Source organism: uncultured Bradyrhizobium sp. (assembly GCF_947648125.1).
Lineage (GTDB): Bacteria > Pseudomonadota > Alphaproteobacteria > Rhizobiales > Xanthobacteraceae > Bradyrhizobium.
Genome location: NZ_CANSMR010000005.1, coordinates 283,757 through 338,657 on the forward strand (window position 1 = coordinate 283,757; position 54,901 = coordinate 338,657).

Below are 54,901 nucleotides of genomic sequence, written 5' to 3' on the forward strand. Positions count from 1 at the left end.
GCGACCGACAATCGCCGCGCCCGGACGAGGCCCGTCAGGTCGCCGGTGAGCAGCGTAATGCCGGCGCTCTCGATCGCGACATCGGTGCCACCGCCCATCGCGATGCCGACATCGGCCGCGGCGAGCGCCGGCGCGTCGTTGACGCCATCGCCCGCCATCGCGACGGTGCGGCCCTCGCCGCGCAGCCGCTGCACCACCTCGCTCTTGCGCTCCGGCAGCACGCCGGCCTCGACCTCGTCGATGCCGAGCGTCTTCGCCACCGCGCGCGCGGTGGTCTCATTGTCGCCGGTCAGCATCACGATGCGCAGACCCTCCGTGCGCAACGCCTTCAGCGCATTCGCGGCTGACGCCTTGACCGGATCGGCAATCGCAATCACGCCGGCGACGCGCCCATCGACCGCGACATAGATCGCCGTCGCACCATCCCGCCGCGCGGCCTCGGCGGCCTGGTCCAGCGCCGACGTGGCGATCTTCAACTCGCCCATCAGCACGGCGTTACCGAGCGCAACTTGCCTGCCCTCGACCGTGCCGATCGCGCCCTTGCCGGAGGGCGACGCAAAATTGCTGACGACCGCCGATGCCAGCTTGCGCTCCCTGGCGGACGCGATGATCGCCTGCGCCAGCGGATGCTCGCTGCCTTGCTCGACGCTGGCGGCACGGCGGAGCAAGTCGTTCTCGTCGACCCCTTCGGCCGCAATGATGCGCACGACCTTCGGCTTGCCCTCGGTGAGCGTGCCGGTCTTGTCGATCACCAGCGTGTCGATCGCCTCCATCCGCTCCAGCGCCTGTGCGTCGCGGATCAGGATGCCGGAATGCGCGCCACGGCCGACACCGACCATGATCGACATCGGCGTGGCCAGCCCCAGCGCGCACGGGCAGGCGATGATCAACACCGTGACCGCGGCGACCAGCGCGAAGGTCAGGCGTGGCTCGGGGCCGAACACCGTCCAGGCGATGAAGGCGAGCACAGCGGCGGCGATCACCGCCGGCACGAACCAGCCGGCGACGCGATCGGCCAGCCGCTGGATCGGCGCGCGCGAGCGCTGCGCCTTCGCCACCATGTCGACGATGCGCGACAGCATGGTGTCGCGGCCGACCTTCTCGGCGCGCATCGCGAGGCCGCCGCTCCGGTTGACCGTGCCGCCGATCACGCTATCGCCCTCGGCCTTCGCGACCGGCATCGATTCGCCCGTGACCATGGATTCATCGATGACCGCGTTGCCCTCGATGACGACGCCATCGACCGGCACCTTCTCACCCGGGCGCACGCGCAGGCGGTCGCCGACCTTGATCGCGTCGATGTCGATGTCCTCGTCGCCGTGATCGGTAACGCGCCGCGCAGCCTTGGGCGCGAGGCCGAGCAGCGCGCGGATCGCGCCCGTGGTCTGCGCGCGGGCGCGCAATTCCAGCACCTGGCCGAGCAGCACCAGCACCGTGATGACGGCCGCCGCCTCGAAATACACCGCGACCGCACCATGCATGTCGCGAAACGCCGGCGGGAACAGTTGCGGCGCCAGCGTCGCGACCACGCTGTAGAGATAGGCGACGCCGACGCCCATCGCGATCAGCGTGAACATGTTGAGGTTGCGCGTGACCACCGACTGCCAGCCGCGCACGAAGAACGGCGCGCCGGCCCACAGCACGACGGGCGTCGCCAGCACGAACGAGATCCAGTTCGACCAGGCCTGCGGCACCAGATGCATCAGCCCGAGATGGCTGCCCATCTCGAGCGCAAACACAGGCAGCGTCAGCGCCAGCGCGATCCAGAACCGCCGCGTCATGTCGATCAATTCGGGATCGGGCCCGTCGTCGAGCGAGATCTCCTCCGGCTCCAGCGCCATGCCGCAGATCGGGCAGCTGCCGGGACCGACCTGGCGCACTTCCGGATGCATCGGGCAGGTGTAGATCGTGCCGGCCGGCATCGGCGGCTCCGCCTCGCGCGGCTTGAGGTACTTGTCCGGCTCGGCCTCGAAACGCTCGCGGCAGCGGCCGCTGCAGAACAGGTACTCCTCCCCGTTGTAGTTGAAACGGTGCTTGGCGGTCGCCGGGTTGACCTTCATGCCGCAGACCGGATCGATCGCGAACGCTGCTTCGGCCGGCGTCGTGTCGTGATCATGCTTGCCGCCGCAGCAGGAATGCGCGGCCGCGCCATGATGGTGGTGATCCGCGTGCGAATGGTCGTGCTCTGCGTGTGCCACGAAACTCTTCCCGGCCGGTATCCCGGCCTCTTGATTTGTATACCCTAGGGGGGTATATGAGACCTATGAGAGACGACGTCAAGACATCCTGTTTAAAACGGCTCAAACGGATCGAGGGTCAGATCCGCGGGTTGGCCGCCATGGTCGAGGAAGACCGTTATTGCATCGACGTGGTGACGCAGATCGCCGCCGCGCGCGCCGCGCTACGCCGCGTCGAGGAAGAGGTGCTGCGCGATCATGTCGCCCATTGCGTCGAGCATGCGATCTCGTCCGGCGACAAGGCCGACCAGCGGCGCAAGATCGCCGAGCTGATGGATGTGATCGGCCGCGCGGATAGGTGAGCGCTCTTTGGCTGCGCCCCGTCCACACATTCAATGTCGTCCCTGCGAAAGCAGGGACCCATAACCACAGGACGTGGGGATGAAGCGAGCTGGGGCCACAGCGTCGCGCAACAACAGTGCACTGTGGTTATGGGTCCCGGGTCGCGCTTTGCTTGCCCGGGACGACGAATGGAGAAACCGAAGCTAGACCGCGCTCAGGTATTGAACCTGAAATGCATGACGTCGCCGTCGGCGACGACGTAGTCCTTGCCTTCCAGCCGGAGCTTGCCGGCATCGCGTGCGCCGGCTTCGCCGTTGCCGGCGATGTAATCCTCATACGCGATGGTCTCGGCGCGAATAAAACCCTTCTCGAAATCGGTATGGATCACGCCGGCGGCGGCAGGCGCCTTGGTGCCGCGGTCGATGGTCCAGGCGCGCGCTTCCTTCGGGCCGACGGTGAAATAGGTGATGAGGTCGAGCAACTGGTAGCCGGCGCGGATCAGCCGGTCGAGCCCGGCCTCTTCGAGGCCCAGCGTCTCCAGGAACTCGGCGCGCTCGGCGCGCGACAGCGTCGCGATCTCGGATTCGATCTTGGCCGAGATCACGACCGCGACCGCGCCTTCCTTCTCGGCTTGCTCGAACACCGCCTTGGAGAAATTGTTGCCGTCCTTGGCCGAGCCTTCCTCGACGTTGCAGACATAGAGCACGGGCTTCGAGGTCAGGAGCCCGAGCATGCGGAACGCGCGCTCCTCTTCCGGCTTGCGCTCGAGCGCACGCGCCGGCTTGCCGTCACGCAACAGCACCAGCGCGCGGTTGACGAGCTCGAGCTGCTCCTTGGCTTCCTTGTCGTTGCCCTTGGCCTTCTTCGACAAATTGTCGACCCGCTTCTCGAGGCTGTCGAGATCGGACAGCATCAGCTCGGTCTCGATGGTCTCGATGTCGGCCAGCGGCGCGATCTTGCCTTCGACATGGGTGATGTCGGAGTCCTCGAAGCAGCGCACCACATGGGCAATCGCATCGACCTCGCGGATGTTGGCGAGGAACTGGTTGCCGAGACCTTCGCCCTGCGACGCACCGCGCACCAGGCCCGCGATATCGACGAAGGTCAGCCGGGTCGGGATGATTTGCCCGGATTTCGCGACCGTTGCGAGCTTCTCCAGCCGCGGATCGGGCACCGCCACCTCACCGACATTCGGCTCGATGGTGCAGAACGGATAGTTCGCCGCCTGGGCGGCCGCCGTCTCGGTCAGCGCATTGAACAGCGTCGACTTGCCGACGTTCGGCAGCCCGACGATCCCGCATTTGAATCCCATGTTGGTCCCGATCTCTCGCGCTCACGCTGCGCGGCTAAACTGAGTGGGGTCGTCATACGCGGGCTTGACCCGCGTATCCATCCCACTGGAAAGAGTGGATCGCCGGGTCATCCCCGATCAGGTCGGGGACAGGCGCCCGGCGATGACGAGGGTCTACTTCGGCCCCTCGTCCTTGGTGTCGAAAAATCCCTTGGCCTGCATCGTCAGATGCACCTTGTTGGCGAACGAGGCGTCGTGCCCCGCAGCCAGCAGGCCGGCATTGTCGGCGACGGCCTGGCACAAGGCCTCCACCCACGCGCGGTCGCTCTTGGCGAAGTCCGACAGCACGTGGCTGTGCACGAGCTCCTTGACGCCGGGATGACCGATCCCGAGCCGCACCCGCCGATATTCGTTGCCGATATGCGCGGAGATCGAGCGCAGTCCATTATGGCCGGCAATCCCGCCGCCGATCTTGACCCGCACCTTGGCGGGCGGCAGTTCGAGCTCGTCCTGGAACACGGTGATGTCGGTGGGGGCGAGCTTGAAGAAGTTCGCCGCTTCCTGCACCGCGCGTCCGGACTCGTTCATGTAGGTGGTCGGCTTTAACAGCACGACCTTCTCACGATCGACCACGCCTTCGGAGGCCTCGCCCTGAAAGCGACGGCGCCATGGTGCGAAACCATGACGCCGTGCAATCTCGTCGACCGCCAGAAAACCGATGTTGTGCCGGTTGCTGGCGTATTTCGCGCCAGGATTACCGAGACCGACAAAAAGGCGCATGGCGCGGCATCCCACGTCGGCGCGCCATCAGACGATCGCGCGCCGACCTGATCGATTACTTCTTCTTGTCGCCACCGCCGGCGGGAGCCTTGGCACCCGCGGCCGGAGCCGCAGCGCCCGCAGCCGGAGCCGCCGCAGCGGCCGGAGCTGCAGCACCCGCGGCCGGAGCCGCGCCACCAGCAGCCGCCGCAGCTGCGGCCTTCTGCTCTTCGGCGTAGCCGGACGGCGGCACGATGGTGACCAGCGTCGCGTCCTCGCGGGTCAGCGACTTCACGCCCTTGGGCAGCTTGACCTCGGAGAGATGCAGCGAGTAGCTGATCTCGAGGCTGCCGACGTCGACTTCGATGTATTGCGGAATGTTGTCGACCGCGCACTCGAGTTCGAGCGCGTGGGTGACGATGTTCACGGTGCCGCCGCGCTTGATGCCGGGGGCGGTTTCCGCGTTCACGACGTGCAGCGGCACGCTGACGCGGATGGTCGCGCCTTCGCCGAGCCGCATGAAGTCGACATGGATCGGGAAGTCCTTCACCGGGTCGAGGTGGAAGTCGCGCGGAATCACGCGGTGCTTCTTGCCCTCGAGGTCGATGTCATAGATCGTGGTCAGGAACCGGCCCGCCAGGATGCGCTGGCGCAGTTCACGATCGTCGACCGAGATGGTGACGGGGGGCTGGTTGTCTCCGTAGATCACTCCGGGAACTCTCCCGGCGCGACGCTCTGCCCGGGCGGCCCCCTTGCCGCTCTTCGGACGCGCGGTCGCCTTCAATTCCTTGACGGTCGCCATAGCGTTAAGTCCTTGTATTTAAAAAGTTAAAGGCCGCAGCGCGGCCCATGCTCAGGTCCACAGCAAGCCTCCAGGGGTGCGGGGGCCGCGGACGTGGCGGGCTTTTAGCCCCAAAGGGCCGAAATGACAAGGAAATGAAGGAAATTTTCTTGCTTCACCCTCCCCTGGAGGGGGAGGGTGGAAGATCAACCCGCCGAACCGCCGAGCTTGGCTTCCAGCGCGGCGATCCTCGCCTTCAACGCCTCGTTCTCCTCGCGCGCCAGGCGGGCCATGTCCTTGACCGCGTCGAATTCCTCGCGCTTGACCACGTCGAGGTCGCGCAGGATCCGTTCGGCCTGGTTGCGCATGACCGTGTCGACCTCACGCTTGACGCCCTGGGCAGCGCCCGCGGCATCGTTCATCAGACGGCCGATCTCATCGAAAAACCGGTTGCTGGTCTGGGTCATCTCGCAAAACTCTCCGCGTTCACTGGCTAGCCAGAAGACAATGGCGATCCCCGCCATCCGGTTCAAGTCCGCCGCGAATGGCAGACCTTACGGGCACTTGCCTTGTCATGCTCCGGTTTCCTTGCAATCGTATGAACTCACAACAGAAATCGCACACACAACGCGAGCGGAAGCGCCATGATCGAGCAGACCGTCGAGATCCCGACCAAGGACGGCAAGACCACCACCTTCATCACCCATCCCGAGCGCGGCGGCCCCTTCCCTGTCGTCATCTTCTACATGGATGCGCCTGCGATCCGCGAGGAGCTGCGCGACATGGCGCGCCGGCTCGGCACGTCAGGATATTACGTGATGCTGCCCAATATGTATTACCGCGCCGGCGTGATGGAGCTCGGCCCGATCAATCCCGATCCGGAATCGCCCGAGCGCAAGCGGATGTTCGAGCTGATGCACTCGCTCAACATCCCGCTGGTCATGGATGACACCAAAGGCCTGCTCGCCTACGCCGAGACGCAGAAGGCGGCCAACACCAGGATCATCGGCACGGTCGGCTATTGCATGAGCGGCCGCTATGCGGTGAACGCGGCGACGCATTTCGGCGATCGCGTCAAGGCCGCCGCCTCGGTCTACGGCACGCATCTGGCGACCGACCAGCCCGACAGCCCGCATCTCGCCGCACAGAAGACCAAGGCCGAGCTCTATTTCGCCTGCGCCGAGACCGACATCTACGCGCCGGCGGAGATCATCGAGCAGGTGAAGGCGGGCATGAAAGGCTCGAACAACGAGGTCGAGATCTATCCCGGCACCCATCATGGCTTCGCCTTCCCCAAGCGCCCGGTCTACGACCGCGACGCCGCCGAACGCCATTGGGAGCGCCTGCTCGCGCTCTATCGCCGCAACCTGGTCTGAGGCCCGAAGCACAGGGATGGCGGACGCCGCGCGCATTCGAGACTACCGAAGCTCCGACGCCGACGCGGTGAACCGGCTTGCTGTTGCCGCCTTCGAGCAATTCCACGACGCCTTCAACGACTGGCCGGCGATGCGCGCCGGCCTTTCAAAAACCTCCGAATTGAGTTCCGGCGGCGAGATCATCGTCGCCGAGCTCGGCGACCGGCTGGCCGGCGCGGTCGGCTATTTTGGGCCCGGCGTCAAAAAGGCCGCATTCTTCGATCAGGCATGGCCGGTCATTCGCATGCTGGCGGTCGACCCCGTCGACAGGGGCAAGGGACTCGGGCATGCGTTGACGTCGGAATGCCTCGCCAGGGCGCGGCGCGACCGGTGCCGGACCATTGCGCTTCACACGAGCCCCACCATGACGGTCGCCTTGCCGATGTATCTCAGGATGGGCTTCAGCAAGGTGCATGACGCTCCGCCCATTCATGGCGTGCCCTACGCCGTCTACACGAAAGCGCTCTGATCCCGATGCCGTTTCTGCTGATCGACTTTCCGGTGTTCAACCCCGTCGCGCTTGCGCTCGGGCCGATCGTGATCCGCTGGTATGCGCTGGCCTATATCGTCGGCATCGTGCTGGGCTGGATCTACGCCCGCTCGCTGATCAAGAAGCAGCGGCTGTGGGGCGGCCCGGCGCCGATCACGCTGCCGCAGCTCGACGATTTCATCCTCTGGGTCACGATCGGCATCATCGTCGGCGGCCGCACCGGCTACGTGCTGTTCTACAACCTGCCCTTCTTCATCGCGCACCCGTCCGAGATCCTCGAACTGTGGAAGGGCGGCATGTCGTTCCACGGCGGCTTCCTCGGCTGCGTCGCCGCGGTGATGCTGTTTGCCCGCCGCAACAACATTCCGATCCTGTCGCTTGGCGACATCACCACCGCGGTCGCGCCGATCGGGCTGTTCCTCGGCCGGCTCGCCAATTTCATCAACAGCGAATTGTGGGGCCGTCACGCCGATCCAAGCCTGCCCTGGGCCATGATCTTCCCCAATGGCGGACCGCTGCCGCGCCATCCGAGCCAACTCTACGAGGCCGGGCTCGAGGGCATCGTGCTGTTCACTGCACTGGCGATCATGATCCGGATGGGCGCGCTGAAGCGGCCCGGCCTGATCCTCGGCAGCTTCATCACGATCTACGGCATTGCCCGGATCATCGGCGAGCATTTCAGGGAGCCCGATCCGCAGCTCGGATTCCTGTGGGGCGGATTAACGATGGGGATGCTGCTGTCGGTGCCAATGATCATTGTGGGCGCTATCATCATCACGGCCGCCGTTCGCCGCAGGGCGAACGGGCCGGCGCCGCGTTCAACCTAAAGCAAGTGCAATCCAAGGAAGGCCGTGAGCGAACCCTCCCCACTGCTGGATGAGATCAGGAAGCTGATCAAGCTGTCCGGGCCGATGCCGGTCTGGCGCTACATGGAATTGTGCCTGATGCATCCGCGCTACGGCTACTATTTGTCGCGCGATCCGCTCGGCCGCGAGGGCGATTTCACCACGGCGCCCGAGGTCAGCCAGATGTTCGGCGAACTGCTCGGGCTCTGGAGCGCCTCGATCTGGCGCGCGATCGGCTCGCCGGACACGTTCCGCCTGATCGAGCTCGGGCCCGGCCGCGGCACCATGATGTCGGATGCGCTGCGTGCGCTGCGCGTACTGCCACCGCTCTACCAGTCGCTCAGCATCCACCTCGTCGAGGTCAACCCGGTGCTGCGCGAGAAGCAGCACGCCACGCTGACCGGCGTGCGCAACATCACCTGGCACGACAGCATCGACGACGTGCCGGACGGACCGGCGGTGATCCTCGCCAACGAATATTTCGACGTGCTGCCGATCCACCAGATGGTCCGCCGCGAGACCGGCTGGCACGAGCGCACGGTCGGAATGGACGCCAATGGCAGCCTGTATTTCGCGCCCGCCGCCGAGCCGACGCCGCATTTCGAGCTGCTGCTGCCGCCGCTGGTGCGCGCCGCCCCGCTCGGCGCGGTGTTCGAATGGCGGCCCGACAGCGAGATCATGAAGCTCGCAACGCGCCTGCGCGACCAGGACGGCGCCGCGCTGATCATCGATTACGGCCATCTGCGCAGCGACGCCGGCGACACCTTCCAGGCGATCGCGCGCCACAGCTTCGCCGATCCGCTGAAGAACCCGGGAAAGGCCGACGTGACGGCGCATGTCGATTTCCAGGCCTTGGCGCGGGCCGCCGAGGATGTCGGCGCGCGCGTCCACGGGCCGGCGACGCAGGGCGACTTCCTCAAGCGCCTCGGCGTCGAGGCCCGGGCCGCGGGATTGATGGCGAAGGCCTCACCCGAGGTCTCCGCCGACATTGCCGGCGCGCTGAAACGCCTGACCGATTCCGGGCGCGGCGGGATGGGCTCGATGTTCAAGGTCATGGCCATCTCCGACCCGCACCTCACCTCGATCGCTGGCCTCAGCGATCCGCCTGACGAGACCGAACAATGACATTGGGATCACCGCTGCTGTCGGCCATTCCGGGCCTGCGTCACGCCTTCTTCTCGCGCGAGGGCGGCGTCTCCGAGGGCATCTATGCCGGCCTCAATGGCGGGCTCGGCTCGCACGACGATCCGGCCAAGGTCGCCGAGAACCGGCGACGGATGGCCGAGCAGCTCGGCGTGCCGTCCGACCACCTGATCAGCGTGCATCAGGTGCACTCGCCCGACGCCGTGACCGTGACCGGTCCATGGAACGGCTCTATGCGCCCGAAGGCGGACGCGCTCGTCACGCGAACCGAAGGGCTTGCGATCTCGGTCACGACGGCCGACTGCGGCCCGATCCTGTTCGTCGATCCCCATGCGCGGGTGATCGGCGCGGCGCATGCCGGCTGGAAGGGCGCGCTGACCGGCGTGCTGGAATCGACCATCGATGCGATGGAAAAGCTCGGCGCCGAGCGCGGCGGCATCGTCGCCGCCATCGGCCCGCTGATCCGCAAGGAATCCTACGAGGTCGGAAACGAATTCGTCGAACGCTTCATCGAGGCCGATGCCGAGAACGGCATGTTCTTCATGCCCGCCGAACGCGACGGCCACGCGATGTTCGATCTCGCCGGCTTCATCCGCATGCGGCTGGAAAATGCTGGCGTGCTGATGATCGACGATCTCGGCATCGACACCTATTCCGACGAGCGCTGCTTCAGCTACCGCCGCTCGGTGCACCGCAAGGAAGCCGATTACGGCCGGCTCGTTCACGCCATCGCGTTGGAAAGCTGACGCCGGGCGTCATCTTCGTTTTTATGCGACAACCGGCTTGACTCTCCACCTGCTGGAGACCGGACAAGCGGCGCATGACACAACGCACCTACAGCATCGGCGAGGCGGCGCGGCTCAGCGGAATGAGCGTCCGCAAGCTCCGCTTCTATTCGGACCAGGGGTTGCTGCCGCCGGCCGGCCGCACCGCGAGCGGCTATCGCGTCTTCACCGACGACGAACTGGTTCGCCTCGACCTGATCCGCTGCCTGCGCGATGCGGGGCTCGGTCTCGATGCGATCCGTGAGGTCCTGACCAAGGAGCTCTCGCTGGTCGAGGCGCTGAAGCTCCGCCTCGAGACGCTGGAAGCGGAGATCGCGGCGCAGCGCCGCGTCGCCTCGGCCCTGCGGGCTGCGTTGCGCTCACCGCAACTCACGGAAGCAGATCTGAGGAGATTCCTGACCATGACGCAGCTATCCCGCACTGAGCGCCGCAACGTCGTCGAAAGTTTTTTCGAGAAGGTGTCCGACGGCATCAACATCGACCGGAAATGGGTCCGGCAGATGATCGAGACGACGGTGCCCGAACTGCCCGACGAGCCGACACCCGAGCAATGCGATGCCTGGATCGAGCTGTCTTCGATCCTCAACGATCCCTCCTTCATCGCCCAAATGCGCGCGAACGCCAGCGACGCCTGGGATCGCGACGCCTTCGATATGGAGGCCTGCAAGGCTGCAAGCGACGCCATTGTGCGCGAGGCAAAGCAGGCGATCGACGACGGGCTCGAACCAACGTCTGACACCGGCAGCGCGATCGCGCGACAATGGCTGGAAGCCTCGGCCCGATTGATGGGCCGGCAGCCCGACCTGGATTTCCGCAACTGGCTTCGTGCCAAATACGCCCAGCATGATGACCGCGCCGCACGCTATTGGCAGTTGGTCGCTATCATGCGGGGGCAGCGGCCCGACAGCAGCCCGAACCGGGAATGGGCCTGGATCGTCGATGCCATGCGGAATCATCTCGCTGACTGACGAGGAATTCGATCCTGTCCCCGCGCGGCGCTTGACCGGTCGACTGTTAAGTGCTGTGGCCGTCCTGCCCTAGACGTTAAGCCGTTTTAACGATATCGCAGGACGCAATGAGGGAAGCGTCAAACCACCAGTTTCAAACTGGGACAGTCGTGCGTGCCGCGATCGCAGCCACATGGCTGGCGATTGCGTCCGCGCTTGGCGGATGCGCGGCCGGCGGCAACGTGGCCGACTCCTACGCAATGGCGACGCCTGCGAGCGGCGGCGCAACGGTTGCGTTCGAATCGATCGACGGTCCGCCGCCGCAGGTATTCGACCGCATGGTGGGCGTGCTCGACAGCGAATCCAAGCTGCGCAGCCTGTCGATCGTGTCGCGCCAAGCCACCGCGGCCTATCGCGTGCGCAGCTATCTCTCGGCGCAGGTGGTGCGCGGCCGCACCATGATCGCGTGGGTGTGGGACGTCTACGACAGCAACCAGCAACGGGCGCTCCGGTTGTCCGGCGAAGAGCCTGCCGGCAAGGCCAGCCGCGACGCCTGGGCCGCCGCCGACGATCTGGTGCTGCGCAGGATCGCCCAGGCCGGTCTCAGCGGCCTGTCCAGCATGATCAATGGCGGCCCGGCGGACAGCCCGGCGCCCGCCCCGGCACCGGAGCTGCGTGGGCCAGCGATGGTCAGCGCCCCGGCCTCCGCCGTGCCAGAGACCGTGGCACTCAGCTATTCCGCCAACTAACCCCCGGAATCTCCCGGGGAAAGGCGTTTTTTGCCCAGGAAAAGGTGGGCTGAAGCGCCTAATGGGTTGCCAGCGGCGCCGCCTGCCTGATATTCCCTCGCGCACCGAAAACCCGCCGGTTCTGTAAGGACTTGAGATGCTGAACGTCGTATCCAGCAAGGCGCGGGGGGAAGCATCGATGTCGGCAAAGAACGGATCAATCAAGCTCGTCGCCGGCAACTCCAATCCTGCGCTGGCGCAGGATATCGCCAAGGGACTTGGCATCGAACTGACCAAAGCCGTGGTCCGGCGCTTCGCCGACATGGAGATCTTCGTCGAGATCCAGGAGAACGTCCGCGGTTCGGACATGTTCATCATTCAGTCGACGTCGTATCCGGCCAACGACAATCTGATGGAGCTTTTGATCATCACCGACGCGCTGCGCCGTTCCTCGGCGCGCCGCATCACGGCGGTGGTGCCCTATTTCGGTTACGCCAGGCAGGACCGCAGGTCCGGCTCGCGTACCCCGATCTCGGCCAAGCTCGTCGCCAATCTGATCTCGCACTCCGGCGTCGACCGCGTCATGACGCTCGACCTGCACGCCGGCCAGATCCAGGGCTTCTTCGACATCCCGACCGACAACCTGTTCGCAGCCCCCCTGATGGTGCGCGATATCAGAGAGAAGTTCGACCTCGCCAAGGTGATGGTGGTGTCGCCCGACGTCGGCGGCGTGGCGCGTGCCCGCGGCCTCGCCAAGCGCATCAACACCCCGCTTGCGATCGTCGACAAGCGCCGCGAGCGCCCCGGTGAGTCCGAAGTGATGAACGTGATCGGCGACGTTGCCGGCTACAACTGCATCCTGGTCGACGACATCGTCGATTCCGGCGGCACGCTGGTGAACGCGGCCGAGGCGCTGATCGCGCACGGCGCCAAGGAAGTCTCTGCATACATCACCCACGGCGTGCTGTCCGGCGGCGCCGCCGCGCGCATCGCCTCGTCGCGGCTGAAGGAGCTGGTCATCACCGACTCGATCCTGCCGACCGAAGCCGTCAACAAGGCGCCGAACATCCGCCAGATCTCGATCGCCGGCCTGATCGCCGAAGCGATCGGCCGCACCGCGGCGGAAGAGTCGGTCTCCAGCCTGTTCGATTAGAGCCTCATACTCACTGTCGTCCCGGCCTTGAGCCGGGACCCATAACCACCAATTCCTGTTGCTGCGAAGGCTGGGGCCACATCTGGCGCCCGCAATAAGATCCTGTGGTTATGGGTCCCTGCTTTCGCAGGGACGACGCTAAGGATGCGGCCCCACCACCTCAAAACCCCGGCCGCGGCACGTGGCTCATCAGCGTCCGCGCATAGCCGCCATCGACGATGATCTCCTCACCATTGATGTATGACGCGCGGTCGCTCGCCAGGAACAGGGTCGCGTCCGCCATGTCCTGCGGCGCGCCGATCCGGCGCAGCGGCACCACGGCGGTGCGCCGCTCGGTAACCCCTGGCGTGTCGTAGAACGCCTGGCTCATCGGCGTGACGACGAGGCCGGGACTGACCACATTGCTCCGGATGCCGTGCGGCCCCCATTCGGCGGCGAGCTGCTGCGAGAGCATCACGACGGCGGCCTTGCTGACGCTGTAGGCGCCGCTCTGCCCCTGCGCATTGCTGGCGGCGATCGAGGCGACATGGATGAGGCTGCCGCGTCCGGCCTTGCGCATCTGGCGGCCGAACGCCTGCGCGCAGATGAAATAGCCGGTGAGGTTGATCGCCAGCACCGCATTCCATTCGGCGAGCGGCAGCGTATCGAGCCCGCCGGGGCGCAGCACCGCCGCGGTGTTGACGAGGATGTCGCAAGGACCAAGCGTGCGCGCGACGGCGGCGGCAACAGCCGCGACGTTGTCCTCGCTGGTCGTGTCGCAGCTTGCAACGAGATGACCGTCGCCGAACTCGCGCAGCTTTGCCTTGGTGTCCGCCAGCCCGCGCTCGTCGCGATCGAGCGCGGCGACCCTGGCGCCGGCGCGCGCGAAACCGATGGCGGTGGCGCGGCCGATACCGCCCCCTCCGCCGGTGACGACGGCAACGCGGCCCGACAGGCCGAGCCAATCGGAAGAATGTTGTTCGGTCATGGGCGCCTCCCGCGCGTTCTGATTATGCCGGCAAGCATAACCGAACACGCAGGCTGCGAGCGCGATCCCGGCACGCATGCCGGAAGCGCTTTTGCGTCGGGCCTTAAACTATTGACGCGCTTCTTATCTGCGCATGATCTTTTCGGAAAACCGCTTCGCACTTTTCCGGATCATGCGCGTTAGCCAGGTATTCCCGCCGCGACCTGGCCGCGCAGCCGTTCGAGGCTGAGCAGCGTGTTGGCGCAGGCCTCCGCGACCTCGATCCCCTTGATCACGAAGTGCTTGCGGAAGAAATCGTAATGCACCTCGGTCTCGTGGAATTGCTGCGGCGTCAGCACCGCCGAGAACACCGGCACCTCGGTGCGCAACTGCACATCCATCAGCGCCTTGATCACGGTATCGGCAACGAATTCGTGGCGGTAGATGCCGCCATCGACGACGAGCCCGGCCGCGACGATCGCGGTGTAGCGACGGGTCTTCGCCAGCAGCTGCGCGTGCAGCGGGATCTCGAACGAGCCCGGCACTTCGAACACGTCGACATTGGTGATGTGGCGCGCCTCGATCTCCTTCAGGAAGGAAATGCGGCACTCTTCCACCACATCGCGATGCCAGGACGACTGCACGAAGGCCACGCGCTGCGGCTTGGCGAAATGCGGATGCTCCGGCGCCGGCGGAATGGCCGGCGTATCGGGAGCGCTTTCTGCTTCGGAGGTTTGGACTTGAGAAGCTTGAACGTCTTGGTCTTGCAACATCTGATTCATGGCTTTCCTCTTTCAGGACCAGAATCAGGGCACACGGACAACGACACAAGCCCACGCGAAAATCGCGTTGGCTGCCGCAACCGTTCTCTTTCATCCGGACTGTAACCGTCGGCTTCGGAATTGCACCGAATCTGCTGACCCTTCTCCCGGCTTCACGGAAGAAGGCGCTCGCGGGCTTGGGCTCATCGCCCTTTACCGCCGGTGGGGATTTTCACCCCGCCCTGAGAACATCGGCATGCCCGGGATGGACGTGCCTGAGGCGAAATATGACCAAACCGCGACAGCTGGGCAAGCACCTTTGGCATGGGGAAACGGCATGTCCCCATGAGCGCGCTGCGGCCCTTGCAGAGAGATGTGAGCGCCCGAAAGGCTGATTCACGCGTGCGGCGAGGCGCCCGCAAATGGTTAATAAATCGTTACGCGAACGCCTAGATTCCGATTTGTTCGCAAAATCACAAGTGTGGCGGAGATCAGCTGTGGACGATGCGCGCTTTGGCTGTGGACGGACTCGGCGTGCGGTTGCGCGGATTCCGCAAATCACATCACTTCATCGGCGTCAGGTCCAGGGGCATCCGGAAGCCCGGTCAAGGAACTGCACTCGGCCACGACGCAGTATGTCGCAAGTGCCGGCTTCCGTGTGCGTATCAAGCGATCATAAGAACAAGGTCCGAGACGGCATGTCCCTCCTCGAAAGCATTATCGATTCCCGGAACAACCCGCTTGCGGTGGTCGAGGATATCGCCACCGACAACAACTGGGCGTTCGAGCGTTCCGGCGAAGACGAGGTGACGATCGTCTCCAAGGGAGACTGGATCGATTATCAGCTCTCCTTCACCTGGATGGGAGAGATCGAGGCGCTGCATCTCGCCTGCGCCTTCGACATGAAGATGCCGCAGGCGCGCCGCGCCGAGGTGCAGCGGCTGGTCGCCGCGATCAACGAACAATTGTGGGTTGGCCATTTCGATCTGTGGACCCACACCGGCATGGTCATGCATCGTCAGGCGCTCGTGCTGCCCGGCGGCCTCACCGCCTCCACCGCGCAATGCGAGAGCATGGTGGTCAACGCGATCCATGCCTGCGAGCGCTACTATCCGGCGTTCCAGTTCGTGGTGTGGGCCGGCAAGTCGACCGCCGAGGCGATGGCCGCCGCGATGTTCGATACCGAGGGCGAGGCGTAAGCGCGTCCGCATACTCAGTGTCGTCCCTGCCTAGTGCGCAATTGCGCACGGGAGCAGGGACCCATACTCCGCGGCCGCGGGGCTCACGCAAACTGCTTGTGGCTGGCGTCACGCTTCACTAGAACCGCCTGTGGTTATGGGTCCCGGCTCAAGGCCGGGACGACACAGAGTTTGTGGAGCCACCCGTGAACACATCCAGCAGCGCATTGACAAACACAACCGGCACCATCGCGCTCGCGGGCGCGGGCAAGATGGGCGGCGCGATGCTGACCGGCTGGCTCGCGCAGGGCCTTTCGCCCAAACATGTCGCGGTGATCGATCCGCATCTTTCGCCCGAGATCTCCGCGCTTGCCGCCAAGGGCGTCCGGCTCAATCCGCAGGCGACCGATCTCGGCATGGTCGACACGCTAGTCGTCGCGGTGAAGCCGCAATCGTTCCGCGACGCCGGCGCCGCGCTGAAGGCACTGGTCGGTCCGTCGACGCTCGTGGTCTCGATCATGGCCGGCACGACGATGTCCGCGCTGGAAGAGGTGGTCGGCGGCGCCGTGGTGCGCGCGATGCCGAACACGCCGGCAGCGATCGGCCGCGGCATCACGGTCGCGGTGCCCTCAAAGCGCGTCACCGCCGCGCAGCGCGCCATGACCGATGCGCTGCTGAAAGCGACCGGGCTGGTCGAATGGGTCGACGATGAGAACCTGATGGACGCGGTGACCGCGGTCTCGGGCTCCGGCCCGGCCTATGTCTTCCTACTCGCCGAGGAGCTGGCCCGCGCCGGCGTCGCGGCCGGCCTGCCCGAGCAACTCGCGACCACACTGGCGCGCGCCACCGTCGCCGGCTCCGGGGAGCTGCTGCATCGCTCCGATCTCCCGTCGGCGACGCTGCGGCAGAATGTCACCTCGCCCGGCGGCACCACGGCTGCCGCGCTCGAGGTGCTGATGGCGACTGACGGCATGCAGCCGCTGATGACCCGCGCCATTGCGGCCGCGACCCGCCGCTCAAGGGAATTGGCGAAGTAGTCTTTCGCCTACTGCGCCTGGCCCGACGTCCCGGCGAGCCGCTTGTTGAAGCTCTCGACATTGATCAGGCCGCGGGCGTGGCGGCCTTCACCGAGCTTGCGCGTGCCCTCAAACGCCTCGACCGCGAAACGGATCACGCGGCGCTCGACCGCGACCACCTTTGCGGTGGTCCGTACGGTCGCGCCGACCAGCGCGGCGGCGAGATGGCGGATATCGACCTCGGTCCCGACCGTGACCCAGCCGGGCTGCAGCGCACCGCGGATGGCATCGCCCGAGGCTATCTCCATCTCGAGGATCATCATCGGCGTCGCATACACCATCGGCATGCCGGGCACGAAATGCCCGACCGTGCGCTCCGGCGGCACCACGAGCATACGCTCGGCGCTCATGCCGATCTTGATGAAGTCGCGTGCGTCCATGTGGCCTCAAAGACAGTGTCGTCCCGGCCTTGAGCCGGGACCCATAACCACCGACGCTTGTGTTGCGATGGCTGGGGCCCCAGCGGACATACACAACAAGCATCGGTGGTTATGGGTCCCTGCTCCAGTGCGCAATTGCGCACAAGGCAGGGACGACCCGTGGAGAGATAGGGGCTACTTCTTCGCGGCAGCGGCGCGCTCGACGAAGGTCTTGCCGCCCTTCATCTTGTGGTGCAGCGGCGCTTCGTTGATCTGGATCACGACGGCATCGGCGTCGACGCCAAGGTTCTTCACCAGCGCCTGGGTGATGTCGCGCATCATGCCGGCCTTCTGCTCGTCGGTGCGGCCGGCGGCCATGCTGACAGTGATCTCGGGCATCGGAATAACTCCCTTGTTGTTGTTGACGCGCAAACCGGTCATCCGCCGGTCTGGCTGGCGCGGCATCTTTTTGAAGATGGATGCGCGGGTCAAGCCCGCGCATGACAAACCAGCTATCCCCAGTTCACGTCGTGCCGCGCGAGCACCTCGCGGACCTTGGCGACCAGATCGGCCTCGGCGCAAGAGAACTGGGCGGGGCGTGTTTCGCGCCATTCCTGATTGGACGCGATCGCGGCCGCGGCCTTGGCGCCCTCGATCAGATCCTTGATCTGCACCTCGCCGCGCGCCTTCTCATCGGAGCCTTGAATGATCACGCAGGGCGAGTTGCGGCGGTCGGCATATTTGAGCTGGTTGCCCATGTTCTTCGGATTGCCGAGGTAGAGCTCGGCGCGAATGCCCGCCTGGCGCAGCCGCGCAACCATCTTCTGGTAGTCGGCGACGCGGTCGCGATCGAACACGGTGACGACGACGGGCCCGAATTCGGCCTTGGTGTCGAGCTGGCCGAGCATCGTCAGCGCGGCCTGCAGGCGCGAGACGCCGATCGAGAAACCGGTCGCCGGCACCGGCTCGCCGCGAAAGCGCGAGACGAGGCCGTCATAGCGGCCGCCGCCGCCGACCGAGCCGAACCGCACCGGGCGGCCCTTCTCGTCCTTGGTGTCGAGCAGCAGCTCAACCTCATAGACCGGGCCGGTGTAATATTCGAGGCCGCGCACGACGGTGGGATCGATGCGGATGCGATCCGCGCCATAGCCGGACGCTGCGACCAGTTTCGCGATCTCTTCCAGCTCACTCACGCCGGCCCGACCGACTTCACTTTTCGCCAGGTAGGTCTCGGCCGCAGCGATGGCCTCTCGCCAATCGGCGCGCTGCTGCGTGACGGCGAGCACGATGTCGGCATCCGCCGGGCTCAGCTCGGCGCCCTTGGTAAAGTCGCCCTTGCCCTCTTCGCCGCCGTCCCAACGCCCGGGACCGAGCAGCTTGCGAACCTCGTCGGCGGGAAACTTGTCGAGCTTGTCGATCGCGCGCAGCACCGTGAGCCTGCGGCCTGCATTGTCGTCGCCGCCGAGACCGATCGCCTCGAGCACGCCGTCGAGCACCTTGCGGTTGTTCACCTTCACGACATAGGAGTCGCGCGGAATGCCGAGCGCTTCCATCGTGTCGGCCGCCATCATGCAGATCTCGGCGTCGGCCGCCGGCGTCGCCGAGCCGACCGTGTCGGCATCGAACTGCATGAACTGGCGGAAGCGGCCCGGACCCGGCTTCTCGTTGCGGAAGACATAGCCGAAGCGATAGGACCGGTACGGCTTCGGCAGCGCGTCGAAGTTTTCCGCGACATAGCGCGCGAGTGGCGCGGTCAGGTCGTAGCGCAGCGAGATCCACTGCTCGTCATCGTCCTGGAACGAGAACACGCCTTCGTTGGGACGGTCCTGGTCGGGCAGGAATTTGCCGAGCGCGTCGGTATATTCCATCGCCGGCGTCTCCACCGGCTCGAAGCCGTAGAGCTCGTAGACGGCGCGGATCTTCTCGACCATCGCCCGCGTGGCATTGATCGCGGCCGGGCCGCGATCTTCCAGCCCGCGCGGCAGGCGCGCCTTCAGTTTCTGGGTTTTTTTGGGTTTCTCGGCCATTGGCGGCGTTTACCAGCGGACGCGCAGGGCGGCAACCCGGCTTTGCGCCTCCGCCACTGCGAAACGCTGGTTCTCAGGGCTGCTCCATCCGCGCGCGAAGCGCGTCGGCGTCGGCCTTCGGCATCGATTTCAGCAGCGGCTTGATGGTCGCGCCGCCGACGATCTTGCCGTTGCGCATGAACATCCAGTCGGAGATGTCGGCTTCCTTGAACTCGGCGAGGTCGCCGGCCCGCTTGCCCGGTAAGTCGCGTGGCTGGTTGGCGAACCGGCCGGAATAGCCGCCGCTCGGCAGCTTCTTCACCTCGCGCATCCAGATGTGCTCGCCGTCGTTGCCATGGGTCGGAAAGCGGACCTTGAGCGAGTGCTGGGTCTCCGACGGCTTGGGCGCCTCATAGGAGGCCCAGAACGCCGGGAGCGTCTCGCGCGCATGGCTGATCGCGGCATTCATCTCCGGGTCGGCCGTGCGGACGTCGATAACAGGCGAGCGGTCCTCGGCGCGCGCCGTGTTGGTTCCGGTGAGCGCGAACGCAGCCGCGATCAGCACGGCACAGGTCAGACGTGTTACGGGAGTTTTGGTCATGTCATCACGCGAATGGGGATCGTTTGAAGCGGGAGGCGAGACTTTGTCGCGCGCTCGCGGCAGGCCGTTCATGCGATGACGGCAGATCACACGGAAAAATGACGGCCGAGATGAAGCGTCGGCGTGCTCGCTGGAGTTCCAAAGCGAGAGCGCCTCTCCCTTTGCAAAGGAGAGGCGCCAAATCGAAGCACGTCAGCGGCGGAACCGCTGTGTCAGGCGACGTTCCTGATCCAGTTATGCGGGTCGTTGGTGCGACCGTACTGGATGTCCACCAGCTTCTTGCGCAGGCCCATCGCGACCGGGCCGGCCACGCCGCCGCTGATCTGGAAGTCGCCGCTCGCCGAGCACACCTTGCCGATCGGCGAGATGACGGCCGCGGTGCCGCAGGCGAAGGCTTCCTTCAGCTTGCCGCTGGCGGCGTCGGCGCGCCACTGCTGGATCGTGTAGGGCTCCTCGCGCACGCGCGTGCCGGTATCCTTGGCAAGCGCGATGATCGAGTCGCGGGTGATGCCGGGCAGGATGGTGCCGAGCGGCGGCGTCAGCAGTGAGCCGTCGTCGAAGGCGAAGAAGATGTTCATGCCGCCGAGCTCCTCGATGTAGCGGCGCTCGACCGCATCGAGGAACACGACCTGGTCGCAGCCGCGCTCGATCGCCTCAGCCTGCGCGCGCAGGCTTGCGGCATAATTGCCGCCGCACTTGACGGCGCCGGTGCCGCCGATCGCGGCGCGCGTGTAATTCTCCGACACCCAGATCGACACCGGCGCGGGACCGCCCTTGAAGTAGGAGCCGACTGGAGAAGCGATGACCGAGAAGATGTATTCCGCCGACGGCTTCACGCCGAGGAAGACCTCGCTCGCGATCATGAACGGCCGCAGATAGAGGCTGCCCTCGCCGCCCGGGATCCAGGCGCGATCCATCCGCACCAGCTGCTCGACCGCATCGATGAACACGTCCTCTGGCAGCGGCGCCATCGCCATGCGCTCGGCCGAATTGTGGAAGCGCCGGGCATTGGCGTCGGGACGGAACAGGTTCACACCGCCATCGTCGCGCCGATAGGCCTTGAGACCTTCGAAAATCTCCTGGGCGTAGTGCAGCACCGCGCCGGCCGGATCGAGCGGGAAATTCGCGCGGGCCTCGACGCGGGCGCTGTGCCAGCCCTTGCCCTGGCTGTAGCGGACGATCGCCATGTGGTCGGTAAAGACGCGGCCGAAGCCCGGGTCCACGAGCTTCGCTGCACGATCCTTGTCGGATGTGGCATTCGGCGAAGGCTGGATGTCGAATTTCAAAGTCATTTTTCTTGCTTTCCGCTGTCGGAACCGGCGCCATACCGGGCGTCGGCCTGTTTCCCCCGGAGCCGTCAGGCTCGGCTGGTGCGAACTTCACCACCGCCGGCAACCCGGCCGGTTTCCATCGCCAACATGCCGTTTAGACATGCTTTTGCGGAGTGCTGAAGTCCAGTATGTTTGCCGAGATGCCGCTCGACAATCGCACGGTAGTCCAATTTGCGGCCCAAACCGCCTCACAGGCTTTTTCAGGCCGTCTCAAACGCTGTCGGAAACGAAGCGATCTAATGTTTCGTCGTGACAGGCAGTTTTGTAACATTGAACCCAAGATACGTCAATATGACTGACATAAATTTCTCAGGCATGGCTGCCAAGCCCGATTCGGAGGGAGATGATCACGCTCCTGCGGCGGGCGGCCGCGACCTGCGCTGGGACATCATCGAGCTCTTGTTCTTCGCCTACCGCGACTTTGTCGGCGACGCCGACCAGGAATTGGAGGCGTTCGGCTTCGGCCGCGCCCACCACCGCGTCATCCACTTCGTCACCCGCTATCCCGGCCTGAAGGTCGCCGACCTGCTCGACGTCCTGCGCATCACCAAGCAGTCGCTCGGTCGCGTGCTCAAGCAGCTGCTGGACGAAGGCTACATCGTGCAGAAGACCGGCAACAACGACCGCCGGCAGCGCCTACTCTACGCAACGCCGAAGGGCGAGGCGCTAGTCGCCAAGCTCGCGGGGCTACAGACCGACCGCATCAACCGCGCCGTCGCCGGCATCGATCCGGCCGGCGTCGAGACGGTTCGCCAATTCCTCCGCGCGATGATCGACCGCGACGATCCCGACAAGGTGCTCGAAGCGATCTTCGGCGGCGGCAGAAAAACAAGGGAGTGAACCTGGTGCAGGCTGCAACCCTGATGCGCACGCCGGTCGAGCCGGCCGACGATGCGCCGCATCTCCTGCTGGTCGACGACGACCGGCGCATTCGCGACCTGTTGTCGCGCTTTCTCTCCGGCGAGGGCTATCGCGTCACCACGGCCATGAGCGCCACCGACGCGCGCGCCAAGCTGCTCGGGCTGCATTTCGACCTGCTCATCCTCGACGTGATGATGCCCGGCGAGAACGGCTTCGACCTCGCCCGCTTCATCCGCACCTCCTCGACGGTGCCGATCATCATGCTGACCGCCCGCCACGAGGCGGAAGCCCGGATCGAAGGCCTGCAGATCGGCGCCGACGATTATGTCGCCAAGCCGTTCGAGCCGCGCGAGCTGGTGCTGCGCATCGGCAATATCCTCAAGCGCACCGCGCCGCCGCAAGTCACGGTGGTCGAGCAGATCGCCTTCGGCCCCTACATCTTCCACATCGAGCGCAGCGAGCTGCGCCAGGGCGAGGAGATCATCCATCTCACCGACCGCGAGCGCGAGATGCTGCGTATCCTCGCAAGCGCGCCCGGCGAGACCGTGCCGCGCGGCGAATTGACCAGCGGCGGTACCGTCAATGAGCGCGCGGTCGACGTGCAGATCAACCGCCTGCGCCGCAAGATCGAGCACGATCCCGCCAATCCGTTGTTCCTGCAGGCGGTACGCGGCATCGGCTATCGCCTGGTCGCCTCGCCGTAAGATCCAGCCATGAGCACGCTCGACACCGGCCTGACCCTGATCAAGAACGCCTCGCAGCGCGTCTCGAAGGCGAACGGCTGGATGGGCAATGCGTTCAAGAGCTGGATGCCGACCGGCCTCTATGCGCGCGCGCTGCTGATCATGATCGTGCCGATGGTGATCCTGCAGACCGTGGTCGCGTTCGTGTTCATGGAGCGGCACTGGAACACGGTGACGCGCCGCCTGTCGGCTGCGGTCGTATCCGACATCGCCGCGCTGATCGACGTCTACAAGATCTATCCGCAGGACAAGGACCGCGCGCAGCTTCGCGGCATCGCCCAGAAGCTGCAGCTCGTGGTCGACTTCCTGCCCGCCGGCGACATGCCGCCGCCGGGGCCGAAGCCGTTCTTCTCGCTGCTCGACCAGACGCTCTCGGTGCAGCTCGGCCGCCAGATCAGCCGCCCGTTCTGGATCGACACCGTCGGCAAATCCAACCTGGTCGAGATCCGCGTGCAGCTCGACGATTCCGTGATGCGGATCTTCGCCCAGCGCAGCGCGGCCTACGCCTCCAATTCAGAGATCTTCATCTTCTGGATGCTCGGCACCTCGACGATCCTCTTGATCGTCGCCGTGCTATTCCTGCGCAACCAGATCAAGCCGATCCTCAGACTGGCCGATGCCGCCGAAAGCTTCGGCAAGGGACGAGAGGCGCCGAACTTCCGGCCGCGCGGCGCGCGCGAGGTGCGGCGCGCGGCGCAGGCCTTCATCGAGATGAAGGCGCGCGTCGAGCGTTCGATCGAGCAGCGCACCGCGATGCTCGCCGGCGTGTCGCATGATCTGCGCACCATCCTGACCCGCTTCAAGCTCGAACTCGCCTTGATCGGCGAAGGCCCCGAGATCGACGCGATGCGCAAGGACGTCGACGAGATGTCGATGATGCTGGAGGACTACCTTGCCTTCGCGCGCGGCGATTCCGGCGAGGTCGCGCAGCCGACCGACATGGCGATGGCGCTGGAGGAATTGCGCAGCGACGCCGAACGCCACGGCCACACCGCGACCGTCGCGTTCCACGGCCTGCCCGTCGTCACGGTGAAACCGGCCTCGTTCAAGCGCTGCCTCGCCAACCTCGTCTCCAATGCGGCGCGCCACGCCAACACGATCTCGATCACCGGTCAGCGCGACCATCGCTATCTCAACATCACGGTCGACGACGACGGCCCCGGCATTCCCGTCGCCATGCGCGAGGAAGTGTTCAAGCCCTTCCTGCGGCTCGACGACGCCCGCAACCAGGACGAAGGCGGCAGCGGCCTCGGACTTGCGATCGCCCGCGACATCGCCCGCTCGCATGGCGGCGACATCATGCTCGGCGAAAGCCCGATGGGCGGCCTGCGCGCCGCGGTGCGGATTCCAGTGTAGCTACCAGCGGTAGGACAACGTGCCGATCACCTGACGCCGTTCGCCGGCATAGCAACAGCCGGACTGGCGATGCACGACACTGGAACGATTCAAGATGCGCAACACTGGAGCGATTCAAAAAGACATGTCGTCACAGCAAACATTTCGGCACGGCGAATTCGTTGCACGTCGTCTCCCTCAGAGAGTCTCGCGTGCGAGACACGCAGCGATCATTCAATGATGTTGATGTCGCCCAGCAATGCGCGCTTGCGCGTGGCCGCGACCAACACCCGATGTCTTGTTTGACATCCATTCTATTGAAGGTGAGAGGCCGGTGACCGTTGTGCGGAGTCGGCGCACACGATCCAACGGCATCATTGCAAGCTGACGGGGTCGCGCGAACGCACGCCCGACGACAGGCAGCGCAAAACCGCTTGGCAATCTTGTCGCGGGCTGCCCGCAATGATGGTGGTGCAAAACGCCACGTCCTCTCAACATGAGAGAGGACGTGCTCAGGCGCGCGGCGGCGATCGAAGGCGCTGCGCCCTACTTCTGCTTGGGCAGGAGGCCCTTCAGCTTTTCCATATCCTTGACGTTCATCTTCATGCCGCCGGGCATGATGATGTCACCGGGCTTCTGGTCGCTCTTGCAGGCGCCGAGCCATTTCGCCTCGATGGTCATCGTGGTGTCGCGGGAGCCGGCCGCGCCGCCTTCCGCGTGCGAGGTGCTCTTGACGGTGTAGGCGGAATTGAAATCGCCGACGATCTCGGCATGGCTCTTCATCGACATGCCGGCGACGCTGCACACGCTGTCGCTGACATAGCCGGTCGCGGTCTTCTGGATGTCCTGCTTGGAGCAGACTTCCTTGGCCATCGGCGAGGCCGCGGCGCTCATCTCCTTGTCGGTGGTCTCGTCGGTGCAGTGCTGCATGGTGATTTCCGGCATCGGCCCGCCGGTGCGCACCATTTTCATCTCCCACAGACCGGCCTTGCGGATCGGCAGGTCGACGGCGCTCGCGGCACCGGTGGACAGGACTAGGCAAACAGCAGAACCAAGCAAGGCAAGCTGTCGGGTCATGCGGTGAGCTCCCGGCTGAACGATCGAAGGATTTGGAGTGCGCTCAGTAGAGCGTGCGCACCGGCCTCTGGGCCGAACCATAGGGCACCCAGCGGCAGGAGAACGAGATGTAGCCACCCGGGTAGCGCTGCACCGCAAGGAACTTGACCACCTTGCCGTAGGAAGCGCAGTGATCGACGGCGAGCTGCCGCGCGTCGGTCTGGGCCGCCAGCGAATAGGCGATGATGCCGCCGGTATCATTGCCCTTGAACGGCGGCACCGGCTGCATCCAGTCGGCTCGCGCCGGACCAACGGCCAGCATCCCGCAAACGGCAACCAGGCACGCGGCCAATTTCGTTCGCATCGCAGACTCCATTTCGCTTGCGACCAACATAGAGTGCGCCGGCGATCATGGAAAGAACGAGCCGGCTCGTGGAGGTGGACTTCTCCGCAGGTGTTGCCGCGCTGCACTTGACCTCGCCGGGGCTTCACGGCACCGTCCGCCGCATCTGATCATCGGGTGGATTCCCATGCGCAACCTGTTCAACTCCCCCAATAAACTCGGCCGCACACTTGGCCTCGGCGCCGCGCTCGTGGCCGGCACGCTGGCTTTCGGGGGTACGGCCCAGGCCGCCAATCCGTTCGAATTGAATTTCTGGCTGTCCGGACCGCGCTACGACGGCAATGTGGCCCCCTGCGAGAGGGCGCTGCCGGTCATCAGCTCGCAATTCCACGAAAAGGAAGCCACTTTCTGGAATTCGCCGCTCGTGATCACCGGCTTCAGCCGGATTCACGAAACCGCATTCCGCCCCTGGCAGTCCGACAACATTCCGCGCCGCTATTGCTCGGGCGATGCGATGCTGAGCGACGGCAAGGTGCGCAAGGTGCACTATTCGATCATCGAGGACGGCGGCTTTGCCGGGATCAGCGACTCTCTCAGCCTCGAGCCGGGCGTCAACTGGTGCGTCGCCGGCCTCGACCGCAATTGGGCCTACAACCCGTCCTGCAAGGCCGCCCGGCCCTGATTTTCGACCAGTTCGGTCATAACGGAAGCCGCCGCCATCCAGACGGCGGCTTTTGTTCTTGAAATGTTCTCACGGCCTGCTAGGCTCCGAATGGTCGCGTGAGGGGAGCGTTTGATGCCTCGGTTGGTCACAATTTCCCGATTTCTGATTTCAGCTGCCTTTGTCCTGTGTGGTGCAGTTGGGGCCTCGGCCCAGGATCGCCGGCAGAATGCGCCGGGTGAGTTCGATTTCTACGTGCTGTCGCTGTCGTGGTCGCCCTCGTTCTGCGAGGCGGCGAGCGAGCGCGGCAACAACGGCCGCGGCACGCAGGCGCAGTGCGGCGGACGGCCCTACTCGTTCGTGGTGCACGGGCTGTGGCCGCAATATGAGCGGGGCTTTCCGGAATACTGCCAGCGGCCCTCGCCGCGCCTCGCCCGCAACATCATGACCTCGATGCTCGACCTGATGCCGGCGCCCGGGCTGATCTACAACGAGTGGGACAAGCACGGCACCTGCTCCGGCCTCGGCGAGCGCGCCTATTTCGAAGCCATCCGCAAGGCCCGCGCCGCGGTGAAGATCCCCGAGGAATTCCTGCAATTGACGGAGCCGAAGACGATCGCGCCCGACGAGCTGGAGACCGCGTTCATCAAGGCCAATCCGGGGCTCAGCAACTCCGCGATCTCGGTGACCTGCGACAGCAAGCGGCTCAGCGAGGTGCGGATCTGCCTCAGCAAGGATCTGCAATTCCGCTCCTGCGAGGAAATCGATCGCCGCGCCTGCCGCCGCGATCAGGTGCTGATGCCGCCGGTTCGCGGCGGCTGACGCCTCGTCCACGTCACGGCCAGGCAGACGCGCGCCGTCGCGCCGAGTATCCCGGCCATCGACGCCATCACGAAACTAGCGAGATCAGGCATGATGCCCGGGACAGGCCGGGCATGACGCAGTACAACATGCGCACCCTCTGGAGCGCAGCGTCATCGCATGAACTATCGTCACGCCTTTCATGCCGGCAGCTTTGCCGACGTCATCAAGCACATCGTGCTGGTGCGCATGCTCACCTACCTGCAAGAGAAGCAGGCGCCGTTCCGCGTCATCGACACCCATGCCGGCGCCGGCCTCTATGATTTGACGTCGAGCGAAGCGCAGCGCGGCGGCGAATGGCTGACCGGCATCGCGCGACTGATGCAGGCGCGGCTCTCCGACAAGGCGCTGCCGCTGATCGGGCCCTATCTCGACATCGTCAGGGCATTCAATCCGCGAGGCGAACTGAAAGCCTATCCCGGCTCACCGTTGATCGCGCGCGCGCTGCTGCGTCCGCAAGATCGTCTCACGGCCTGCGAGATCGAGCCTGTGGCGCGCAAGCAATTGATCGATGCATTGCGACGCGATGCGCAGGCGCGCGTCGTCGATCTCGACGGCTGGATGGCGTTGCCTGCATTCGTGCCGCCGAACGAACGACGCGGCCTGGTGCTGATCGATCCGCCATTCGAAGCGAAGGACGAGTTCGAGCGACTGGCCAGTGCTTTTACGGAAGCGTTTACGAAGTGGCCGACCGGCACGTATCTTTTGTGGTACCCCGTAAAAACCCGGAGAGCTACCGACGAGCTCGCGCGCAGCGTGGCTGCTGCAGCAGCAAGCAGTCGGCCCGCGGGCAAATGCTTGCGCTTGGAATTCAGCGTGGCGCCGCAAGAAACGGGCGCAGGCCTCGTTTCCACCGGCCTTTTGATAGTGAATCCGCCGTGGACGCTGGCGGGCGAGCTGAAGATCATCCTGCCCGAACTCGAGAGACCGCTTGGTCAAGGCGGTGCCGGACGCTTCAGACTCGAAACGCCTAAACCTTGATCTACAGCTCCCACTGAAAAGTTCAATTTTGAGCATAGGCAACGCGCGCGGAACCGTATTATGCTCATCCTGTTACGACTGGCTTTACGTTCCGCTTCCGCGAATGGTTGCGGCGGAGTGACAAGGCCGAAATAAATCCAGACAGACCGGCGGCGTGACGCCGGCCCGTTCAGGTGGCCAAGCTTCCGACAAGCGAATGTCGGTCAACCGCTACGCGGCGTGCGCGTAGCGGTGGAGCAATACGGGGGAGGAGTTTCCCGATGGCCATGACTGGGACAGTCAAGTTCTTCAACGGAGAGCGTGGCTATGGCTTCATCAAGCCTGACGATGGCGGCCGCGATGTGTTCGTTCACATCACAGCTGTCGAGCGCGCAGGGTTGAAGGACCTGACTGAAGGACAGCGCATTACGTTCGAGGTTGAACCCGACAAGAAGGGCAAGGGCCCGAAGGCGGTCAACCTGGTGGTTTCATGACGAGCGCGCGCGGTGCGTAGCTCGTGATGAACGGCGAATGAAGCGTTGCGTGTGAGTTGATTGCCGGGCGCGTGGCTCGCACCCGCTGCATGATCCTCTGCATGATGCGGACGCGATTGGCGGTGCCCGCATATCTGATGCGTGCGGCTCACCGACTGGATTCGCGGACGCTGCCGCGCGCGCGGTCCACGCGTCATGTCCAAGCGATCAGCAAAAAAGAAAAACCCGGCCGCGCGGGGCGCAGCCGGGAGTTGATGTTCGACGTCTTCTTGTTCTCAGAAGTGATAGTTGATGCCGGCGCGAACCAGGCTGAAGCTGTAGCCGTTCGACGCGCCGCCGGTGATCGTGAAGTTGCTGTTGGCGAGATCGACGTAGAGATATTCGATCTTGGCGCTCCAGTTCGGGGCAAAGCCCATTTCGGCGCCGGCGCCGACGGTGAAGCCCGCATTGGTATGCGACTCCGTGATGCCGAAGGTCTCGCCGCGCAGTTCGCCGAAGGCGAGACCGCCGGTCGCGTAGAACAGCACGTTGTTGACCGCATAGCCGGCGCGGCCGCGCATGGTGCCGAACCATGGGTTGGAGAACTTCCAGGGCGCGAACCGATCGTCGGCAGTGGTGCCCTGGATATCGGCCTCGATGCCGAACACCCAGGGAGAGCCGTTCTGGAAATTGTAGCCGGCCTGCACGCCGCCGACGAAACCGGACGGCTTGGTCGGGTTGTTCTCGACCGAACCCCAGCCGTAGCCGACGTTGCCGCCGAGATAGGGCCCGGCCCAGCTATAGGCATTGAGCGGCTGATAGACGGTATAGGGCGAGCCGTAGTTGAGGTCGGCCGCCGCCGCCGAAGTCGTCCAGCCTGCGACGATCAGTGCCAGCGCACGCGCAACAAACCTCATAGGTACTCTCCACCACGCAACTGCCGCAGCCCGCAGGCCCAAGGCCGGCGTGGTTACGGAATTCCACTTTTTTCGCTAAGGTTTATCGAGAGTTTTAAGTTAAAGGGTTGTTAAGCCCGGTTACCGGCCCGCTCATCAGTCTTAACAATGTGTTACCGCCCCGCCCCGGCGGCCATGCCGGGCCGATAACCTGCTGCAATCGGGTTGTTTTTCCTGCGCCGCCGGCGCTGGCGACCGGTCCCCCAAGCGCTTAATTTACGGCCCATGGTTCACGATTCTCCCGAACGCCCGACGCCGGCCCCCAAGGCTGATCTCAAGACTGATCCCAAGGCGGCCCTCAAGCCACGGCGCAGTTCAAAGTCCGACCTGCCGCAGGACGACCTGACGCTCGACACGAGCGACGTCGATCCCGAGAGCTCCACCGCCGAGGAGGACGACGAGGCACGTCTACCCGAGGCGTCGGAGGACGCCAGCGAGACGGTCGCCGAGGGGACGCTGTCGATCGGGCATGCCGCGATCGAGAACGCGGTCCGCCTCGCCCCGACCTCGCCCGGCGTCTATCGCATGCTCAACGCCGCCAACGACGTGCTCTATGTCGGCAAGGCGAAGAACGTCAAAAAGCGGCTGTCGTCCTATGCGCGGGCCAACGCGCCGCTGCCGGCGCGCATCCTGCGCATGATCGCGGCGACCACGCATGTCGAAATCGTCTCGACCATGACCGAGACCGAGGCGCTGCTGCTCGAAGCCAATCTGATCAAGCAGCTCCGCCCGCGCTTCAACGTGCAGCTACGCGATGACAAATCGTTTCCATATATTTTGATATCGGGCGATCACTGGGCGCCGCAGATTCTCAAGCATCGCGGCGCGCAGTCGCGGCCCGGGCGCTATTTCGGCCCGTTCGCCAATGCGGGCGCGGTCAACCGCACCATCACGGCACTGCAGCGCGCGTTCCTGATCCGCTCCTGCACCGACGGCTTCTTCGAGAGCCGCAGCCGGCCCTGCCTACTCTATCAGATCAAGCGCTGCGCCGGCCCCTGCACGCGCGAGATCGATTTCCCCGGCTATAGCGAGCTGGTGCGCGAGGCGACCGAATTCCTCTCTGGCCGCAGCCACGCCGTGAAGCAATTGCTCGCGGCCGAGATGGAGAAAGCCTCCGGCGAACTCGAATTCGAGACCGCGGCGCTGTACCGCGACCGTCTCGCGGCGCTGTCGGCGATCCAGTCGCAGCAGGGCATCAACCCGCGCACGGTCGAAGAGGCCGATGTGTTCGCTATCCACCAGGAAGGCGGCTATTCCTGCGTCGAGGTGTTCTTCTTTCGCACCGGCCAGAACTGGGGCAACCGCGCCTACTTCCCGCGCGCGGAGAAGAGCTTCACGCCCGAGGAGGTGCTGTCCTCGTTCCTCGCGCAATTCTACGACGACAAGCCGCCGCCGAAGCTGATCCTGCTGTCGCACGAGATCGAGGAAAGCGCGTTGCTCGCCGACGCGCTGTCGGTGAAGGCCGGATCCAAGGTCGAGGTCTCCGTGCCCAAGCGCGGCGAGAAGAAGGAACTAATCGGCCACGCGCTCACCAACGCGCGCGAGGCGCTCGGCCGCAAGCTCGCCGATACCGCGACGCAAAGCCGGCTGCTGGAGGGCATGGTCACGACGCTCGGGCTGCCGCACACGCCGAAGCGCATCGAGGTCTACGACAACAGCCACATCCAGGGCACCAACGCGGTCGGCGCGATGATCGTGGCGGGACCCGATGGGTTCATGAAGAACCAGTACCGCAAGTTCAACATCAAGTCCGAAGGGCTGACGCCCGGCGACGATTACGGGATGATGCGCGAGGTGCTGGAGCGCCGCTTCAAGCGGCTGCTGAAGCCGCCGGAAGGCGAGGCCACCAAGGCAAGGGACAAGGCCGACGACGCGTCGTTCCCGCAATGGCCCGACCTCGTCATCATCGACGGCGGCCGCGGCCAGCTCAACGCGGTCCGGCAGATTTTTGAGAACCTCGGGCTGACCCAGGTCTCGCTGATGGCGGTGGCCAAGGGGCCGGAGCGCGATGCGGGGCGCGAAACCCTGTTCATGCCGGACCGCGAGGCCATCAAGCTGGAGCCGCGCGACCCGGTGCTCTATTTCATCCAGCGGCTGCGCGACGAGGCCCACCGCTTCGTGATCGGCTCGCACCGCAAGCTGCGCAAAAAGGACATCCGCGAGGCCGGGTTGCAGGAAATCCCGGGCATCGGCCCGTCGCGCAAACGTGCCTTGCTGCACCACTTCGGAACGCTCAAGGAGATCGAGCGGGCCTCGATCGCCGACCTCGGCAAGGTTCCCGGCGTCAGCGCCGAGAGTGCCCGCAAGATTTTCGAGTTTTTCCACGCCCAGCCGGGTTAAACCAAAGGCGAGTCATCAGGGCGTCGCCTGCGACAGGGCATCTAGGGCATGATGCGGAAAAGCGGCAAGCAACGTTCTGAAAAGATCATGCATAAACAAGGGGCTAAGGTGCCATGACGATTCAGCGTAATCTCGCCGCGCTTTGGCGCCCGCACGGTTGACCTTCTCCCTTCAGCGGTATTGGTAGAACGGATGAACATCGCGACGACCCGGGGACAGGGCAAGACCATGTCCCTCCCGAATATCCTGACCTACGCCCGGATCGCCGCGATCCCGGTGGTGATCGGCTGCGTCTACTGGCAGTCGATCCTGGACGGCCCGTTGTGGCTGCGCTGGGTGGCGCTGGCCGTGTTCATTGCGGCGGGGATCACCGACTATCTCGACGGCTATTACGCGCGGATGTGGGACCAGCAGTCCGCGTTCGGCCGGATGCTCGACCCGATCGCCGACAAGCTGCTGGTGGCCTCCAGCCTGCTGATGCTGGCCGCCGACAATTCGATCCATGGCTGGACGCTGTGGGCGGCGATCGTGATCCTGTGCCGCGAGATCCTGGTCTCCGGCCTGCGCGAATATCTCGCGGGCCTGCGGGTCAGCGTACCCGTCACCAAGCTTGCGAAATGGAAGACCACGATCCAGCTGGTGGCGATCGGCTTCTTGATCGCGGGCGAAGCCGGCGAGCAGGTGTTCCCGGCGACCACCCTGATCGGCATCGTGCTGCTCTGGATGTCGGCGATCTTCACGATCTACACCGGCTGGGACTACTTCCGCGCCGGCATCCACCACCTCATCAAGGAGGATGAGGGATGAAGCTGAAATATTTCGCCTGGGTGCGTGAACGGATCGGCAAGGCCGAAGAGATCGTCGAGCCGCCGGCCGAGGTGCGCACCGTCGCCGAGCTGATCGGCTGGCTTGCCGCGCGCGACGACGGCTACGCTCATGCCTTCGAGAAGCCCACAGTGATCCGCGCCGCGATCGACCACGCCCATGTCAAATCGGACGCGGCAATCTCCGGCGCCCGCGAGATCGCGTTCTTCCCGCCGATGACCGGCGGCTAGATCTTCCAATGGCTATCGCAGCGACCATCCGGATCCAGCAAGCCGACTTCGACGTCGCTCAGGAGATCGCAGCCTTGAGCAAGGGCCGCACCGATGTCGGCGCGGTCGTCAGCTTCAGCGGCATCTGCCGCGGCAGCGAACAGGGCGAGCCGATCGCCGCGCTGACGCTCGAGCATTACCCCGGCATGGCGGAAGCCGAGATTGCGCGTCATGCCGACGAGGCGCTGGCGCGCTGGCCGTTGCAGGGCCTCACCATCATCCATCGCTTCGGCCGCATCGCGCCGGGCGAGAACATCGTGCTGGTCGTGACCGCCTCGGCGCACCGGCAGGCCGCGTTCGAGGCAGCCGAGTTCCTGATGGACTATCTCAAGACCAACGCACCGTTCTGGAAGCGCGAGGAAAGCGCGCGCGGCACGAATTGGATCGAGGCGCAGGGCCATGACGACGCGGCCGCCGCGCGCTGGACCAAATCCTGATGGCCAAGCGCAGCAAAGTGCCGGCCAGGCGCAGCCCCGCCGCGCCGAAAGCGCCCGAGAAAGCACCCAAGGTCGGCGCCGGCGAGCTTCAGACCCTGTTCGATTTCCTGCGCTACGCGGTCAGCCGCTTCAACGCGGCAAAGCTTGTGTTCGCGCATGGCACCACCGATCCGGTGGCGGAAGCTGCATTCCTGATCTGCGAGACGCTGCATTTGCATCCCGACCAGTTCGAGAATTTCGCGACCGCGCGCGTCACCGTCGCCGAAGGCAAGCAGATCCTGGACCTGATCGAGCGGCGGATCGCGACGCGAAAGCCGGCCGCCTATCTCGTCAACAAGGTCTATATGCGCGGCCTGCCATTCTATGTCGACGAGCGCACCATCGTGCCGCGCTCCTTCATCGGCGAATTGCTGGACTCGCATTTCGGCGGCGACGTGGACGGCACCTCGCTGATCGGCGATCCCGCCGAGGTCGAACGGGTGCTCGACCTCTGCACCGGCTCCGGCTGCCTTGCGATCCTGGCCGCCCGGCATTTCGCCAACGCCGCGGTCGACGCGGTGGATATTTCGAAGGATGCGCTCGAAGTCGCCGCGCGCAACGTCGCCGACCACGGCCTCGACGATCGCCTGACGCTCCATCGCGGCGACCTGTTCAAGCCGCTCGGCGATAAGCGCTACGATCTCATCATTTCGAACCCGCCCTATGTCGATGCCGAGGGCATGGCCGCGCTGCCGCGCGAGTGCCGCGCCGAGCCCAAGATCGCATTCGACGGCGGCGCCGACGGGCTCGATATCGTCCGCCGCCTGCTCGATGAGGCCAGGCAGCACCTGACCCCGCATGGCGGGCTGCTTTGCGAAATCGGCCGCGGCCGCGACAATCTCGAGGCCGCCTATCCCAACCTGCCGCTGCTCTGGCTCGACACCGAGGACTCCGAGGGCGAGGTGTTCTGGATCGCTGCCGCCGACCTCTGACCGGCACGCCGCGGCCGGCTCCGGGCGATTACGGAGCCCGACTTCGCGGCCGACCAAGACGAAGCGAAAATCGTGTGCAGTTCCAGCCGGTTCGGAAGATCGCTGGCCCGTCGAATCAACAATGGTGCTAAGCTTGCGCTCCGGGGACGTTCGGAGAGAGGGCGCGGGCGCGCGACATGATTCGCATTTCGACGATCTTCATCGCCATCTGCATGGTGCTGGTCGCAGCCTCGCTCGGCTTCGTCCTGTATTCGGTGGCGGGCATCAGCGGATCGGAATCGGCGATCGTGGCGCTCACCGCCCTCACCTGCCTGATCCTCTACAACGCCGTCTCGATGCGGCTCCGCGACCGCAGCGACGTCGGCGGCCAGATCGCGGACCTGTCGCGCGGCACCGCCGACCTCGCCCGCCAGGTCGCCGAATTCGGCCGCCGGCTGGCCGCAGTCGAAGGCCGCGTCGCCTCGGCGAACTCCACCGGCGCCGACCGGATCCAGGGCATGGCCGGCGAGATCAACGAGCTTGGCGGCCTGGTGCGGCAGCTTGCGGCGTCCGTCGCCCATCATGAGGATTTGCTGGCGGCAGCTCCGGTGGCGCAGCCGGTCGCCGCGCCGCGCGACGATCTGCTGCAACCGGTCCCGCCGACTCCAACCGTCGCGTTTGCGCCGCCGCCGACACCACCGTCGGCGATCTCGCGCAGCCAGACCCAGCTCATTGGCGCGATCCGGCACGCCATCGACGAGAACCGTCTCGACATCTACCTGCAGCCGATGGTGACGCTGCCGCAGCGCAAGGTGCGCTACTACGAGGCGGTGACGCGGCTGCGCGACGAGCGCGACCAGGTTCTTGCCGCCGACGATTTCATCGAGGCCGCCGAAGTCGGCGGCCTGATCGGCCGCATCGACCACATGGTGATGCTTCGCTGCGTCCAGGTGCTGCGCCGCCTGATGATCCGCAGCAAGGATGTCGGCGTGTTCTGCAACGTCTCGGCCGCGACACTGGCCAGCCCGCAGCACTTCACCCAGTGTCTCGACTTCCTCGAGGCCAACCGCGCGCTGGCGCCGTCCTTCGTGCTCGAGTTCAAGCAGGCGACCTTCCGCAATCTCGGCCCGGTTGAAAGCGAGAATCTCGCGGCGCTGTCGCAGCGCGGCTACCGGTTCTCGATGGACCACGTCAGCGACCTCCGCCTCGAGCCGCGCGAGCTCGCCGATCGCGGTGTCCGCTTCATCAAGGTGCCGGCCGCGCTGCTGCTCGACGCGAGGCAAAGCGCGACCGCCGATATCGATCCCTCCGATCTGTCCGACCTGCTCGGCCGCTTCGGCATCGACCTGATCGCCGAACGGATCGAGGGCGAGCGCTCGGTGGTCGACCTGCTCGACTACGATGTCCGGTTCGGCCAGGGCTTCCTGTTCGCGCCGCCGCGACCGTTGCGGCCGGAAGGGGCATCTGCTACCGCCGAGGCTCCGCAGACCAAGCCCCAGGACCTCAATGGCGCCGGCACTTCCGCACCCGTCTCCAGCCCCGCAGCGCCACCGCGCACAACCGGCAGCGCCGCGCTGGCGCGCCGCGCGCTCGGGCCAAATTAGCCGGCTCGCATCATGACATCGTTGCGTTTCGTGGAGCGGCTGCGCGACCTCACTGGCGACGTCGACGTCGTGCTGTCGGACATCTGGGGCGTCGTGCACAACGGGCTGGAATCCTTTCCGGAGGCCTGCGAGGCGCTGCACACGTTCCGCCAGCAGGGCGGCACCGTCATCCTGATCACCAACGCGCCGCGTCCGGCCGATTCCGTGCAGCGCCAGCTGCGCAAGCTCGGCGTCGCCGACGAGACCTATGACGCGATCGTCTCCTCGGGCGACCTGACGCGCCACTTCGTGGCCGATCATCCCGGCCAGAAAATCTTCTGGATCGGCCCGGAGCGCGATAGCTCGATCCATCGCGGCCTCGACGCCACATTGGTACCGCTCGAGCAGGCCGACTACATCATCTGCACCGGGCTGTTCGACGACGAGACCGAATCCGCCGAGGATTATCGCGACACGCTGCTGAAGGCGCTCGAACGCAAGCTCACGCTGGTCTGCGCCAATCCGGACATCGTGGTCGAGCGCGGCGACCGGCTGATCTATTGTGCCGGCGCGGTTGCCGAACTCTATCGCGAGCTCGGCGGCGATGCGGTCTTCTACGGCAAGCCGCACCGGCCGATCTACGAGCGCGCCATGGCGCTGGCGGCCGAGCGCCGCGGGCGTCCGACCGAACTTAGCCGCGTGCTTGCGATCGGCGATTCCGTGCGGACCGACCTCACCGGCGCCCATGGCTTCGGCATCGACCTCCTGTTCGTCACCCGCGGCATCCATTCCGAGCAGTTCGAGGGCATCGAGCAGCTCGACCCCGCTTCGGTGAAGGAGTTGTTCGGCCATCCACCACGCGCGCTGATGCGCGAGCTGAAGTGGTAGCGGGCAACCCCGCAGAGGCGCGCTGCCAAAATATCGAAAACAACCCCATGCAAAGTAGCCGGCGGCGGCCGACGTTCGGCCAGCCAACTTGACACGTCGGGCAACTCAGAGATATTTTCTAATATTCCGAAATCGTGCAGACGCCTTCCCCCGTCGTCCCGCAAGCAGGCGGGGTGCAGAGAAGCCATCAAACGCAAATGCCCGGGACGAGCCCGGGCATGACGTGAATTTCAGTTGGTGCGACGGACGAGCGTCTTACGCGGTCGCCATGTCCGGGAAGACCGCCTCGATCTTGGTCTTCAGCGTCGCCGCATTGAACGGCTTGACGATGTAGTTGTTCACGCCGGCCTTCTTGGCCGCGATCACGTTCTCGGTCTTGGATTCCGCCGTGATCATGATGAAGGGCGTGGTCGCGAGATTGGGATCGGCACGGACTTCCTTGAGCAGGTCGTAGCCGGTCATCGGCTCCATATTCCAGTCGGAAATCACCAGGCCGTACTTCTTGCCGCGCATCTTGTTGAGCGCCGCAGAGCCGTCGGAGGCATCGTCGATATTCTCGAATCCAAGCTGCTTGAGAAGATTCCGGATGATGCGGATCATGGTGCTGTAATCATCAACCACCAGAACCGGCATGGACAAATCAACCGCCATCTTTTCCCCCAAAACCACTAACGCAACTTGGCTTCTGCACAAACGCAGCTTTCCGCCAACGACTAACAGCAGGCGTTAAACAGCGCGTTAACCGGCTGAATCCGGATTGTTACGGATTTGACGCGATTTTCGTTAGCCTTGACTTCCACGCCGCCGCCGCGTCACGGTCCGGCGCGCAACAATCATGCTTAAGAATCCTTGAAGAATCCCTGACATGAGCACCGGCTTTACCGTTATCCGCGACAACACCCCCGAAAGCGCTATCCCAAAGGGCGCCGTGGTCGCGATGGGAAATTTCGACGGCGTCCATCTCGGTCACCGCGCCGTGATCGGCGCGGCGCTCGCGATGGGCAGAGCGCGCGGCGTGCCTGCGCTCGCCGTGACCTTCGAACCGCATCCGCGCAGTTTCTTCAGCCCCAACACCCCGCAATTCCGTCTCACGGACGAGACCAACAAGCTGCGGCTGCTCGCGTCCACCGGGCTCACCGGCGCCGTCGTCATGACCTTCGACAAGGCGCGCGCCGGGACCACGGCACAGGACTTCATTCATCACGACCTGATCGGCCGGCTCGGCATCAGCGGGATTGCGGTCGGCTACGACTTCCATTTCGGCAAGGGCCGGGTCGGCTCGCCGAGCCTGCTCGTTGCCGAAGCGCCGCGGCTCGGCATCGAGGTCGATGTGCAGGCCCATGTCGACATCGAGGAACGCCCGGTCTCCTCCAGCGCGATCCGCATGGCGCTCGCCGAAGGCCAGGTCGACGACGCCACCAGGATGCTGGGCGGACCGTGGTTTGCGACCGGCAAGGTGATCCATGGCGAGAAGCGCGGCCGCGACCTCGGTTACCCCACCGCCAACATCCGCCTCGACAAGCATTGCGGCTTGAAGCACGGCATCTATGCAGTGCGGGTCGGCAAGGCCCAGGGAAATGACAAAGTGCGGCTCGACGGTGTCGCAAGCTTCGGACGCCGGCCGACCTTCGACAACGGCGCGCCGCTGCTCGAAGTGTTCCTGTTCGACTTCAAGGGCGATCTCTACGACACGGTGCTCGATGTCGCCTTCATCAGTTTCATTCGCGAAGAGCTGAAATTCGACACCGTCGAAGCGTTGATACGCCAGATGGATGACGACAGCGCCAGGGCGCGCGCGGCATTGGCCGCAGCGCCGGACGCGTTCCCGCAGCTCGGAGTGATTGGTTGAAGACAGAGAAAGAGAAAATGCTGGCGGGCGAGCTGTATCGCCCGGATGCCGAGCTCGCCGCCGACCATACCGCGGCGGAACATTGGATGACGCGCTACAACGCGTCAGGCGCATCGTCCGCAGCCGAGCTGCACGCCCTGCTCTCCGCGCGCTTCCGCAAGGTCGGCAAGGACGCCGTGATCCGCCCGCCGTTCTTCTGCGACTACGGCACCAATATCAGCCTCGGCGACGGCGTGTTCCTCAACTTCAATTGCGTCATCCTCGACGTCGTCGAGGTCGTGATCGGCGATCGCACCCAGATCGGACCCGCCGTGCAGATCTATACCGCCGACCACCCGCGCGACGCCGCGACCCGCCGCGCCGGGCTTGAATTCGGCCGCCCGATCCGGATCGGCAGCGACGTCTGGATTGGCGGCGGTGCCATCATCCTGCCCGGCATCACGATCGGCGACGGCGCCCTGGTCGGGGCCGGCAGCGTAGTGACGCGGGACGTCGCCCCCGGCGCGATCGTGGCGGGGAATCCGGCCCGGCCGCGGGCTGCCTAGAGCGGGATGAGATTAGGTTGAACTGGAGGGACGTCTGAGGTTCACCTCTCCCTTGGGAGAGGTCCGCGCGGAGCGCCGGGTGAGGGGTTACGGTCCTTCGTTAGAGCTGCGGCCCCTCACCCGACTTGCTACGCAAATCGACCTAAGAGCGAGCTTCGCTCGTCTCGACCCCGCAGGGGAGAGGTGTGTCGAACCCGAGGCCAAACTGCTTCAAGCTAACTTGATCCCATTTTAGCCACCCGGGGGGGCCGTATTTAAGCCCCCGTGTCCTAAGTTGATTTTTGGACTGTCCTAATTCCGATTAACCGAGCGGAAACCAAGGCTTGGCCGCCGTTCTCGGTAGGACTACTGAGTCGGCCATCGGATGTTCTGGCTTGAGCAATCCTTATGGTCCGCCAAGTGTTCTTCATCCCCAGAGGAGAAGTGTTACCGGAGTTCTCCGTGGGTGAACGTAGTTCCTCAAGCCGGGTGCCGGTGGCTCGCCGAATTCCGTAGACCAGATGCCTAGAGCGGTTCTAAGTTCGCCCTTGATCTCCGGGAAATCCAGGCGTTCAGGAGCGCTCTGGATCATGAGGAACTACAAGGCTTACATCCTTGGGGAAGATGGCCACTTCATCGAGCGCGTTGACCTACTTTGCGACGATGACGAGGCCGCGAAGGACGAGGCAAGGAAGCTCGCTATCGGCCAAGTAGTGGAGCTGTGGGAGAGCGCGCGCAAGATCGCGACGTTTCACCCAACAAATCCTGGGTAATGCCTCAGTTTGAAATCTGAGGGCTTTTTGGGTTCCATCTCCTGGAACGGCTCGCCTGTCCAGAAGCTAATGGATCATCACCGGACGACCATCGGCATATCGGTGATGAGATCGCCGTCACCGCGCTCCCCGCCCAACGTTCCACAGGAGCAGCGCCATGAGGAAGCGGCGTCGTTTCAAACAAACCCAGTCACTAGAGGAACGCCTTACTGAAGAGGCTAAGAGCCTGCGTGAGGAAGCCGAGGCGCTTGCTCCATGCGCCAAGAAAGAGGCCTTGCTGAGGAAGGCGCGGCAGGACGAAACCGCCGCTCATCTGACGGATTGGCTGATGTCACCAGGATTAAAGCCGCCCACATAGCAACCATCACCTCACGGCCCCGTTATCAAAAATCACCGGCAACAAGGAATTTCAGGCGTCGGTGGCTGAGAGTTTCTATGCGCTCCCGCCTTCATGGATGGGAGCGCTCAAATGGCCTTCTATTTCTTCGACATCCAAAGCGGCCGAGAGTTCTTCGCGGATGAAGAAGGGTTGGATTTGCCCAACCAAAAGTCCGCCGAAATCGAGGCGATGCAGACCCTCGCCGGGATGGTGAAAGACTCGGTTTTTGTAGATGACCGTCCCGATATGGCGATTGAGGTGCGCTCTGCAACCGAGCGATTGTTTTGCGTCTCTCTCGTCTATCGCAAAAACGGCACGAAGCATTGAGGGCGCCTCGCCCGAGATCAGCACGGACGGCCTTCATCCCTACAAGATGGCGATCCGCGACGCCTTCAATGGCCGCGCCCATCATGGCGTGATCGTAAAGACCTACAGCGTAACGAACCTGGCTGGACTTCGGCGAACGTCTCTCATCCGCTTCTCGCAGTCATAATCGTCCATCGCGCTCTTTATGACGCTGATCGCTCGCGCTTGGATTTGTTTGATCTTCTCGATGAGCGCTTCGACAATTGGCTGTGTCAAACTGCCATTGCCCATCGCGACAACAACGGGGAAGAAGGGCTAAATTTCTGCAATGCAGATGTGCTGGCCGCCAGCGCAACGCTGTCGACCTCCTGTTCAGAATGACGACTTAGAAGCCCCATTCCGAACTCGATAATTTTGGCGGTGCTTGCAATAGATGACAGCAAATAACTTACGGTAGCTGGATCGACAGCCATAATACCCTGCCAAGAATCTATCCAACCCTAGGTTGAGGCAGGTTCCATCCTGATGTCTAGGAGGTTGTGGACGACAGGTGTCCTAATTATCCGAAATCGCTGCCCTAACTAGGACAGCACCCGGCGGGGCGGATTTGCCGGCGGCGGGGGCTTTGCGATTTCCCCGCTTGGCTGCTATGGAAACCCCATGTTTTCGCGGCGCATCATACGGATTAGCGGCCCGGCTTCCGCCTGAGCTTGAAGGCTCGGCGCAAGACCGGGACTTCGTCGTTTCACCCGCGATTGATCGCGTTTCCGCGCCCGCACCTGCCAAATCAGAGCTTTTATGTCCGACAAGCCGCAAAAGACCGACGCCCAAAAGACTGACGCTAGGGACTATTCCAAGACCCTTTACCTGCCGCAGACGGAATTCCCGATGCGCGCCGGCCTGCCCCAGCGCGAGCCGGAAATCCTGAAATACTGGAACGACATCGGCCTCTACGACAGGCTGCGCCGGGAAGCCGAGGGCCGCGCCAAATTCGTGCTGCATGACGGCCCGCCCTACGCCAACGGCAACATCCATATCGGGCACGCGCTGAACAAGATCCTCAAGGACGTCGTGACCAAGAGCCAGCAGATGCTCGGCTTCGACTCCAACTACGTGCCGGGCTGGGATTGCCACGGCCTGCCGATCGAATGGAAGATCGAGGAGGAGAACTACCGCTCCAAGGGCAAGCAGAAGCCCGATTTCCGCGACTCCGCAGCGATGGTCGCGTTCCGCAGGGAATGCCGCGCCTATGCGACGCACTGGATCAACGTGCAGCGCGAGGAGTTCAAGCGGCTCGGCATCATCGGCGACTGGGATCATCCCTATCAGACGATGAGCTATCCCGCCGAGGCGCAGATCGCCCGCGAGCTGATGAAGTTCGCCGCCAACGGCACGCTGTATCGCGGCTCCAAGCCGGTGATGTGGAGCGTGGTCGAGAAGACCGCGCTGGCCGAAGCCGAGGTCGAATATGAGGACTACACCTCCGACATGGTGTGGGTGAAATTCCCGGTTACCTCGCCGGCACATGGCGCGCTGGCCAGTGCCTCGGTCGTGATCTGGACCACCACGCCGTGGACGCTGCCCGGCAACCGCGCGATCTCGTTCTCGCCGAAGATCGCCTACGGCCTTTACAAGGTGACCGAAGCGCCGGCGGACAATTGGGCGAAGACCGGCGATCTCCTGATCCTCGCCGATGCGCTCGCCGCGGAAGTGTTCAAGCAGGCGCGCGTCACGTCCTATGAGAAGGTCCGCGATATTCCCGGCGACACGCTGGACGCCGTGGAATGCGCCCATCCGCTGCGCGGTTTCGGTGGCGGCTACGAATTCACCGTGCCGCTGCTCGCCGGCGAGCATGTCACCGACGACACCGGAACCGGCTTCGTGCACACCGCGCCGAGCCACGGCCGCGAGGACTTCGATGTCTGGACGGCCAACACCCGCGAGCTCGATGCGCGTGGCATCAAGACTTCGATTCCCTACACGGTAGATGAAAACGGCGCCTTCACCGATCACGCGCCCGGCTTCACGGGCAAGCGCGTGCTCAACGACAAAGGCGAGAAGGGCGACGCCAACGAGGCCGTGATCAAGGCGCTGATCGAGGCCGGCAAGCTGCTCGCGCGCGGCCGCCTCAAGCACCAGTACCCGCATTCCTGGCGCTCCAAGAAGCCGGTGATCTTCCGCAACACGCCGCAATGGTTCATCGCGATGGACAAGGACATCGCTGAGAACGGCCATGCGAAGAAGGGCGACACGCTGCGGGCCCGCGCGCTGCAAGCGATCTCGGTCACGCAATGGGTGCCGCCGGCCGGCGAGAACCGCATCAACGGCATGATCGCCAATCGCCCGGACTGGGTGATCTCGCGCCAGCGCGCCTGGGGCGTGCCGATCGCCGTGTTCGTGCGCGAGAACAGCGACGGCTCGGCCGAGATCCTGCAGGACGAGGTCGTCAACCAGCGCATCACCGAAGCGTTCATGGAGGAAGGCGCCGACGCCTGGTACATGGACGGCGCCCGCGAGCGCTTCCTCGGCAGCCGCGCGTCGGAGAACTGGAAGAAGGTCGACGACATCTGCGACGTCTGGTTCGATTCCGGCTCCACGCACGCCTTCGTGCTGGAAGACCGCCAGAACTTCCCGCAGCTCGGCAACATCGTCCGCAAGATCGACGGCGGCAATGACACCGTGATGTATCTCGAAGGCAGCGACCAGCACCGCGGCTGGTTCCACTCGTCGCTGCTGGAAAGCGCCGGCACGCGCGGGCGTGCGCCGTACGACATCGTGCTCACCCACGGCTTCACGCTCGACGAGAACGGCCGCAAGATGTCGAAGTCGCTCGGCAACACGGTCGAGCCGCAGAAGGTGATCAAGGATTCCGGCGCCGATATCCTGCGCCTGTGGGTCTGCGCCACCGATTACGCCGACGACCAGCGCATCGGGCCGGAGATCCTGAAGAACACCATCGAGACCTATCGCAAGCTGCGCAACTCGATCCGCTGGATGCTCGGCACGCTGCATCATTTCAAGCCGAGCGAGAAGGTCGCCCTCGCCGAGATGCCCGAGCTCGAGCGGCTGATGCTGCACGAACTGGCCGGCCACACCGAAACGATCCGCAAGGCCTATGCCGCGTTCGACTACAAGACCGTGGTCGCAACTCTCGCGGCCTTCATGAACTCCGAGCTGTCGGCGTTCTACTTCGACATCCGCAAGGACACGCTGTATTGCGACCCGCCGTCCTCGGTGGCGCGCAAGGCGGCGCTGACCACGATCGACCTGCTCTGCGACGCGATCCTGAAATGGCTGGCGCCGATCCTGAGCTTCACCACCGACGAAGCCTGGCGGATGTACCGGCCGAACGCCGAACCCTCGGTGCATCTCACGCTGTTCCCCGAAGGTCTCGAACAGTTCCGCGACGATGCCCTCGCCGCGAAGTGGGAGACGATCCGCAACGTCCGCCGCGTCGTCACCGGTGCGCTCGAGCTCGAGCGCGCCGCCAAGCGGATCGGCTCGTCGCTCGAGGCCTCGCCGGTGATCTATATCGCCGACCGACAGATGCTGGCCACGTTGTTCGACATCGATCTCGCCGAGGTCTGCATCACCTCGAACTACGAGGTGCGCGAGGGCGAGGCGCCGGCCACAGCCTTCCGTCTCGATGCCGTGCCCGGCGTCGCCGTGGTGGTCGAGAAGGCGGTCGGCACCAAATGCGCGCGCTCGTGGAAGATCCTGCCTGATATCGGCGAGGATCCTGAATATCCCGACGTCTCGCCGCGCGACGCGCAAGCGCTGCGCGAATGGAAGGCGCTGGGGGTCACGGCTTGAGCTCGCCGGTTCGCGCCGGTGTGCTGGCGGCGGTCATCACCCTGATCGCCGACCAGACCTCCAAGCTCTGGCTGCTCTTCGTCTTCGGCATTGCCCACCGCGGCGCCGTCGAGGTGACGCCGTTCTTCGACCTGGTGCTGGCCTGGAATCCCGGCATCAGCTTCGGCTGGTTTCAGAGCGAGACCCCGGCGGCGCAGATTCTGCTGATGGTGATCAAGGCCGCCGCCGTGATCGCGCTGGCGATCTGGATGGCGCGGTCGCGGACCTGGCTCGCGACGGTGTCGCTCGGGCTGATCATCGGCGGTGCGATCGGGAATGGGATCGACCGCTTCGCCTATGGCGCGGTGGTCGATTTTGCCCTGTTTCATGTCGAGATCGGGGGAAAAACCTTCAATTGGTACGTATTCAACCTCGCCGATGTGGCGATCGTTGCTGGCGTGGCGGCCCTATTGTATGATTCCGTCATGGGGACCCCCGCCGTAAAAGCGCCCTGATCCCGGCCGATACGAACCGGTCGGCGGCCGACCTGCACCTAGCGGAACTGAGCGCTAAGCCAGTGATCGCTTTGGCGAATTTTGAGATGGGAATAGCGCGATGCGCAACACCAAAGTCCGCGGTTATCTGATCGAGACGTCCCGGCTGCCGCTGCTGCGCGGCCTGCGTCTGGCGTTCGTTGCGGCCGGGATCGGCCTGGTGATGACGGCCGGCCCGGTGCGTGCCGGCGACGATGAAGATGACGGCGATGACGGCCTGACCTTCGAAGAGCGGATCATCGACAATCTGATGACCGGGCTCGGCGCCAAGAGCGCCGCCAGCAAGGGCATCGACTATCGCGAGCGCTCGCCGCTGGTGGTGCCGCCGAAGCTCGACCTGCCGCCGCCTGCCTCGGCCGCCCAGGTCAACGCGCCGAACTGGCCGAAGGACCCCGATATCGCGGCGCGCAAGGCTGCGATCGCGGCGCGCAAGAAGGAAGTCAAGAAGGAGCCGTGGCAGGAGGCTGTGCCTCTGACGCAGGCCGAGATCGAGGCCGGGCGGAAGCAGCAGACCGCCACCGACGGCAGGAAAGAGCCACTTGAGCCTGGCGTCAGCACCAATCCGTCGCTGATGCCGAGCCAGCTCGGTTACACCGGCGGTCTGCTCGGCATGTTCAAGGGAAACAGCAGCGAGTCCAAGCCGTTCAAGGGTGAGCCGACCCGCGAATCCCTGACCGAGCCGCCTCCGGGTTACCAGACCCCGTCCTCGGGCTTTGCCTACGGCACCGGACCGATGGCGCCGATGGCCAAAGAAGGCCAGTATGACATCATGACCGGAAAACCGGTGCAGTGACCGCTTGGCCTCAACGGGCGAAGGCTGACATGAGCAAAGCTTAATGCGGAGGGACATCCGTCTCTCCGCTTCGTGACGACTGGCGCGGACTGCACCGTGTACGATGGCGTCTTTCATGCCCGGCCATCTGTTCAGGCTTCCATAAGGACCATGATGCCCTCACGCCGATCGATTGCCCTGTTCGCTGCCGCCTTTATTTCAACCATCCCGCTGTCGGGCACCGGCCTCCACGCCCAGACCACCGTCACCTCGGAACGCCCTGCGAGCTTCACGCTCGACAACGGCCTGCAGGTCGTGGTGATCCCCGATCACCGCACGCCGGTCGTGACGCAGATGATCTGGTACAAGGTCGGCTCCGCCGACGAGACGCCCGGCAAATCGGGCCTCGCGCATTTCCTCGAACACCTGATGTTCAAGGGCACCGCCAAGCACCCGGCCGGCGAGTTCTCGCAGACCGTGTTGCGCGTCGGCGGCAACGAGAACGCCTTCACCTCCAACGACTATACCGGCTACTTCCAGCGCGTGCCGCGCGAGCAGCTGCCCACCATGATGGAGTTCGAGGCCGATCGCATGACCGGCCTGATCCTGAAGGACGAGAATGTGCTGCCCGAGCGCGACGTCGTGCTCGAGGAGTTCAACATGCGGGTTGCCAACAACCCGGATGCCCGGCTCACCGAGCAGATCATGGCCGCGCTCTATCTCAACCATCCCTACGGCCGGCCGGTGATCGGCTGGCACCAGGAGATCGAGAAGCTCGACCGTGGGGATGCGCTCGCCTTCTATCGCCGCTTCTACGCGCCGAACAACGCGATCCTGGTCATCGCCGGCGACGTCGACGTCAAGGACATCCGCCCGCTGGTCGAGAAGAATTTCGGCCCGATCCCGGCGCAGCGCGCGATCCCCGAGAAGCGTGTCCGGCCGCAGGAGCCGACACCTGCCGCGCCGCGCACCGTGACGCTGTCGGATCCCCGCGTCGAACAGCCGAACCTGCGCCGCTACTATCTGGTGCCGTCCGCGACCACGGCGGCGGCGGGCGAGAGCCAGGCGCTCGATGTGCTCGCGCAATTGATGGGCGGCGGCGCCAACTCCTACCTCTATCGCTCGCTGGTGATCGACAAGGGCCTCGCGATCTCGGCCGGCGCCGGCTATCAGGGCACCGCACTCGATCCGTCGCAATTCTCGATCGCGGTAACGCCCAAGGCTGGCGTCGAGTTCGCGCAGATCGAGGACGCCATCGACAAGGTGATCGCCGACCTCGCGCAGAACCCCGCCCGCGCCGAGGATCTCGAACGGGTCAAGACCCAGCTGATCGCGGAGGCGATCTACGCCCAGGACAACCAGGCGACCCTGGCACGCTGGTATGGCGGCGCGCTGACCACCGGGCTCAGCATCGACGACATCAGGAGCTGGCCGGATCGCATTCGCGCCGTCACCGCCGAGCAGGTGCGCGCTGCTGCTGCCACCTGGCTCGACAAGAAGCGGTCGGTGACCGGCTATCTGATCAAGGATACTGCGCCGAAACGCGAGGAGAAGCGCTCGTGACCTATTCCATCACCCGCCGCGCGGCGTTGATCGGCGGCGCCTGCGCCGCGATGCTGACGCTGACGTCAGTGCCCTCGCAGGCTGCGGCCAAGATCCAGCGGCTGGTGTCGCCCGGCGGCATCGAGGCGTGGTTCGTGCAGGACGCCACCGTGCCGTTGATCGCGATGGAATATTCCTTCGGCGGCGGCGCCGGCCAGGATCCGCCCGGCAAGCCCGGCGTCGGCAATCTGGTCGCCGACCTGCTCGACGAGGGCTCCGGCGATCTCGATTCGAAATCCTATCATGAGCGGCTCGAGCGCCGCGCCATCGAGCTCAGCTTCCAGTCCAACCGCGATCAGTTCCGCGGCTCGCTGCGCATGCTCAAGGACAACAAGGACGAAGCCTACGACCTGTTGCGGATGGCGCTGACCTCGCCGCGGTTCGAGCCGAAGGACGTCGAACGCATCCGCGCCCAGGTGATCTCCAACCTGCGCCGCGAATCGACCAATCCGTCCTCGCTGTCCGGCCGCAAGTTCCTCGAGCTCGCCTTCGGCGATCATCCCTATGCCAGGCCGGCGACCGGCACGCTCGAGAGCGTGCCGACGATCGAGATCTCCGATCTGAAGGACTATGTCCGCCGCATCATCGCCAAGGACACGTTGCGGATCGCCGTGGTCGGCGATGTCGATCCCGATACGCTCGGCAAGCTCCTGGACAAGACCTTTGGCGGCCTGCCGGCCAAGGCCGAATTGACGGCGATTCCCGACGTCGTGGCGACCAAGCCGCCGCAGCGCGCCTTCGTTCCGCTCGACGTGCCGCAGACCGTCGTCACCTTCGGCGGCCCCGGCATCAACAGGCACGACCCGGACTTCATGGCCGCCTATGTGGTGAACCACATCCTCGGCGGCGGCGGGCTGTCGTCGCGGCTCTACAAGGAAGTGCGCGAGAAGCGCGGGCTGGCCTATTCGATCTATGAGGCGCTGCTCTGGATGGATCACTCCGCGCTTTTCATCGGCAATACCGGCACCCGTGCCGACCGCGCCGGCGAGACCGTCGATGCGATCGAGGCGGAGATCCGCCGTATCGCCGAGCAAGGTCCGACGCAGCAGGAGCTCGACGAGGCGAAGTCCTATCTGAAGGGCTCGCAGATGCTGGCGCTCGACACCTCCTCCAAGCTCGCGCAGGCGATGCTGCAATACCAGCTCGACAAGCTGCCGATCGACTACATCGAGAAGCGCAGCGCTATCGTCGATGCGGTGACGCTCGACGACGTCAAGCGGGTCTCCAAGCGGCTATGGGGCAACGGCCTGCTCACCGTGATCGTCGGCCGCGCCCCGCAAGCCGCAGCGCAGTCGGTATCGGCGCCGCCGAAGGCGAACTGACGCGTTTCGGCGCGCCGCTCCTCCTTCTACACACCACCGTTGTGGCCACCCCTCTCCCCAACCCTCCCCCACAAGGGGGGAGGGAGCCCACCCGCTTGTGCGCCCCTTACTTGCCCGACCGCGGAAGTGTCGGCTGTGACGCGATGTGAGGTAAGCAGGCTAGTCAGGCTCCCTCCCCCCTTGTGGGGGAGGGTGGGGAGAGGGGTCGCCGCGCACACGGACCGCTGACGTAACGAACGCTGCATCAACGCCGCCCAAGCACGCCCAGCACAAACCCGCTATCCTGCGGCCGCCGATTCTTCCCTCCACCGGGTGATGTCATGCTGCGGCTGTCCCGCGACCTTACGATCGACGAGAACGACATTGAGATCGTTTTTGTCCGCGCCTCCGGTCCGGGCGGGCAGAATGTCAACAAGGTCTCGACCGCAGCCCAGCTCCGCTTCGACACGAACAAGATCGCGCTGCCGCCGGACGCCGCGCAGCGGCTGGCGCGGCTTGCCGGCAGCCGCATGACCAAGGACGGCGTGATCGTGATCCAGGCGTTCCGCTTCCGCACCCAGGAACGCAATCGCGCAGACGCGATCGAGCGGTTGTTCGAGATGCTGAAGGAGGCAATGGTGCGGCCGACACCGCGGCGCCCGACCAGGCCGACGCTCGGCTCCAAGCAACGCCGGCTCGAAGGCAAGAAGCGCCGCAGCGACATCAAGGCCGGCCGCGGCAGTCAACGTTTCGACGATTAGAGCGGTTCGCGTGAAGAAAACGCGTCAAAACTAGAATCTGGAGCCCCGTTCCGATTCAATCGGAACGAAGAAAAAGGCTCTAGGGAGCACCGGACGCAGCGCACGCACGGCGCTGCATCCGGGATCCGATCATCGCGGATCAGTACTTCTTGGTTGCAGGCGCCATCTCGGAACCGCCGCCCGACTTCGGTGTCGCGTGTCCGCTGCCGACCGTTCCCTTGCTGCCCGACTTGGCGCTGGTACCGCTCTTTTGCGTCGGCGAAGTCGGTTGCGCCGCCATTTCCTCATCGCCGCTGCCAGACATGCCGCCGCCCTGCTGCAGGGTACCTCGGCCCTGTGCACCGCCGCGAAGCTGGGTATCCGGCGTAGCCGCCCCCTGTGCCAGGACGGGGCCGGCCATCGCGGCCGAGATGGCAAGGGCGAGCACGCTGGTCTTTGCAAACGTCATCCATTTCTCCAGGACTTTGATTGACGATGGACGGAGCGGCGCAGGTGTGCGCCGTTTGCAACGCCGACCCTGAACCCCATCGCGCGAGACTGAATTTTCCGCAAACGGCGCACGCGCAATGCAAGCGGCGCCATGTGGTGATCGTGCAGGGATTTCGCGGTCATTTTGCGGATTTGTCGTCCGCATATGCGGCAACCATCGGTTCCGCGCCAGATCGCCGCCCAGCTTTGTTCTGCTGTGAAACAGCCCGCTACTACCAACGGCCGATTTCAGCCTCCTACAGTCAGCGCACAGAGGCGGTGATGTATATGACAAAGCTGCGCGCAAGGTGGACGTTGGCGCTGGCATTTTGCAGCGCGATGTTTGCAGTGCAAATGACGGCTGCGCAAATGCCCTTGCCTGCCGCCAAGCCGCCCGACGGGGCGACGCTGTTCAAGCAGCAATGCGCGACCTGCCACACGTCAAACATTTCAGATCCCGTCCGGCAAGGACCGTCGCTCTACAAGATCGTCGGCCGCCATGCCGGCAAGGCCGACGGCTTCAAATATTCCGCGGGCTTCGCAAAGGCGGATTTCATCTGGGACGACGCCAGGCTCGATGCCTGGCTGACCAATCCACAAGAGGTGATCCCCGGTGCCGTGATGGCCTATCGGCAGGCCAAACCGGAAACCCGCGCGATGATCATCGCCTATCTGAAGGAGCTGAACTGAATGGCGAAACCCGTGCATTCGATGATCCGCGTGTTCGACGAGGCAAAAGCACTCGACTTCTACAAGCGCGCGTTCGGGCTCGAGATCGCGGACAATCTGAGATTTCCCGATTTCGCGCTGATCTATCTGCGCCATCCCTCCTCGCCGTTCGAGGTCGAGCTCACGGTCAATTACGACCGCAAGGAGCCCTACGCGCTCGGCGACGGCTACGGCCATCTCGCCGTCGTCGTCGATGATGTCGATGCCGAGCATGCGCGTTTCGAGAAGGAGAAGCTGTCGCCCGGCCCACTGCGCGACTTCAAGCATGATGGCAGGACGCTGGCGCGCTTCTTCTTCGTCTCCGATCCCGACGGCTACAAGATCGAGGTGATCCAGCGCGGCGGGCGCTTCGGTTAGTCCAATTAGAAAATAAACTACGGAGGAAACCCATGAGAGAAATCGATCGACGCAGCAAATATGACCGGCGTGTCTTTCTCAAAGGCGCGGCCGTCACCGCACCCGCAGTCGCGATCGCGACGTCTACGGGGCTTGGCATCACCGATGCGTGGGCCGATGAGGCGGGCACGCTGACGCCGGCCACGATGAAGACGCTGCTGAAGATGGCGCGCGACATCTATCCGCACGACTTCCTCGGCGACAGCTACTACATATCAGCGGTGAAGCCGTGGGATGACAAGGCCGCCAAGGATCCGGCGGTCAAATCGCTGATCAATGAGGGCGTAACCCGGCTCGATCAGGCGGCCAATGACCGCCATAAGATGCCGTATGCCCAGATCGCTTGGGAGAACGATCGCGTCGCGCTGCTGCAACAGATCGAGACAAGCGCCTTCTTCCAGAAGATCCGCGGCGACCTCATCGTGTCGCTCTACAACAACAAGGAGGTCTGGCCGCGGTTCGGCTACGAGGGCTCCTCCGCCGAGCATGGCGGCTACATCAAGCGCGGCTTCGCCGATATCGACTGGCTGCCGAAGGTTTGAACGGACAACGCCCAGGAGGAAACAATGGCAAAATTCGATCTGAATGACAGCGGCGTTGTCGTGATCGTCGGCTCCGGTGCCGGCGGCGGAACGCTCGGCAATGAACTGGCGCAGAAGGGCGTCAAGGTCGTGATCCTGGAAGCCGGTCCGCGCATCGAGAACCAGGACTTCATCAACGATGAATGGGACAGCTTCACGCAGCTCGCCTGGTCCGACGCGCGCTCGACGTCGGGCAGCTGGCGCGTCCACCAGGATTTTCCGGGCCTGCCGGCCTGGATCGTGAAGGCGGTCGGCGGCTCGACCACGCACTGGGCCGGCGCCTCGCTGCGCTTCGACGAGCATGAGTTCAAGATCAAGTCCGCCTATGGCGGCATCCCCGGCGCCAACCTGCTGGACTGGCCGATCACGCTCGCCGAGATGGAGCCGTGGTACGCCAAGGCCGAGGAGAAGATGGGCGTCACCCGCACCAACGGCATCCCCGGGCTGCCCGGCAACAACAATTTCAAGGTGATGGAAGCCGGCGCGAAAAAGCTCGGCTACAAGGAGGTGCACACCGGGCGGATGGCGATCAACAGCGAACCGCGCGACGGTCGCGGCTCCTGCCAGCAGATCGGCTTCTGCTTCCAGGGCTGCAAGTCGGGCGCCAAATGGTCGACGCTCTACACCGAGATCCCGAAGGGCGAAGCCACCGGCAATCTCGAAGTGCGCCCCGGCAGCATGGTGATCAAGATCGAGCACGACCAATCCGGCAAGGTCACCGGCGTGGTCTATGCCGATGCGACCGGCGCCATGCAGCGCCAGAAGGCCCGCGTCGTCGCGGTCGCCGGCAACTCGATCGAGAGCCCGCGGCTCTTGCTCAACAGCGCCTCCAGCATGTTCCCGGACGGACTCGCCAATTCATCGGGCCAGGTCGGCCGCAACTATATGCGGCACATGACCGGCAGTGTGTATGCGACCTTCGAGAAATCGGTGCACATGTATCGCGGCACCACGATGGCCGGCATTATCCGAGACGAAGCCAAGAACAACCCGAGCCGCGGCTTCGTCGGCGGCTACGAGATGGAGACGCTGTCGCTCGGCCTGCCCTTCATGGCGGCGTTCCTCAATCCCGGCGCCTGGGGCCGCAGCTTCACCAGCGCCATGGAAGGCTATCCGCGGATGGCCGGCATGTGGCTGGTCGGAGAGGACATGCCGCAGGAGACCAACCGCGTCACGCTGGACCCGAAGATCAAGGACAAGTTCGGCTTGCCGGTCGCCAGCGTGCATTTCGACGATCATCCGAACGACGTCGCGATGCGCGATCACGCCTACAAGCAGGGCTCCGCGGTCTATGAAGCAGTCGGCGCCACCGTGACCTACCCGACGCCGCCCTATCCCTCGACCCACAACATGGGCACCAACCGGATGAGCGAGAAGCCGCGCGACGGCGTGGTCAACAAGTTCGGCCAGACCCACGACATCAAGAACCTGTTCGTCTCCGACGGCAGCCAGTTCACCAGCGGGGCCGCGTGCAACCCGACGCTGACGATCGTGTCACTGGCGATCCGGCAGGCCGACCACATCGCCGGCGCGATGCAGCGCAAGGAGATCTAAAAGATTGATGTGATCGGATTGAATAGCAACTCCAGGGAGACTGCCCTCCCTCTCCCGCTTGCGGGGGAGGGCTGGGGTGGGGGCTCTCTCCGCGAGTCGCGTCGTGGAGGGAGCCCCCACCCGCTGCGCTACGCGCAGCGACCTCCCCCGCAAGCGGGAGAGGTGGAAGAACCCTATTCCGCAGCATCCATGATCGCCGCCGTGCCCCGATAGTCCGGCATGACCGCCGGCGCGTTCGCCTTGGCGCGGTAGATCAGGCAGGAACAGCGCAGCAGCGACGCGAAATTGTTCACCTCGCCGTGATGATCGAGCACCTCGTTGTGCAGGGTGGTGAGGAACTTGGCCAAGGTCATGCCTTCCTTGGCCGCGATCTCCTCCAGCGTGTCCCAGAACGACATCTCCAGCCGGATCGAGGTGCAATGGCCGTCGATCCGCAGCGATCTGGTCTGCGATTCATAGTCGCGTTGCGGCTGGTGCGCGAAAAGGTGGCACATGGCTATCCTCCCGATCAGATTATAATTTTTCTAAACGATATACCCGGGCGTGCGGCGTCACAATCGCCACGTAGGGCGTAGCTGACCCACACGCGAAGGTGAGCGTCTTCAAGGCGATGGGCCGGCTCCATCCCCAGCTAAAGGCGGCCATTCGCGGGCCGGCCCATGCATTTGGCAGGCGAGCCGACTAGAATGCCGGCGAACCTCGAATCCCTGTCCGATCACGCAAGCCATGCCCGTCCGCCAGCTTCCCGAACAGCTCGTCAACCGCATCGCCGCCGGCGAGGTGGTCGAACGCCCTGCGAGCGTGGTCAAGGAACTGGTCGAGAACGCGATCGACGCCGGCGCCAGCCGGATCGACGTTTTCACCGATGGGGGTGGGCGGCGCCGGATCGGCATCACCGACGACGGCGGCGGCATGACGCGCACCGACCTTGCGCTTGCGGTCGACCGCCACGCCACCTCCAAGCTCGATGACGAAGACCTCTTGCGCATCCGCACGCTCGGGTTCCGCGGCGAGGCGCTGCCGTCGATCGGCGCGGTCGCGAAGCTCGGCATCACCACGCGTCATGCCAGCGAGCCGCATGCCTGGTCGCTGTCGGTCGAGGGCGGCGAGAAGTCGGAGGTCATGCCGGCCGCGCTCGGCCAGGGCACCCGCGTCGAGGTCAACGACCTCTTCTACGCAACGCCGGCGCGGCTGAAATTCCTCAAGACCGACCGCACCGAAGCGGAAGCGATCCGCGAGGTGGTGCGGCGCCTCGGCATGGCGCGGCCCGACATCGCCTTCACTTTGGCCGGCGAAGAGCGTGCGCCGGTCACCTGGGCCGCCGCGCTGCCCGGCGCGGCCGGCCGGCTGACGCGGCTCGGCGATATCCTGGGCGCGGACTTCCGCGCCAGCGCGATCGAGGTGCGCGCCGAGCGCGAGGGCGTCGTGGTCGAGGGCTTTGCCGCCGCGCCGTCGCTGACCCGCGCCAATGCGCTCGGGCAATATCTGTTCGTCAACGGCCGCCCGGTGCGCGACAAGCTGATCCTCGGCGCCGTGCGCGCCGCCTATTCCGACTATCTGCCGCGCGACCGCCATCCCGTCGTGGCGCTGTTCGTCACCTGCGATCCGCAGGAGGTCGACGCCAATGTGCATCCGGCCAAGACCGAGGTGCGCTTCCGCAACGCCGGCCTGGTGCGCGCGCTGATCGTGCACGCCTTGAAGGATGGCCTGGCGCGCGAAGGCAAGCGCACTGCGGCCAACACCGCCGACGGCGCCGCGCTCTCGGCGTTCCGCCCCGCCTTCACCCCGCCGCGCCCGGGCAATTGGGACTGGCGTGCTTCGCCGTCCTATCCGGTCAATCCGATGCGCGCGTTCGAGGGCGCGGCGGCGCCCGCTTTCGCCGAGCCCGGACAGGCCGCCTTCGAC

The 54,901-nt window shown here is 64.9% G+C and carries 60 protein-coding genes and 1 riboswitch (2 of these 61 cut by a window edge); of the genes, 42 read left to right on the forward strand and 18 right to left on the reverse strand.

Annotation, left to right across the window (positions count from 1 at the left end; all coding sequences use genetic code 11):
* Positions 1-2,198: the 5' portion of a heavy metal translocating P-type ATPase gene (locus Q0030_RS12840; protein WP_298367182.1), read on the reverse strand. The gene continues 196 nt to the left of window position 1, outside the view; the window shows 2,198 of its 2,394 coding nt (coding positions 1-2,198); its start codon is at positions 2,196-2,198; its stop codon lies beyond the left edge, outside the window.
* Positions 2,199-2,263: 65 nt separating this feature from the next.
* On the opposite strand from Q0030_RS12840, the gene Q0030_RS12845 reads away from it, so the two are divergent.
* Complete coding sequence (locus Q0030_RS12845) at positions 2,264-2,539, forward strand: metal-sensitive transcriptional regulator (protein WP_097671571.1); 276 nt, start codon at positions 2,264-2,266, stop codon at positions 2,537-2,539.
* 194 nt (positions 2,540-2,733) lie between these two features.
* On the opposite strand, the gene ychF is transcribed toward Q0030_RS12845, so the two are convergent.
* From ychF to Q0030_RS12865, 4 genes are all read right to left on the reverse strand, one after another.
* Positions 2,734-3,831, reverse strand: coding sequence for a redox-regulated ATPase YchF (gene ychF, locus Q0030_RS12850; RefSeq protein ID WP_298367185.1), 1,098 nt, complete (start codon positions 3,829-3,831; stop codon positions 2,734-2,736).
* Between the two features lie 153 nt (positions 3,832-3,984).
* The gene (pth, locus tag Q0030_RS12855) at positions 3,985-4,590 is read right to left on the reverse strand and encodes an aminoacyl-tRNA hydrolase (RefSeq protein ID WP_298367187.1); all 606 of its coding nucleotides are present in this window, start codon (positions 4,588-4,590) and stop codon (positions 3,985-3,987) included.
* A 55-nt stretch (positions 4,591-4,645) separates the two neighbouring features.
* A complete protein-coding gene (locus tag Q0030_RS12860) occupies positions 4,646-5,371 on the reverse strand; it encodes a 50S ribosomal protein L25/general stress protein Ctc (protein WP_298367189.1) in 726 nt (241 codons plus the stop codon).
* A gap of 185 nt (positions 5,372-5,556) precedes the next feature.
* On the reverse strand, positions 5,557-5,817 hold the full coding sequence (locus Q0030_RS12865; protein ID WP_038388183.1) for an accessory factor UbiK family protein: 261 nt from the start codon (positions 5,815-5,817) through the stop codon (positions 5,557-5,559).
* Between the two features lie 177 nt (positions 5,818-5,994).
* Between Q0030_RS12865 and Q0030_RS12870 the strand changes: the two genes are divergently transcribed.
* From Q0030_RS12870 to Q0030_RS12905, 8 genes are all read left to right on the forward strand, one after another.
* Positions 5,995-6,726 carry a dienelactone hydrolase family protein gene (locus Q0030_RS12870; protein ID WP_298367191.1) on the forward strand — a complete coding sequence of 244 codons (732 nt, stop codon included), beginning with the start codon at positions 5,995-5,997 and terminating at the stop codon, positions 6,724-6,726.
* 16 nt (positions 6,727-6,742) lie between these two features.
* Positions 6,743-7,234, forward strand: coding sequence for a GNAT family N-acetyltransferase (locus tag Q0030_RS12875; RefSeq protein WP_298367193.1), 492 nt, complete (start codon positions 6,743-6,745; stop codon positions 7,232-7,234).
* A gap of 5 nt (positions 7,235-7,239) precedes the next feature.
* Entirely contained in the window at positions 7,240-8,082 is an 843-nt protein-coding gene (gene lgt / locus Q0030_RS12880; RefSeq protein WP_298367195.1) for a prolipoprotein diacylglyceryl transferase, read from the forward strand.
* Positions 8,083-8,166: 84 nt separating this feature from the next.
* On the forward strand, positions 8,167-9,225 hold the full coding sequence (locus tag Q0030_RS12885; protein ID WP_298367333.1) for an SAM-dependent methyltransferase: 1,059 nt from the start codon (positions 8,167-8,169) through the stop codon (positions 9,223-9,225).
* Complete coding sequence (gene pgeF / locus Q0030_RS12890) at positions 9,222-9,989, forward strand: peptidoglycan editing factor PgeF (RefSeq protein ID WP_298367198.1); 768 nt, start codon at positions 9,222-9,224, stop codon at positions 9,987-9,989. Before Q0030_RS12885 ends, pgeF begins: the two co-directional genes overlap by 4 nt.
* Before the next feature lie 74 nt (positions 9,990-10,063).
* The gene (locus tag Q0030_RS12895) at positions 10,064-10,996 is read left to right on the forward strand and encodes a MerR family transcriptional regulator (protein WP_298367200.1); all 933 of its coding nucleotides are present in this window, start codon (positions 10,064-10,066) and stop codon (positions 10,994-10,996) included.
* Positions 10,997-11,103: 107 nt separating this feature from the next.
* Positions 11,104-11,724 (forward strand): hypothetical protein, encoded by a 621-nt coding sequence (locus Q0030_RS12900; RefSeq protein WP_298367204.1) that lies wholly within the window; start codon positions 11,104-11,106, stop codon positions 11,722-11,724.
* 178 nt (positions 11,725-11,902) lie between these two features.
* On the forward strand, positions 11,903-12,856 hold the full coding sequence (locus Q0030_RS12905; RefSeq protein WP_171948021.1) for a ribose-phosphate pyrophosphokinase: 954 nt from the start codon (positions 11,903-11,905) through the stop codon (positions 12,854-12,856).
* Positions 12,857-13,016: 160 nt separating this feature from the next.
* Here the strand turns inward: Q0030_RS12905 and Q0030_RS12910 are convergent, their stop codons facing one another.
* Positions 13,017-13,823 carry an SDR family oxidoreductase gene (locus tag Q0030_RS12910; RefSeq protein WP_298367209.1) on the reverse strand — a complete coding sequence of 269 codons (807 nt, stop codon included), beginning with the start codon at positions 13,821-13,823 and terminating at the stop codon, positions 13,017-13,019.
* Positions 13,824-14,002: 179 nt separating this feature from the next.
* The gene (locus Q0030_RS12915; protein WP_298367211.1) at positions 14,003-14,584 is read right to left on the reverse strand and encodes a 6,7-dimethyl-8-ribityllumazine synthase; all 582 of its coding nucleotides are present in this window, start codon (positions 14,582-14,584) and stop codon (positions 14,003-14,005) included.
* A gap of 78 nt (positions 14,585-14,662) precedes the next feature.
* Positions 14,663-14,817, reverse strand: a riboswitch (FMN riboswitch).
* Between the two features lie 444 nt (positions 14,818-15,261).
* On the opposite strand from Q0030_RS12915, the gene Q0030_RS12920 reads away from it, so the two are divergent.
* Positions 15,262-15,762 carry a YbjN domain-containing protein gene (locus Q0030_RS12920; RefSeq protein WP_029081955.1) on the forward strand — a complete coding sequence of 167 codons (501 nt, stop codon included), beginning with the start codon at positions 15,262-15,264 and terminating at the stop codon, positions 15,760-15,762.
* A 185-nt stretch (positions 15,763-15,947) separates the two neighbouring features.
* The gene (gene proC / locus Q0030_RS12925; RefSeq protein ID WP_298367215.1) at positions 15,948-16,778 is read left to right on the forward strand and encodes a pyrroline-5-carboxylate reductase; all 831 of its coding nucleotides are present in this window, start codon (positions 15,948-15,950) and stop codon (positions 16,776-16,778) included.
* Between the two features lie 8 nt (positions 16,779-16,786).
* Here proC and Q0030_RS12930 read toward each other — a convergent pair whose 3' ends face one another.
* From Q0030_RS12930 to Q0030_RS12950, 5 genes are all read right to left on the reverse strand, one after another.
* Positions 16,787-17,197: a thioesterase family protein gene (locus Q0030_RS12930; protein ID WP_298367217.1), complete on the reverse strand. Its 411-nt coding sequence runs from the start codon at positions 17,195-17,197 to the stop codon at positions 16,787-16,789.
* A 174-nt stretch (positions 17,198-17,371) separates the two neighbouring features.
* On the reverse strand, positions 17,372-17,575 hold the full coding sequence (locus tag Q0030_RS12935) for a tautomerase family protein (protein ID WP_044538952.1): 204 nt from the start codon (positions 17,573-17,575) through the stop codon (positions 17,372-17,374).
* Between the two features lie 113 nt (positions 17,576-17,688).
* Positions 17,689-19,203 (reverse strand): histidine--tRNA ligase, encoded by a 1,515-nt coding sequence (gene hisS, locus Q0030_RS12940; RefSeq protein WP_298367225.1) that lies wholly within the window; start codon positions 19,201-19,203, stop codon positions 17,689-17,691.
* 73 nt (positions 19,204-19,276) lie between these two features.
* On the reverse strand, positions 19,277-19,783 hold the full coding sequence (locus Q0030_RS12945; RefSeq protein ID WP_298367227.1) for a DUF2314 domain-containing protein: 507 nt from the start codon (positions 19,781-19,783) through the stop codon (positions 19,277-19,279).
* A 212-nt stretch (positions 19,784-19,995) separates the two neighbouring features.
* Entirely contained in the window at positions 19,996-21,075 is a 1,080-nt protein-coding gene (locus Q0030_RS12950) for a branched-chain amino acid aminotransferase (protein ID WP_298367229.1), read from the reverse strand.
* Between the two features lie 354 nt (positions 21,076-21,429).
* On the opposite strand from Q0030_RS12950, the gene Q0030_RS12955 reads away from it, so the two are divergent.
* The 3 genes from Q0030_RS12955 to Q0030_RS12965 are packed head-to-tail and all read left to right on the forward strand — an operon-like array spanning position 21,430 to position 24,074.
* A complete protein-coding gene (locus Q0030_RS12955) occupies positions 21,430-21,954 on the forward strand; it encodes a MarR family transcriptional regulator (protein ID WP_298367335.1) in 525 nt (174 codons plus the stop codon).
* 2 nt (positions 21,955-21,956) lie between these two features.
* Positions 21,957-22,679 carry a response regulator transcription factor gene (locus tag Q0030_RS12960; RefSeq protein WP_173640582.1) on the forward strand — a complete coding sequence of 241 codons (723 nt, stop codon included), beginning with the start codon at positions 21,957-21,959 and terminating at the stop codon, positions 22,677-22,679.
* A gap of 9 nt (positions 22,680-22,688) precedes the next feature.
* Positions 22,689-24,074, forward strand: coding sequence for an ATP-binding protein (locus Q0030_RS12965; RefSeq protein WP_298367231.1), 1,386 nt, complete (start codon positions 22,689-22,691; stop codon positions 24,072-24,074).
* Positions 24,075-24,599: 525 nt separating this feature from the next.
* Here the strand turns inward: Q0030_RS12965 and Q0030_RS12970 are convergent.
* Both Q0030_RS12970 and Q0030_RS12975 read right to left on the reverse strand, forming a co-directional pair.
* Positions 24,600-25,130, reverse strand: a complete 531-nt coding sequence (locus Q0030_RS12970) for a DUF3617 family protein (RefSeq protein ID WP_097671589.1) — start codon at positions 25,128-25,130, stop codon at positions 24,600-24,602.
* Positions 25,131-25,173: 43 nt separating this feature from the next.
* The gene (locus tag Q0030_RS12975; protein ID WP_298367234.1) at positions 25,174-25,473 is read right to left on the reverse strand and encodes a hypothetical protein; all 300 of its coding nucleotides are present in this window, start codon (positions 25,471-25,473) and stop codon (positions 25,174-25,176) included.
* Positions 25,474-25,639: 166 nt separating this feature from the next.
* On the opposite strand from Q0030_RS12975, the gene Q0030_RS12980 reads away from it, so the two are divergent.
* The 4 genes from Q0030_RS12980 to Q0030_RS12995 all read left to right on the forward strand — a co-directional run bounded on the left by Q0030_RS12980 (position 25,640) and on the right by Q0030_RS12995 (position 28,428).
* A complete protein-coding gene (locus Q0030_RS12980; protein ID WP_298367236.1) occupies positions 25,640-26,134 on the forward strand; it encodes a hypothetical protein in 495 nt (164 codons plus the stop codon).
* A 114-nt stretch (positions 26,135-26,248) separates the two neighbouring features.
* Positions 26,249-26,935: a ribonuclease T2 gene (locus Q0030_RS12985; RefSeq protein ID WP_298367239.1), complete on the forward strand. Its 687-nt coding sequence runs from the start codon at positions 26,249-26,251 to the stop codon at positions 26,933-26,935.
* Positions 26,936-27,094: 159 nt separating this feature from the next.
* Complete coding sequence (rlmJ, locus tag Q0030_RS12990; protein ID WP_298367240.1) at positions 27,095-27,955, forward strand: 23S rRNA (adenine(2030)-N(6))-methyltransferase RlmJ; 861 nt, start codon at positions 27,095-27,097, stop codon at positions 27,953-27,955.
* 260 nt (positions 27,956-28,215) lie between these two features.
* Complete coding sequence (locus Q0030_RS12995) at positions 28,216-28,428, forward strand: cold-shock protein (protein WP_016844477.1); 213 nt, start codon at positions 28,216-28,218, stop codon at positions 28,426-28,428.
* Positions 28,429-28,703: 275 nt separating this feature from the next.
* Here the strand turns inward: Q0030_RS12995 and Q0030_RS13000 are convergent, their stop codons facing one another.
* On the reverse strand, positions 28,704-29,324 hold the full coding sequence (locus tag Q0030_RS13000) for an outer membrane protein (protein WP_298367243.1): 621 nt from the start codon (positions 29,322-29,324) through the stop codon (positions 28,704-28,706).
* 264 nt (positions 29,325-29,588) lie between these two features.
* Here Q0030_RS13000 and uvrC point away from each other — a divergent pair, with 264 nt between their 5' ends.
* From uvrC to Q0030_RS13035, 7 genes are all read left to right on the forward strand, one after another.
* Complete coding sequence (uvrC, locus tag Q0030_RS13005; protein ID WP_298367245.1) at positions 29,589-31,703, forward strand: excinuclease ABC subunit UvrC; 2,115 nt, start codon at positions 29,589-29,591, stop codon at positions 31,701-31,703.
* 192 nt (positions 31,704-31,895) lie between these two features.
* Positions 31,896-32,510, forward strand: a complete 615-nt coding sequence (gene pgsA, locus Q0030_RS13010; protein WP_097671595.1) for a CDP-diacylglycerol--glycerol-3-phosphate 3-phosphatidyltransferase — start codon at positions 31,896-31,898, stop codon at positions 32,508-32,510.
* Positions 32,507-32,758 (forward strand): molybdopterin converting factor subunit 1, encoded by a 252-nt coding sequence (gene moaD / locus Q0030_RS13015; protein ID WP_298367251.1) that lies wholly within the window; start codon positions 32,507-32,509, stop codon positions 32,756-32,758. The genes pgsA and moaD overlap by 4 nt, the downstream gene beginning before the upstream one ends.
* Positions 32,759-32,766: 8 nt before the next feature.
* Complete coding sequence (locus tag Q0030_RS13020) at positions 32,767-33,234, forward strand: molybdenum cofactor biosynthesis protein MoaE (RefSeq protein ID WP_298367254.1); 468 nt, start codon at positions 32,767-32,769, stop codon at positions 33,232-33,234.
* The gene (gene prmB / locus Q0030_RS13025; protein WP_298367256.1) at positions 33,234-34,205 is read left to right on the forward strand and encodes a 50S ribosomal protein L3 N(5)-glutamine methyltransferase; all 972 of its coding nucleotides are present in this window, start codon (positions 33,234-33,236) and stop codon (positions 34,203-34,205) included. The genes Q0030_RS13020 and prmB overlap by 1 nt, the downstream gene beginning before the upstream one ends.
* Before the next feature lie 176 nt (positions 34,206-34,381).
* Positions 34,382-35,788: an EAL domain-containing protein gene (locus Q0030_RS13030; RefSeq protein WP_298367258.1), complete on the forward strand. Its 1,407-nt coding sequence runs from the start codon at positions 34,382-34,384 to the stop codon at positions 35,786-35,788.
* Positions 35,789-35,800: 12 nt separating this feature from the next.
* A complete protein-coding gene (locus Q0030_RS13035; protein WP_298367261.1) occupies positions 35,801-36,655 on the forward strand; it encodes a TIGR01459 family HAD-type hydrolase in 855 nt (284 codons plus the stop codon).
* A gap of 255 nt (positions 36,656-36,910) precedes the next feature.
* Here Q0030_RS13035 and Q0030_RS13040 read toward each other — a convergent pair whose 3' ends face one another.
* Positions 36,911-37,306 carry a response regulator gene (locus Q0030_RS13040; RefSeq protein WP_016844467.1) on the reverse strand — a complete coding sequence of 132 codons (396 nt, stop codon included), beginning with the start codon at positions 37,304-37,306 and terminating at the stop codon, positions 36,911-36,913.
* Between the two features lie 214 nt (positions 37,307-37,520).
* Between Q0030_RS13040 and Q0030_RS13045 the strand changes: the two genes are divergently transcribed.
* The 12 genes from Q0030_RS13045 (at position 37,521) to arfB (ending at position 49,268) form a co-directional block, all read left to right on the forward strand.
* Positions 37,521-38,504, forward strand: coding sequence for a bifunctional riboflavin kinase/FAD synthetase (locus Q0030_RS13045; protein ID WP_298367264.1), 984 nt, complete (start codon positions 37,521-37,523; stop codon positions 38,502-38,504).
* A 17-nt stretch (positions 38,505-38,521) separates the two neighbouring features.
* Entirely contained in the window at positions 38,522-39,049 is a 528-nt protein-coding gene (locus Q0030_RS13050) for a sugar O-acetyltransferase (RefSeq protein ID WP_298367341.1), read from the forward strand.
* Between the two features lie 569 nt (positions 39,050-39,618).
* On the forward strand, positions 39,619-39,801 hold the full coding sequence (locus tag Q0030_RS13055) for a hypothetical protein (RefSeq protein ID WP_298367267.1): 183 nt from the start codon (positions 39,619-39,621) through the stop codon (positions 39,799-39,801).
* Positions 39,802-39,958: 157 nt separating this feature from the next.
* Positions 39,959-40,159, forward strand: a complete 201-nt coding sequence (locus tag Q0030_RS13060; RefSeq protein ID WP_298367270.1) for a hypothetical protein — start codon at positions 39,959-39,961, stop codon at positions 40,157-40,159.
* A 111-nt stretch (positions 40,160-40,270) separates the two neighbouring features.
* Positions 40,271-40,507: a hypothetical protein gene (locus Q0030_RS13065; RefSeq protein WP_298367272.1), complete on the forward strand. Its 237-nt coding sequence runs from the start codon at positions 40,271-40,273 to the stop codon at positions 40,505-40,507.
* Between the two features lie 204 nt (positions 40,508-40,711).
* Positions 40,712-40,867, forward strand: coding sequence for a hypothetical protein (locus tag Q0030_RS13070; RefSeq protein ID WP_298367274.1), 156 nt, complete (start codon positions 40,712-40,714; stop codon positions 40,865-40,867).
* 417 nt (positions 40,868-41,284) lie between these two features.
* Positions 41,285-44,299, forward strand: a complete 3,015-nt coding sequence (gene ileS, locus Q0030_RS13075) for an isoleucine--tRNA ligase (RefSeq protein ID WP_298367276.1) — start codon at positions 41,285-41,287, stop codon at positions 44,297-44,299.
* Positions 44,272-44,793, forward strand: a complete 522-nt coding sequence (gene lspA / locus Q0030_RS13080; RefSeq protein WP_298367278.1) for a signal peptidase II — start codon at positions 44,272-44,274, stop codon at positions 44,791-44,793. The genes ileS and lspA overlap by 28 nt, the downstream gene beginning before the upstream one ends.
* Positions 44,794-44,893: 100 nt before the next feature.
* Positions 44,894-45,625: a hypothetical protein gene (locus tag Q0030_RS13085; RefSeq protein WP_298367280.1), complete on the forward strand. Its 732-nt coding sequence runs from the start codon at positions 44,894-44,896 to the stop codon at positions 45,623-45,625.
* A gap of 150 nt (positions 45,626-45,775) precedes the next feature.
* On the forward strand, positions 45,776-47,167 hold the full coding sequence (locus Q0030_RS13090; RefSeq protein ID WP_298367283.1) for a pitrilysin family protein: 1,392 nt from the start codon (positions 45,776-45,778) through the stop codon (positions 47,165-47,167).
* Between the two features lie 50 nt (positions 47,168-47,217).
* Complete coding sequence (locus Q0030_RS13095; protein ID WP_298367343.1) at positions 47,218-48,528, forward strand: pitrilysin family protein; 1,311 nt, start codon at positions 47,218-47,220, stop codon at positions 48,526-48,528.
* A gap of 320 nt (positions 48,529-48,848) precedes the next feature.
* Entirely contained in the window at positions 48,849-49,268 is a 420-nt protein-coding gene (gene arfB, locus Q0030_RS13100) for an alternative ribosome rescue aminoacyl-tRNA hydrolase ArfB (protein WP_097671606.1), read from the forward strand.
* A gap of 139 nt (positions 49,269-49,407) precedes the next feature.
* On the opposite strand, the gene Q0030_RS13105 is transcribed toward arfB, so the two are convergent.
* Positions 49,408-49,716: a hypothetical protein gene (locus Q0030_RS13105; RefSeq protein WP_298367287.1), complete on the reverse strand. Its 309-nt coding sequence runs from the start codon at positions 49,714-49,716 to the stop codon at positions 49,408-49,410.
* A 389-nt stretch (positions 49,717-50,105) separates the two neighbouring features.
* On the opposite strand from Q0030_RS13105, the gene Q0030_RS13110 reads away from it, so the two are divergent.
* From Q0030_RS13110 to Q0030_RS13125, 4 genes are read left to right on the forward strand one after another with little or no spacing between them, the layout of a single operon-like run.
* Positions 50,106-50,426, forward strand: a complete 321-nt coding sequence (locus Q0030_RS13110) for a c-type cytochrome (protein WP_298367345.1) — start codon at positions 50,106-50,108, stop codon at positions 50,424-50,426.
* On the forward strand, positions 50,427-50,822 hold the full coding sequence (locus Q0030_RS13115) for a VOC family protein (RefSeq protein ID WP_298367289.1): 396 nt from the start codon (positions 50,427-50,429) through the stop codon (positions 50,820-50,822).
* 32 nt (positions 50,823-50,854) lie between these two features.
* Positions 50,855-51,403, forward strand: coding sequence for a gluconate 2-dehydrogenase subunit 3 family protein (locus tag Q0030_RS13120; RefSeq protein WP_298367292.1), 549 nt, complete (start codon positions 50,855-50,857; stop codon positions 51,401-51,403).
* 24 nt (positions 51,404-51,427) lie between these two features.
* Positions 51,428-52,996: a GMC family oxidoreductase gene (locus tag Q0030_RS13125; protein WP_298367295.1), complete on the forward strand. Its 1,569-nt coding sequence runs from the start codon at positions 51,428-51,430 to the stop codon at positions 52,994-52,996.
* Positions 52,997-53,169: 173 nt separating this feature from the next.
* Here the strand turns inward: Q0030_RS13125 and Q0030_RS13130 are convergent, their stop codons facing one another.
* Entirely contained in the window at positions 53,170-53,490 is a 321-nt protein-coding gene (locus Q0030_RS13130; RefSeq protein WP_298367297.1) for a ribbon-helix-helix domain-containing protein, read from the reverse strand.
* Positions 53,491-53,722: 232 nt separating this feature from the next.
* Here Q0030_RS13130 and mutL point away from each other — a divergent pair, with 232 nt between their 5' ends.
* Positions 53,723-54,901 carry the 5' portion of a DNA mismatch repair endonuclease MutL gene (gene mutL, locus Q0030_RS13135; protein ID WP_298367299.1) on the forward strand. Its footprint extends 639 nt past the window's final position, so the window shows 1,179 of its 1,818 coding nt (coding positions 1-1,179); it begins with the start codon at positions 53,723-53,725; its stop codon lies off the right edge, out of view.

Excerpts from the sequence above, each read along its gene's own strand:
- uvrC (WP_298367245.1), top strand. The coding sequence starts at position 29,589 with ATGGTTCACGATTCTCCCGAACGCCCGACGCCGGCCCCCAAGGCTGAT.
- Q0030_RS12980 (WP_298367236.1), top strand. The coding sequence starts at position 25,640 with ATGCGCAACCTGTTCAACTCCCCCAATAAACTCGGCCGCACACTTGGC.
- Q0030_RS13040 (WP_016844467.1), bottom strand. The coding sequence starts at position 37,306 with ATGGCGGTTGATTTGTCCATGCCGGTTCTGGTGGTTGATGATTACAGC.
- Q0030_RS13020 (WP_298367254.1), top strand. The coding sequence starts at position 32,767 with ATGGCTATCGCAGCGACCATCCGGATCCAGCAAGCCGACTTCGACGTC.
- ileS (WP_298367276.1), top strand. The coding sequence starts at position 41,285 with ATGTCCGACAAGCCGCAAAAGACCGACGCCCAAAAGACTGACGCTAGG.
- Q0030_RS12970 (WP_097671589.1), bottom strand. The coding sequence starts at position 25,130 with ATGACCCGACAGCTTGCCTTGCTTGGTTCTGCTGTTTGCCTAGTCCTG.
- Q0030_RS12860 (WP_298367189.1), bottom strand. The coding sequence starts at position 5,371 with ATGGCGACCGTCAAGGAATTGAAGGCGACCGCGCGTCCGAAGAGCGGC.
- Q0030_RS13035 (WP_298367261.1), top strand. The coding sequence starts at position 35,801 with ATGACATCGTTGCGTTTCGTGGAGCGGCTGCGCGACCTCACTGGCGAC.
- pgeF (WP_298367198.1), top strand. The coding sequence starts at position 9,222 with ATGACATTGGGATCACCGCTGCTGTCGGCCATTCCGGGCCTGCGTCAC.
- Q0030_RS12915 (WP_298367211.1), bottom strand. The coding sequence starts at position 14,584 with ATGAATCAGATGTTGCAAGACCAAGACGTTCAAGCTTCTCAAGTCCAA.
- Q0030_RS12950 (WP_298367229.1), bottom strand. The coding sequence starts at position 21,075 with ATGACTTTGAAATTCGACATCCAGCCTTCGCCGAATGCCACATCCGAC.
- Q0030_RS12845 (WP_097671571.1), top strand. The coding sequence starts at position 2,264 with ATGAGAGACGACGTCAAGACATCCTGTTTAAAACGGCTCAAACGGATC.
- Q0030_RS12885 (WP_298367333.1), top strand. The coding sequence starts at position 8,167 with ATGCCGGTCTGGCGCTACATGGAATTGTGCCTGATGCATCCGCGCTAC.
- Q0030_RS13130 (WP_298367297.1), bottom strand. The coding sequence starts at position 53,490 with ATGTGCCACCTTTTCGCGCACCAGCCGCAACGCGACTATGAATCGCAG.
- Q0030_RS12975 (WP_298367234.1), bottom strand. The coding sequence starts at position 25,473 with ATGCGAACGAAATTGGCCGCGTGCCTGGTTGCCGTTTGCGGGATGCTG.
- lgt (WP_298367195.1), top strand. The coding sequence starts at position 7,240 with ATGCCGTTTCTGCTGATCGACTTTCCGGTGTTCAACCCCGTCGCGCTT.
- arfB (WP_097671606.1), top strand. The coding sequence starts at position 48,849 with ATGCTGCGGCTGTCCCGCGACCTTACGATCGACGAGAACGACATTGAG.
- Q0030_RS13065 (WP_298367272.1), top strand. The coding sequence starts at position 40,271 with ATGGCCTTCTATTTCTTCGACATCCAAAGCGGCCGAGAGTTCTTCGCG.
- pth (WP_298367187.1), bottom strand. The coding sequence starts at position 4,590 with ATGCGCCTTTTTGTCGGTCTCGGTAATCCTGGCGCGAAATACGCCAGC.
- moaD (WP_298367251.1), top strand. The coding sequence starts at position 32,507 with ATGAAGCTGAAATATTTCGCCTGGGTGCGTGAACGGATCGGCAAGGCC.
- Q0030_RS13045 (WP_298367264.1), top strand. The coding sequence starts at position 37,521 with ATGAGCACCGGCTTTACCGTTATCCGCGACAACACCCCCGAAAGCGCT.
- hisS (WP_298367225.1), bottom strand. The coding sequence starts at position 19,203 with ATGGCCGAGAAACCCAAAAAAACCCAGAAACTGAAGGCGCGCCTGCCG.
- Q0030_RS12920 (WP_029081955.1), top strand. The coding sequence starts at position 15,262 with ATGTCCCTCCTCGAAAGCATTATCGATTCCCGGAACAACCCGCTTGCG.
- Q0030_RS12930 (WP_298367217.1), bottom strand. The coding sequence starts at position 17,197 with ATGGACGCACGCGACTTCATCAAGATCGGCATGAGCGCCGAGCGTATG.
- Q0030_RS12895 (WP_298367200.1), top strand. The coding sequence starts at position 10,064 with ATGACACAACGCACCTACAGCATCGGCGAGGCGGCGCGGCTCAGCGGA.
- Q0030_RS13060 (WP_298367270.1), top strand. The coding sequence starts at position 39,959 with ATGAGGAAGCGGCGTCGTTTCAAACAAACCCAGTCACTAGAGGAACGC.
- Q0030_RS12905 (WP_171948021.1), top strand. The coding sequence starts at position 11,903 with ATGTCGGCAAAGAACGGATCAATCAAGCTCGTCGCCGGCAACTCCAAT.
- Q0030_RS12935 (WP_044538952.1), bottom strand. The coding sequence starts at position 17,575 with ATGCCCGAGATCACTGTCAGCATGGCCGCCGGCCGCACCGACGAGCAG.
- Q0030_RS13095 (WP_298367343.1), top strand. The coding sequence starts at position 47,218 with ATGCTGACGCTGACGTCAGTGCCCTCGCAGGCTGCGGCCAAGATCCAG.
- ychF (WP_298367185.1), bottom strand. The coding sequence starts at position 3,831 with ATGGGATTCAAATGCGGGATCGTCGGGCTGCCGAACGTCGGCAAGTCG.
- Q0030_RS13120 (WP_298367292.1), top strand. The coding sequence starts at position 50,855 with ATGAGAGAAATCGATCGACGCAGCAAATATGACCGGCGTGTCTTTCTC.
- rlmJ (WP_298367240.1), top strand. The coding sequence starts at position 27,095 with ATGAACTATCGTCACGCCTTTCATGCCGGCAGCTTTGCCGACGTCATC.
- pgsA (WP_097671595.1), top strand. The coding sequence starts at position 31,896 with ATGAACATCGCGACGACCCGGGGACAGGGCAAGACCATGTCCCTCCCG.
- prmB (WP_298367256.1), top strand. The coding sequence starts at position 33,234 with ATGGCCAAGCGCAGCAAAGTGCCGGCCAGGCGCAGCCCCGCCGCGCCG.
- Q0030_RS13125 (WP_298367295.1), top strand. The coding sequence starts at position 51,428 with ATGGCAAAATTCGATCTGAATGACAGCGGCGTTGTCGTGATCGTCGGC.
- Q0030_RS12985 (WP_298367239.1), top strand. The coding sequence starts at position 26,249 with ATGCCTCGGTTGGTCACAATTTCCCGATTTCTGATTTCAGCTGCCTTT.
- Q0030_RS13110 (WP_298367345.1), top strand. The coding sequence starts at position 50,106 with ATGCCCTTGCCTGCCGCCAAGCCGCCCGACGGGGCGACGCTGTTCAAG.
- Q0030_RS13085 (WP_298367280.1), top strand. The coding sequence starts at position 44,894 with ATGCGCAACACCAAAGTCCGCGGTTATCTGATCGAGACGTCCCGGCTG.
- Q0030_RS13050 (WP_298367341.1), top strand. The coding sequence starts at position 38,522 with ATGCTGGCGGGCGAGCTGTATCGCCCGGATGCCGAGCTCGCCGCCGAC.
- Q0030_RS13030 (WP_298367258.1), top strand. The coding sequence starts at position 34,382 with ATGATTCGCATTTCGACGATCTTCATCGCCATCTGCATGGTGCTGGTC.
- Q0030_RS13090 (WP_298367283.1), top strand. The coding sequence starts at position 45,776 with ATGATGCCCTCACGCCGATCGATTGCCCTGTTCGCTGCCGCCTTTATT.
- Q0030_RS12865 (WP_038388183.1), bottom strand. The coding sequence starts at position 5,817 with ATGACCCAGACCAGCAACCGGTTTTTCGATGAGATCGGCCGTCTGATG.
- Q0030_RS12910 (WP_298367209.1), bottom strand. The coding sequence starts at position 13,823 with ATGACCGAACAACATTCTTCCGATTGGCTCGGCCTGTCGGGCCGCGTT.
- Q0030_RS12995 (WP_016844477.1), top strand. The coding sequence starts at position 28,216 with ATGGCCATGACTGGGACAGTCAAGTTCTTCAACGGAGAGCGTGGCTAT.
- Q0030_RS12945 (WP_298367227.1), bottom strand. The coding sequence starts at position 19,783 with ATGACCAAAACTCCCGTAACACGTCTGACCTGTGCCGTGCTGATCGCG.
- Q0030_RS13115 (WP_298367289.1), top strand. The coding sequence starts at position 50,427 with ATGGCGAAACCCGTGCATTCGATGATCCGCGTGTTCGACGAGGCAAAA.
- Q0030_RS12955 (WP_298367335.1), top strand. The coding sequence starts at position 21,430 with ATGGCTGCCAAGCCCGATTCGGAGGGAGATGATCACGCTCCTGCGGCG.
- lspA (WP_298367278.1), top strand. The coding sequence starts at position 44,272 with ATGGAAGGCGCTGGGGGTCACGGCTTGAGCTCGCCGGTTCGCGCCGGT.
- Q0030_RS13000 (WP_298367243.1), bottom strand. The coding sequence starts at position 29,324 with ATGAGGTTTGTTGCGCGTGCGCTGGCACTGATCGTCGCAGGCTGGACG.
- Q0030_RS13105 (WP_298367287.1), bottom strand. The coding sequence starts at position 49,716 with ATGACGTTTGCAAAGACCAGCGTGCTCGCCCTTGCCATCTCGGCCGCG.
- Q0030_RS12875 (WP_298367193.1), top strand. The coding sequence starts at position 6,743 with ATGGCGGACGCCGCGCGCATTCGAGACTACCGAAGCTCCGACGCCGAC.
- Q0030_RS12900 (WP_298367204.1), top strand. The coding sequence starts at position 11,104 with ATGAGGGAAGCGTCAAACCACCAGTTTCAAACTGGGACAGTCGTGCGT.
- Q0030_RS13055 (WP_298367267.1), top strand. The coding sequence starts at position 39,619 with ATGAGGAACTACAAGGCTTACATCCTTGGGGAAGATGGCCACTTCATC.
- Q0030_RS12870 (WP_298367191.1), top strand. The coding sequence starts at position 5,995 with ATGATCGAGCAGACCGTCGAGATCCCGACCAAGGACGGCAAGACCACC.
- Q0030_RS12965 (WP_298367231.1), top strand. The coding sequence starts at position 22,689 with ATGAGCACGCTCGACACCGGCCTGACCCTGATCAAGAACGCCTCGCAG.